This window comes from Paenibacillus puerhi, assembly GCF_009846885.1.
Lineage (GTDB): Bacteria > Bacillota > Bacilli > Paenibacillales > NBRC-103111 > Paenibacillus_G > Paenibacillus_G puerhi.
On record NZ_WUWM01000015.1, the window covers coordinates 115,344 to 161,823 of the forward strand.

Annotated in this window: 35 protein-coding genes and 1 rRNA gene (1 of these 36 running past the window's edge); 23 read left to right on the forward strand and 13 right to left on the reverse strand. The window is 56.0% G+C overall.

Annotation, left to right across the window (positions count from 1 at the left end):
• Window positions 1-1,281, reverse strand: the 5' portion of a protein-coding gene (locus GSF01_RS15260) for a VanW family protein (protein WP_159885464.1). Its footprint begins 201 nt before the window's first position; only the first 1,281 of its 1,482 coding nucleotides appear in the window; its start codon is at window positions 1,279-1,281; its stop codon lies off the left edge, out of view.
• 327 nt (window positions 1,282-1,608) lie between these two features.
• Here GSF01_RS15260 and ftsE point away from each other — a divergent pair, with 327 nt between their 5' ends.
• The 5 genes from ftsE to GSF01_RS15285 all read left to right on the forward strand — a co-directional run bounded on the left by ftsE (window position 1,609) and on the right by GSF01_RS15285 (window position 7,550).
• Window positions 1,609-2,295, forward strand: a complete 687-nt coding sequence (gene ftsE, locus GSF01_RS15265) for a cell division ATP-binding protein FtsE (protein ID WP_159885466.1) — start codon at window positions 1,609-1,611, stop codon at window positions 2,293-2,295.
• Complete coding sequence (gene ftsX / locus GSF01_RS15270; RefSeq protein WP_159885468.1) at window positions 2,285-3,202, forward strand: permease-like cell division protein FtsX; 918 nt, start codon at window positions 2,285-2,287, stop codon at window positions 3,200-3,202. The genes ftsE and ftsX overlap by 11 nt, the downstream gene beginning before the upstream one ends.
• A gap of 51 nt (window positions 3,203-3,253) precedes the next feature.
• Window positions 3,254-4,474, forward strand: coding sequence for a murein hydrolase activator EnvC family protein (locus tag GSF01_RS15275; RefSeq protein WP_235941525.1), 1,221 nt, complete (start codon window positions 3,254-3,256; stop codon window positions 4,472-4,474).
• A 160-nt stretch (window positions 4,475-4,634) separates the two neighbouring features.
• A complete protein-coding gene (locus GSF01_RS15280) occupies window positions 4,635-6,086 on the forward strand; it encodes a S41 family peptidase (protein WP_159885472.1) in 1,452 nt (483 codons plus the stop codon).
• Between the two features lie 171 nt (window positions 6,087-6,257).
• Window positions 6,258-7,550 carry a PDZ domain-containing protein gene (locus tag GSF01_RS15285; RefSeq protein ID WP_159885474.1) on the forward strand — a complete coding sequence of 431 codons (1,293 nt, stop codon included), beginning with the start codon at window positions 6,258-6,260 and terminating at the stop codon, window positions 7,548-7,550.
• Window positions 7,551-7,745: 195 nt separating this feature from the next.
• Here the strand turns inward: GSF01_RS15285 and GSF01_RS15290 are convergent, their stop codons facing one another.
• Entirely contained in the window at window positions 7,746-8,498 is a 753-nt protein-coding gene (locus GSF01_RS15290; RefSeq protein WP_159885476.1) for a flagellar motor protein MotB, read from the reverse strand.
• Complete coding sequence (locus GSF01_RS15295) at window positions 8,482-9,276, reverse strand: flagellar motor protein (protein WP_159885478.1); 795 nt, start codon at window positions 9,274-9,276, stop codon at window positions 8,482-8,484. Before GSF01_RS15295 ends, GSF01_RS15290 begins: the two co-directional genes overlap by 17 nt.
• 236 nt (window positions 9,277-9,512) lie before the next feature.
• Here GSF01_RS15295 and uvrB point away from each other — a divergent pair, with 236 nt between their 5' ends.
• From uvrB to GSF01_RS15310, 3 genes are all read left to right on the forward strand, one after another.
• On the forward strand, window positions 9,513-11,510 hold the full coding sequence (gene uvrB / locus GSF01_RS15300; protein ID WP_159885480.1) for an excinuclease ABC subunit UvrB: 1,998 nt from the start codon (window positions 9,513-9,515) through the stop codon (window positions 11,508-11,510).
• A 22-nt stretch (window positions 11,511-11,532) separates the two neighbouring features.
• Window positions 11,533-14,415, forward strand: a complete 2,883-nt coding sequence (gene uvrA, locus GSF01_RS15305) for an excinuclease ABC subunit UvrA (protein ID WP_159885482.1) — start codon at window positions 11,533-11,535, stop codon at window positions 14,413-14,415.
• A 301-nt stretch (window positions 14,416-14,716) separates the two neighbouring features.
• Window positions 14,717-14,929, forward strand: a complete 213-nt coding sequence (locus GSF01_RS15310; RefSeq protein ID WP_159885484.1) for a hypothetical protein — start codon at window positions 14,717-14,719, stop codon at window positions 14,927-14,929.
• A 156-nt stretch (window positions 14,930-15,085) separates the two neighbouring features.
• Here the strand turns inward: GSF01_RS15310 and GSF01_RS15315 are convergent, their stop codons facing one another.
• Window positions 15,086-16,054 carry a sugar phosphate isomerase/epimerase family protein gene (locus GSF01_RS15315; RefSeq protein WP_159885486.1) on the reverse strand — a complete coding sequence of 323 codons (969 nt, stop codon included), beginning with the start codon at window positions 16,052-16,054 and terminating at the stop codon, window positions 15,086-15,088.
• A 404-nt stretch (window positions 16,055-16,458) separates the two neighbouring features.
• On the opposite strand from GSF01_RS15315, the gene GSF01_RS15320 reads away from it, so the two are divergent.
• Window positions 16,459-16,797, forward strand: coding sequence for a hypothetical protein (locus tag GSF01_RS15320; protein ID WP_201305403.1), 339 nt, complete (start codon window positions 16,459-16,461; stop codon window positions 16,795-16,797).
• Between the two features lie 127 nt (window positions 16,798-16,924).
• Here GSF01_RS15320 and GSF01_RS15325 read toward each other — a convergent pair whose 3' ends face one another.
• The 6 genes from GSF01_RS15325 to GSF01_RS15350 form a co-directional block, all read right to left on the reverse strand.
• A complete protein-coding gene (locus tag GSF01_RS15325) occupies window positions 16,925-18,079 on the reverse strand; it encodes an MBOAT family O-acyltransferase (protein ID WP_159885488.1) in 1,155 nt (384 codons plus the stop codon).
• 131 nt (window positions 18,080-18,210) lie between these two features.
• Window positions 18,211-19,137 (reverse strand): hypothetical protein, encoded by a 927-nt coding sequence (locus GSF01_RS15330; protein ID WP_328803685.1) that lies wholly within the window; start codon window positions 19,135-19,137, stop codon window positions 18,211-18,213.
• A 12-nt stretch (window positions 19,138-19,149) separates the two neighbouring features.
• Window positions 19,150-20,346 carry a class-II aminoacyl-tRNA synthetase family protein gene (locus GSF01_RS15335; protein WP_159885490.1) on the reverse strand — a complete coding sequence of 399 codons (1,197 nt, stop codon included), beginning with the start codon at window positions 20,344-20,346 and terminating at the stop codon, window positions 19,150-19,152.
• A gap of 6 nt (window positions 20,347-20,352) precedes the next feature.
• On the reverse strand, window positions 20,353-20,604 hold the full coding sequence (locus GSF01_RS15340) for an acyl carrier protein (protein ID WP_159885492.1): 252 nt from the start codon (window positions 20,602-20,604) through the stop codon (window positions 20,353-20,355).
• Between the two features lie 154 nt (window positions 20,605-20,758).
• Window positions 20,759-24,055 carry an FG-GAP repeat domain-containing protein gene (locus GSF01_RS15345; RefSeq protein ID WP_235941526.1) on the reverse strand — a complete coding sequence of 1,099 codons (3,297 nt, stop codon included), beginning with the start codon at window positions 24,053-24,055 and terminating at the stop codon, window positions 20,759-20,761.
• A gap of 110 nt (window positions 24,056-24,165) precedes the next feature.
• Window positions 24,166-25,683 (reverse strand): diguanylate cyclase domain-containing protein, encoded by a 1,518-nt coding sequence (locus GSF01_RS15350; RefSeq protein ID WP_159885496.1) that lies wholly within the window; start codon window positions 25,681-25,683, stop codon window positions 24,166-24,168.
• Window positions 25,684-25,922: 239 nt separating this feature from the next.
• On the opposite strand from GSF01_RS15350, the gene GSF01_RS15355 reads away from it, so the two are divergent.
• Window positions 25,923-28,439, forward strand: a complete 2,517-nt coding sequence (locus tag GSF01_RS15355; RefSeq protein ID WP_159885563.1) for a DUF3656 domain-containing U32 family peptidase — start codon at window positions 25,923-25,925, stop codon at window positions 28,437-28,439.
• Window positions 28,440-28,533: 94 nt separating this feature from the next.
• On the opposite strand, the gene GSF01_RS15360 is transcribed toward GSF01_RS15355, so the two are convergent.
• Window positions 28,534-29,592: a glycine-rich domain-containing protein gene (locus tag GSF01_RS15360; RefSeq protein ID WP_159885498.1), complete on the reverse strand. Its 1,059-nt coding sequence runs from the start codon at window positions 29,590-29,592 to the stop codon at window positions 28,534-28,536.
• A 273-nt stretch (window positions 29,593-29,865) separates the two neighbouring features.
• On the opposite strand from GSF01_RS15360, the gene GSF01_RS15365 reads away from it, so the two are divergent.
• The 8 genes from GSF01_RS15365 to GSF01_RS15400 all read left to right on the forward strand — a co-directional run bounded on the left by GSF01_RS15365 (window position 29,866) and on the right by GSF01_RS15400 (window position 38,476).
• Window positions 29,866-31,029 (forward strand): ABC transporter ATP-binding protein, encoded by a 1,164-nt coding sequence (locus GSF01_RS15365; RefSeq protein WP_159885500.1) that lies wholly within the window; start codon window positions 29,866-29,868, stop codon window positions 31,027-31,029.
• Complete coding sequence (locus GSF01_RS15370; protein ID WP_159885502.1) at window positions 31,022-31,735, forward strand: ABC transporter permease subunit; 714 nt, start codon at window positions 31,022-31,024, stop codon at window positions 31,733-31,735. Before GSF01_RS15365 ends, GSF01_RS15370 begins: the two co-directional genes overlap by 8 nt.
• A gap of 60 nt (window positions 31,736-31,795) precedes the next feature.
• On the forward strand, window positions 31,796-33,190 hold the full coding sequence (locus GSF01_RS15375; RefSeq protein ID WP_159885504.1) for a GldG family protein: 1,395 nt from the start codon (window positions 31,796-31,798) through the stop codon (window positions 33,188-33,190).
• On the forward strand, window positions 33,187-34,173 hold the full coding sequence (locus GSF01_RS15380) for a DUF4340 domain-containing protein (RefSeq protein WP_159885506.1): 987 nt from the start codon (window positions 33,187-33,189) through the stop codon (window positions 34,171-34,173). The genes GSF01_RS15375 and GSF01_RS15380 overlap by 4 nt, the downstream gene beginning before the upstream one ends.
• 401 nt (window positions 34,174-34,574) lie before the next feature.
• A complete protein-coding gene (locus tag GSF01_RS15385; protein WP_159885508.1) occupies window positions 34,575-36,164 on the forward strand; it encodes a methyl-accepting chemotaxis protein in 1,590 nt (529 codons plus the stop codon).
• A 189-nt stretch (window positions 36,165-36,353) separates the two neighbouring features.
• Window positions 36,354-37,136 carry a DeoR/GlpR family DNA-binding transcription regulator gene (locus GSF01_RS15390; RefSeq protein WP_159885510.1) on the forward strand — a complete coding sequence of 261 codons (783 nt, stop codon included), beginning with the start codon at window positions 36,354-36,356 and terminating at the stop codon, window positions 37,134-37,136.
• Window positions 37,137-37,371: 235 nt separating this feature from the next.
• Window positions 37,372-37,617: a hypothetical protein gene (locus GSF01_RS15395; protein ID WP_159885512.1), complete on the forward strand. Its 246-nt coding sequence runs from the start codon at window positions 37,372-37,374 to the stop codon at window positions 37,615-37,617.
• A gap of 25 nt (window positions 37,618-37,642) precedes the next feature.
• The gene (locus GSF01_RS15400; protein WP_159885514.1) at window positions 37,643-38,476 is read left to right on the forward strand and encodes a spore coat protein; all 834 of its coding nucleotides are present in this window, start codon (window positions 37,643-37,645) and stop codon (window positions 38,474-38,476) included.
• 136 nt (window positions 38,477-38,612) lie between these two features.
• Here GSF01_RS15400 and GSF01_RS15405 read toward each other — a convergent pair whose 3' ends face one another.
• Entirely contained in the window at window positions 38,613-38,804 is a 192-nt protein-coding gene (locus GSF01_RS15405) for a hypothetical protein (protein ID WP_159885516.1), read from the reverse strand.
• Window positions 38,791-39,813, reverse strand: a complete 1,023-nt coding sequence (locus GSF01_RS15410) for a TIR domain-containing protein (protein WP_235941527.1) — start codon at window positions 39,811-39,813, stop codon at window positions 38,791-38,793. The genes GSF01_RS15405 and GSF01_RS15410 overlap by 14 nt, the downstream gene beginning before the upstream one ends.
• A 171-nt stretch (window positions 39,814-39,984) precedes the next feature.
• Between GSF01_RS15410 and GSF01_RS15415 the strand changes: the two genes are divergently transcribed.
• From GSF01_RS15415 to GSF01_RS15435, 5 genes are all read left to right on the forward strand, one after another.
• Complete coding sequence (locus GSF01_RS15415; RefSeq protein ID WP_235941528.1) at window positions 39,985-40,584, forward strand: hypothetical protein; 600 nt, start codon at window positions 39,985-39,987, stop codon at window positions 40,582-40,584.
• 227 nt (window positions 40,585-40,811) lie between these two features.
• A complete protein-coding gene (gene pcrB / locus GSF01_RS15420; protein WP_201305408.1) occupies window positions 40,812-41,495 on the forward strand; it encodes a heptaprenylglyceryl phosphate synthase in 684 nt (227 codons plus the stop codon).
• Between the two features lie 16 nt (window positions 41,496-41,511).
• Window positions 41,512-43,845 carry a DNA helicase PcrA gene (pcrA, locus tag GSF01_RS15425; RefSeq protein ID WP_159885537.1) on the forward strand — a complete coding sequence of 778 codons (2,334 nt, stop codon included), beginning with the start codon at window positions 41,512-41,514 and terminating at the stop codon, window positions 43,843-43,845.
• A gap of 28 nt (window positions 43,846-43,873) precedes the next feature.
• Window positions 43,874-45,910, forward strand: coding sequence for an NAD-dependent DNA ligase LigA (ligA, locus tag GSF01_RS15430; RefSeq protein WP_235941529.1), 2,037 nt, complete (start codon window positions 43,874-43,876; stop codon window positions 45,908-45,910).
• Window positions 45,911-46,357: 447 nt separating this feature from the next.
• Window positions 46,358-46,480 (forward strand): 16S ribosomal RNA (locus tag GSF01_RS15435); the annotation flags it as partial.

The window sequence follows — 46,480 nt, forward strand, 5'->3', positions numbered from 1 at the left end:
GTACCCCGGCTTTCCCGGTGTGATCGGTACCTGTTTGCCGCGCGGCAGAGTCGGATTGTGCACGAATTTGGTCGGAGGCTCCAGCTTCTCGATCGTCCGGGATTCGACAGCATAACTGATGTCTGCCGGCGTTTGGCCGAACAGCTTGACCGTTAGCCCCTTGCGGTCAGCTTGCGTACGGATCAGCACGTAATGAGGCGTGTTGTTGCGGAACTTGAAGTTAATATGGCCTGTGGCAAAGGTAGCGTCCTGCCCGAGCGGAATGTAGCTCACAGGGAGCGAATGATTGCGCCGCTCCACGATCTCAAGGCCAGCGTGCAGCACCGCCATGTACAGCGTGGAGGAAACCTGGCAGATGCCGCCCCCGATGCCGGGCACAAGCTTGCCGTTCATGATGACGGGCGCCTCCTTATAGCCGAAGGCTTCCTCCGTCTGCTTAATAAAGGGGGCGTAATCGAACACGGCGCCGGGTGCCAGCAGCGTATCCTGGAGAGACGCAGCCGTGGATTGCACGTTATGCAAGCGGCCCTCGGCGCTTCCTGGTCCTCCATCCGGAGACGGAGGGTAGGCGGTGGTGAAATGTCCGATGCTGCGAACAATTCCCTGCGCCCGCAGCATCTCGACGGTAATGGCAGGATTCCACACGCGCAGCGGCACGCTAAGCTCGGGCACATCTGTGGGAGATTGCTCCCATGAGGGCAGTGAGGCGGCGAGCCTTTCCGCGAACATCCGCTCATCGGGCTGAACGGTCGATTTCTCAGGCAGGTAATCTACCGTATCATTCGGACGAATCACCCGTACCGCGTCTTTCGGTTTTATCTGATATAGGCGGGGGTAGACCTGCCGCAAAGCGGCCAGCAGTTTGTCTGTATTAACCGAAGGGGAAACGGTCCAGGCTTGGCCCCGCATCGCCCACCGGGCCTTCGCGCGCTGAAGAACGGAGCCTTGCCGCAGGGGCCAGGTTTTTTCGATCAGGCTTTGAGCGTCCAATTCGACACCGAGCTCCGCGAGCGTACGTTCCGCCTTGCTCCCGGCTGCGGCAGAGGGATGATTCTCCAGGCTAAGCGTAGCCTTCAGCCCCAGAAAGCTTGCCTGCTTCTCGGCCAATTGAAGCTCGAATTCCTGAAAGGTAAGCCCGCCGACTACCCAATCCCCTACATGAAGCCGATGAGGCAGCCGCTGGGAGGAGCCGTATAGGGCAGCCGTTCCGCACGCGATCACGGTAACCGACAGAATCGCAATCAGCAGCGGTCCGATAAGCTTGGTTACTGGCGGCATCATCAGTCGGGTCTCCTTTGCTACGGAAGCTCGTACCTCGGCTTGCTATCCCCACTATATGCCCCGTCCCCTTGAAACTTGCCATCCGCTTTAGCATAATCGCCCGGGCGGGAGACAACTTGTTCCAGTCACGGGCAGGAATTGCGAAAAGGTGTAGAAATTCACATGGCAATAAAGGAATTTGGGTTTTTATGTCGAACTTATATAGGCTAATGCTGGAATTCTAACCGACAAGATCGGCTAATGGGTTGGGATAAGCACGGCTCTTTCGCTTAGAGAAGGGTCATGCCCGACTATCAGCTTTCGCTAATAAATTCAGGATGTGATACCGTGATCGAAATGCACGACGTTTGGAAAACGTATCCTGACGGTAATCATGCGCTCAAAGGCATCAGCGTCAAGGTGGACCAAAGTGAATTCGTCTATGTCGTCGGCCCGTCAGGAGCGGGTAAATCGACTTTTATGAAAATGATCTATAGAGAGGAACGTCCGACCAAGGGGACGATCTTCGTCAACGGCTTCAATCTTGAGAAGTTGAAGCAGCGTAAAATTCCATATGTGCGCCGCAATATCGGCGTTATTTTTCAAGACTTCCGGTTGCTCCCGAAGCTGACGGTTTACGAGAACGTAGCTTTTGCGATGGAGGTCATCGAAGCTCCCAAGAAGGTCATCCGAAAGCGGACGCTAGAGGTGCTTGAGCTGGTGAGGCTGAAGGATAAAGTCGGCTCGCTGCCTACCCAGTTATCCGGAGGCGAGCAGCAGCGCGTGGCAATTGCCCGGGCAATAGTCAACAATCCGTCCGTTATTATCGCGGATGAGCCGACAGGCAATCTGGACCCTGACACGTCGTGGGGGATCATGAAGCTGATGGAGGAAATCAACTTTCGAGGTACGACAATCGTGATGGCTACGCACAACAAAGAGATCGTGAACACGATGCGCAAACGAGTCATCGCCATCGAGGCAGGCAAAATCGCCCGTGACGAAGCAAGGGGTGAGTACGGCTATGAAGATTAGCACAGCCGGGCGGCATCTCCGTGAAGGAACGAAGAGCGTGCTTCGCAACGGCTGGATGTCCTTTGCTTCGATCAGCTCGATTGCCATATCGTTGTTCATTCTTGGCGTTTTTCTGCTGCTGACGCTTAATGTGAATTTTCTTTCGAAGCAGATCGAGCAGCAGGTGGAGATACGGGTCTATCTGGAGGTGAACACGCCACAGGAGGAGATTGCCCTGCTGCAGAACGAGATTGCTTCTATCTCGCAGGTCAGCAAGATCACCTTTATATCCAAGGAGGAGGGCCTCGTCTTCCTGCGCGAGAAATTAGGGGAAAGCGGAAGGGAGCTTCTCGAAGGCTTCGATGGGGAAAACAATCCGCTGAATGATTCGTTTACTGTGGAGGTTTCCCAGCCGCGCGAGGTCGCGGTTGTAGCCGAGCAGATCGGCAAGCTCAATAATGACAAGACGGTCAAGCCGATCTATCGCGTTAGCTACGGGCAAGGCACGGTCGAGACGATGTTCAAAATTACCGCGATTGTGCGAAATGTCGGCTTGGTGCTGGTAGCGGCACTGGCTTTGACGGCGATGTTCCTCATCTCGAATACGATAAAAATTACGATCGTGGCCAGAAGACGGGAAATCTCGATTATGAAGCTGGTCGGTGCGACCAATTCGTTTATTCGCTGGCCGTTCTTCATTGAGGGTGCGCTGCTAGGCATCATCGGCTCGGCGATCCCGGTCGGCGTTCTGTTATACGGGTATCAGCAGTTGATGCTTTCGATACAAGTGGATTTGAATCTGCTGCTTATCAAGCTTCTGCCTTTCCAGGAAGTCGCTATGCAGACGGCGGGATTGCTGCTCGGCATAGGTATTATAATCGGGATCTGGGGAAGCGTGTTGTCGGTGCGTAAATTTTTGCGCGTATAGCGCCCTGAGAGTTCTAGGTCGAACGAACACATGTTCAAGGAGGAACGGGTATTGAAAAAGTCTTTTCTGCCGCTTGTCTTGTCCGTAGGTCTCGTAGGTACGTTGATGGTGCCGCAGTCCGGGTTTGCTTTAACCGCATCCCAGCGCATCGAGCAGGAGCTAAAGCAACTGAAGCAGACGAAAGCCGCCGTAGAACAGAAGGTAAACGACACCGAGAAACAGCTGAATCAGGTAACGAGGGAAAAGCAGCAGACGGAAAAAGATATTGAGGCGCTGCTCGCCCAAATCGATAAAACCAATCAAAGCCTGAATGTGTTAAACGATAAGGTGGAGGAAGTCTCGTCCTCCCTGCAAACCAATGCCGTTCAGCTCGAAGAGGCCGAAGGCCGGGTCGAATCCCGCGATCATATGCTGCGGTCCCGCGTCCGGCTGATGTATATGAACGGCATCGTTTCCTATGCGGACGTGCTGCTTAGCTCGACCAGCTTCAGCGATTTCCTGGACCGTCTGGAGGCGCTGCGCTCGATCGTCAGTCAGGATAAAGAAATCCTGGAGGCCAACAAACGGGATCGCGACATGATTACCATCAAGCGGGTGGAGATTGAACAGCAGCTGACGGAGGTTAAGAATCTGTATGTGCAGACCCAGGCGATCAAGGCGGATCTGGTCGTGAAAGAGAAGGAGAAGGAAGTGCGGATCGCGAGCCTCTCCGATAAGGAAAAGGATCTGCACGAAATCAACGAGGAAGCAGAGAAGCAGCTGATGAAGATGGCAAGCCAGGAGGCAGCCAAGCAAAAGGCGCTTAAGGATGCGAAGGCAGCGGAAACGGCTAAGAAAACCGGCAAAGCGGCGGCTTCCGCCTACACGTACAAAGGCGGGCAATTCGGGTATCCGCTGCCGAACGTCGTCAATATATCCTCGGACTTCGGGACGCGGAAGGATCCGTTCACAGGCCGGTCCGCTACGCATAACGGCATTGATTTCCCTTCTCCGGCAGGGACAAGCATTCTCGCGGCAGAGGATGGAGTCGTTATTCTGGCGTCCTGGTGGAGCGGATACGGCAACACGGTCATCATCGACCACGGCAAGGATATCTGGACGCTCTACGGACACATTCGCAATGACGGCATCGTCGTTAAGAAGGGCGATACGGTCAAGCGCGGGCAAAAGATTGCGGAGGTCGGCTCCACAGGGCGTTCCACAGGCAATCACTTGCATTTCGAGGTGCGTCGCAACGAATCGCCGATTGACCCGAAACCTTTTTTGAGATAAGGCGATAAGATCGACAACATAGGCTGTTCATAAATCCAGGGAGCTTGTCATAAACTAGAAAATCGAGTTCGTGACATGGATAGGAACCATCGGCTTTGGACTTCGATGTCCCTTGGAGCCGGTTGCTACCGGGAACAGCAAAGGCGGTGTGGAGAGACGTATGAGATTTAAAGGGCGTACGGTAGTGGCATTTATTCTGTTATCGATGTTCGCCAGCAGTATTATGACGCTGACGATCGTGCATCCGTCCATTTTCGCGGCAGTGAAGAACGAAGGCGGTGCAGCGGCTGCCGAAGGCAAAGGCCTCACCAGCAAGGATTTGAGTAAAATCGCGACGACTTATCAGCTGATCGAGAATAAGTTTCTCAGTCAGGTAGACCATGACAAGATCGTGAATGGGGCAATCAACGGGATGCTGGCAACGCTGGAAGATCCGTTCACGGTCTATATGGATCAGACGGAGGCCAAGCAGTTCGACGAGAATATTACGTCTTCGTTCCAGGGCATCGGCGCGGAAGTCACGTCTGAGGACGGCAAGGTCCTGATCGTGGCCCCGATCAAAGGGTCGCCCGCGGAGAAGGCGGGTTTGCATGCCAACGATGTGATCGTCTCTGTGAATGGAGACAAGCTGGAGGGGCTTACGCTCAATCAGGCGATTATGAAAATCCGCGGTCCCAAAGGTACGCAGGCGAAGCTTGAGGTCGCACGTCCGGGGGTTACCGATGTGATTCAGCTGATCGTGGTTCGCGATGACATCGATGTTGAAACAGTTTACGGCGAGATGCTCCAGGGGAATATCGGCAAGATCGAGATCCGCCAATTCTCCAGCAACACGGCTGCTCGCTTCAAGGAAGAGCTTGCTTCGCTTGAGGCCAAGGGAATGAAGGGACTGATCATCGACGTGCGCAACGACCCGGGCGGTCTGCTGCAGTCCGTGGTTCAGATCGTCGAGCCTTTCGTGCCTAAGGGCAAAGCGATCCTGCAGATCGAAAACCGGAATGGAACGAAGGAAGAAACGAAATCCGAGAACGGAACCGGCAAGCCTTATCCGGTCAACGTTCTGATTAATAAAGGAAGCGCCAGCGCTTCCGAAATATTGGCCGGCGCCCTGCATGACTCGGTCGGAAGCGAATTGATCGGAGAAACGACCTTCGGCAAGGGAACCGTACAGGTGACGTTCCAGGATGAAATGGGAGACGGCAGCAACATCAAGATGACGGTGTACAAGTGGCTGACTCCAAATGGAACGTGGATTCACAAGAAGGGTATCGCGCCTACCGTGCCGGTCGAGCAGCCGGCCTACTTCAAAGTTGCGCCGCTCACCAAGAAGGAGACCCTGAAGCTGGACGCCAACAACGAGGATGTCAAAAATCTGCAAGTGATGCTGCAGGGTCTTGGACTGAACCCGGAGCGGACGGACGGTTACTTCAGCGAAAAAACTGCTCAAGCCGTAAAGGCGTTCCAGCGGGCGAATGGGCTGCCGACGAACGGCGAAGTGGATGTCGAGACAGCTAACAAGCTGGAGCGGGCGATACTGGCGGCAATCCGCGATCCTAAAAATGACCTGCAGCTCAAGACAGCTATCGAAACGATACAGAAATCGATCAAGTAGGCCCAGGCTGCCAATTTCAGGACGCTTGCAGGAAATGAACGGCCTTGCGTCGAACTTAAGTAAGAAGGCGATTCCCTTGTAATGCGGGGAACCGACCTTCTTTTTTCTTCGAATTCTTCATGCTGCCTGGACGAAGGCAAACGATATAGGAACAAGACAAAGGAGCGGGCTATGGACTGGATTCAAGCTTTCGGATGGCAATGGCTTCATGCATTGATTCAGCTGTTCCTGCAGCCCTTTTATTACGTGGGCCTACTTTTTATCGTACTCCAGTACCGCAGGCAGATCGCCCTGGAGCGAAGGTTGTTCTCGACGAAGCTGCACGGGCTGTTGTCGGAGACGTGGCGGACGCTCTTATGGGGTTGGGCTGGAGGACTAGGAGCATCAGTCCTGATGGCGGGAATAGGCGCGTCGATCAGCCCGGATGCGGTGGTGCTGCTGTGGCTGCTATCCTTGCTGCTCATGCTTGTGCGTGTCCGGTTTTTATGCTGGGCCTATGCCGTGGGGGCTATCGGCGTGCTGCAAGCTGTAGCTGGCGTGATCCCCGGACTCCGCACAGCTCCGGAATGGGCTTGGCTAAGCAAGCCGCTGTTCGCGCTTGATGTTTCGGCCATGCTGGCCCTTGTGGCCGTCCTGCATCTGGCCGAGGCCGTTTTCGTCAGACTGCAGGGCACGCGATTCGGGATGCCTATGTTTGTCGAGACGAAACGAGGCAAAATTGTAGGGGGCTACCGGCTGCAAGGCTTCTGGCCGATGGCGCTGTTCCTGCTCGTCCCGCTGCAGCAGGCCGGGGCAGGACCGGCCTTGCCCTGGACGCCGCTGCTGGGCGGCGAGGCCTGGCTGAACGGCTGGACGATCATCGGCTTCCCGGTCATGATCGGATTCAGCGAGATGACCATCTCCCGTCTTCCCCAGACGAAGGCCAGAGCTAGCTCGGGGCTGCTGTTTATCTACGCTGCCGCCGTGCTTGCCGCGGCTGCGCTCAGCGCATGGCTGCCTGTCTTCACAATCCCGGCATGCTTGCTTGCTATCGCGCTTCATGAGGGCATGGTATGGTACAGCAGATGGGATGAGTCCAAGCGTACCCCGTTGTTCGTTCAGGATGAGAGAGGGCTGAAAATTTTGGCCGTCCTTCCGGGAAGCCCGGCGGAAGAGCTCGGTTTGCAAGCAGGGGAGATTGTCAGCAGGGTAAACGGCTCGCCTGTCCGCAATAAACAGGAGCTGCATCAGGCCTTTCAACTGAATCCAGCCTTCTGCAGGCTGGAGATTCTCGATCACAACCTGGAGAAGCGGCTGTTGAAGCGGGGGATTTTCGCAGGGGAGCACCATCAGCTGGGGATCGTGCTGGTGCCGGATCACGAAGCGATGTATTACCTGGAGGAGAAGCAGGATTCGATCTGGGCATATGTGAGCGGCAGGCTGGTAGGGCTGCTTCGCAATGAGAAGCGGCCGAAGAGTATGTAGGACGGCTGCTCGGCAGGAAGTGAAATGGTGTCCCGGGAGCTGCGTTACCGGTGCGCCACGAAGCGTTAGGGAAGCAAGAAGGCAGGCAGCAAGGGGGACTAGATATTCTCGTCCGCATCTTGCTGCCTGCCTTTATTGGGTTGACGTGTCCATGCTCCAGATTCTGCTGCGGGCTGAAGCCAATGTTCAGATGGCTTAACGAAGAACGACAATTTCCACGCGGCGATTTTTGGCGCGATTTTCCTCGCTCGTGTTATCGGCAACCGGCCGCGTATCCGCATAGGAGGTCGATACGAATTTCTTGGCGTCCATCTGGGCGTCATAGATGAAGTAACGCAGCACGGACAAGGAACGGGCTTGGGATAATCCCCAGTTGTCCTTATACACTGATCCGGTGGACAAGGGCAGGTCATCCGTATGCCCTTCGATGCTGACGGTGGAATTGAGCTTCTGGAACAGAGCCGCGAGCTGCGTCAGGATCGGGACGGCATCCTGCTTAAGCTCCGCCTTCCCCAGATCGAACAGGAACAGGTCATTCAACGTAACCGCGACGCCGCGCCGGGTATCGGCGGCTGACACCTGAGCCTGAAGATTATTTTCTTCAATATAGGCCTGTACCTTCTCCAGCAGATCTTCGAGCTGCTTCTCTTTCTCGAGCTGTTGCGCTGTTTGCCCTTTATCCTGGCCCGCGGTGGATGTGTCTGGTTGGCCGGGCGGATGCAAGGACCCTGTGATGCCCTGGCCCTGAGGTACGATGGAGTCGGATTTGGTAAATTCGAATTTGAGCGATTGCGCCAGAACCTCGTACTTCTGAGCGTCGATCTGGCTCATGGCATACATGATGATAAAAAAAATAAGCAGCAGGGTGATGAGGTCGGAATAGGTGATCAGCCAGCGTTCGTGATTCTCGGGAGCCTGTCCCCGCTTCCTCTTAGTCCTCCTCGCCACGTGCCTCACCTGCGCTCTCGGCTGTAGTTTTATGCGGTGCATGGATGAACGAGTAAAGCTTTTTCTTGATCAGCTGAGGATTCTCTCCGGCTTGAAGCGCCAGAATCCCTTCGAGCATGAGCTCCATCTCGGTGATCTGAAGCTGACTGCGGATTTTAATCTTGCTGGCAATGGGTAAGTAGATTACATTGGCAGAAGCGACCCCATATAAAGTAGCGGCAAATGCGACGGCAATGGCAGGACCCAAGCTCCCCGGATCGGACAAGTTGCCGAGTACATGGATCAAGCCCATGACGGTGCCGATGATCCCCATCGTCGGAGCATAGCCCCCGGCTGCTTCGAATATCTTCGCCCAGCCCTCGTGCTGATGCTCGACCGCGTCGATCTCCAGCTCCAGAATTTGCCGGGTCAGCTCGGGATCGGTGCCGTCGACGACCATCATCAGCGCGTCCTTCAGGAAAGGGTCCTCATGCTCCTGCGCACGGTTCTCCAGGGCCAGTACGCCTTCCCGGCGGGCAATCGCAGCCATGTCTACAAGCTCCTCGATGGATTCGCGCGGGTCGCGGCGATGCTCCTTGAATGCCATAGAGAGAGCCTTGCCGAACTGACTGAGCTGCGATCTTGGAAAGCTGACAATAACGGCTCCGATCGTCCCTCCGAACACGATCAGCATGGCGCTGGGGACGATCAGGGCGTCCAGATGCCCGCCGTCCCATAAATAACCGCCCGCAAGCGCGGCCAGACCGATGAGCAGGCCAATCAAAGTCGTAATATCCACTTCATTCCACCTCGGGATTCATCAGAAATTAGGAGTGATCCGGCCGAGAACAGGTAGAGGATACCCGATTGCATCGCGAACGGAAAACAGGTATAATGGACGGGAACAAATATTCCTATATTGACCAAAAAGACGAACAAGCATGAAGCTACTTGCATAGATGTATACTTTTTTATCGGATATTGGAAGGGTAAAGTTTAGAGAACGACCACTCTTTTTCATGAACGGGTGATGAGATGAATGAAGTTATCGTAAGCGATAAGAAGTTTCAATTGGTGTCCGAATTTACTCCGCAAGGAGACCAGCCGGCTGCGATAGAGCAGCTCCTGAGCAGCATCCGCTCGGGGCAGAGGCATCAGACTTTGCTGGGGGCGACGGGTACGGGGAAGACGTTCACGGCCGCACAGGTCATCGCCCAGCTGAATCGGCCGACCCTGCTTATCGCGCATAACAAAACCTTGGCCGCGCAGCTTTGCAGCGAGCTGAAGGAGTTTTTTCCGCATAACGCGGTGGAATATTTCGTCAGCTATTACGACTACTACCAGCCGGAAGCCTATATCCCGTCTTCGGATACGTTCATCGAGAAGGATTCGAGCATTAACGATGAGATCGATAAGCTGCGCCACTCCGCGACAAGCTCTTTGTTCGAGCGTCGCGACGTCATCATCGTGGCCAGCGTATCGTGTATCTACGGTCTCGGTTCTCCGATGGAATACCGGAGTCTGGTGATGTCGCTTCGCGTGGGCATGGAGCGTTCGCGCAACGACATTTTGCACCGGTTGATCGATATCCAGTATCAACGGAACGATATGAACTTCATCCGCGGCACGTTCCGCGTACGCGGGGATGTCGTCGAGATTTTCCCGGCCTCGCATTCGGAGCATGCGGTCCGCGTCGAGCTGTTCGGCGACGAGATCGAGCGTATTACCGAGATTAACGTACTGACCGGAGAGATTATCGCCGAACGCGACCATATCGCCATATTCCCGGCTTCTCACTTTGTAACCCAAGAGGAGACGATGAAGGTAGCGCTTGTCAATATCGAGCGCGAGCTGGAGGAAAGACTTGCCGTGCTTCGCGAGCAGGGCAAGCTGCTGGAGGCGCAGCGGCTGGAGCAGCGCACGCGCTACGATATCGAGATGATGCAGGAGATGGGCTTCTGCTCCGGCATCGAGAACTATTCGGGGCCGCTCACGTTCCGGGAGCGAGGGGCGACGCCTTATACGTTGTTCGACTATTTCCCTGACGATATGCTGGTTGTCATCGATGAATCGCACGTGACGCTGCCGCAGATTCGGGCGATGTATAACGGCGACCGGGCACGGAAGGAAGTGCTGGTCGATCACGGCTTCCGTCTGCCGTCGGCGATGGATAACCGGCCTCTTCGGTTCGAGGAGTTCGAATCGAAGGTCAATCAGCTTGTGTATATTTCCGCGACGCCGGGGCCATACGAGCTGGAGCATTGTCCGGTGATGGTCCAGCAGATCATCCGGCCTACTGGTTTGGTGGACCCGATCATCGAGGTACGCCCGACCAAGGGGCAGATTGACGATCTTCTCGGCGAGATTCATGAGCGGATCAAGAAGGATGAGCGGGTGCTGGTCACCACGCTGACGAAGAAGATGGCCGAGGACCTGACTGATTATTTCAAGGAAATCGGCATTAAGGTGCGCTATCTCCACTCGGAGATCAAGACGCTGGAGAGGATGCAGATTTTGCGCGATCTCCGGCTCGGCGTGTTCCATGTGCTCGTAGGCATCAACCTGCTGAGAGAAGGTCTTGATCTTCCCGAGGTATCGCTTGTGGCGATCCTGGATGCGGATAAGGAAGGCTTCTTGCGGGCGGAGCGCTCCTTGATCCAGACGATCGGACGTGCCGCGCGTAATGCCAACGGACGTGTGATCATGTACGGCGACAAAATCACCGATTCCATGGATAAAGCGATTTCCGAGACGGCGCGCCGGCGCGCCATACAGACTGCTTACAATGAACAACACGGCATTACGCCGCAGACTATACAGAAGAAAGTACGCGATGTGATCGAAGCGACCAAGGTTGCCGAGCAGAAGGCTGACTATTTGACCGACGTCAAGCAGGCTAAGATGTCCAAGAAGGATCGGCTGGCGCTGATCGAGCGCTTGGAGCAAGAAATGAAGGAAGCAGCCAAAAATCTGCAGTTCGAACGCGCAGCCGAGCTTCGCGATGCCGTTCTGGAGATGAAGGCCGAGCTGTAGAGAGAAAGGTAGGAACCCGCGCGTGGCTAGAGACAATATTATTATTAAGGGCGCCAGAGCCCACAATCTCAAGAACATTGACGTTACGATTCCCCGCGATAAGTTTGTCGTATTGACGGGACTCAGCGGCTCAGGCAAGTCATCCCTGGCGTTTGACACCATCTACGCCGAGGGGCAGCGCCGCTACGTCGAATCCTTGTCCGCCTACGCCAGACAGTTCCTTGGCCAGATGGACAAACCGGATGTGGATTCGATAGAAGGCTTGTCCCCCGCCATCTCGATCGATCAGAAGACAACAAGCCGTAACCCGCGCTCGACGGTGGGTACGGTTACGGAAATTTATGACTACTTGCGTCTGCTGTTTGCTCGGATTGGCCGGCCGCATTGCCCGACACACGGCATCGAGATTACCTCTCAAACCGTCGAGCAGATGGTGGACCGAATAATGGAGTACCCGGAGCGGACGAAGCTGCAGATACTGGCTCCGCTCGTCTCCGGGCGCAAGGGCGAGCATACCAAGCTGTTCACGGATATTCAGAAGCAGGGCTTCGTGCGCGTGCGTGTGAACGGCGAGATTCGCGATCTGTCGGAGACGATCGAGCTGGAGAAAAACAAGAAGCATTCGATTGAAGTTGTCGTTGACCGGATTGTTGTCAAAGATGACGTTCAGTCAAGGCTGGCCGATTCGCTGGAGACGGCATTGAAGCTGGCTGACGGGCGGGTTATCGTCGATGTCATGGAGCAGGAAGAGCTGTTGTTCAGTCAAAACCTCGCTTGTCCGGAGTGCGGATTCAGCATCGAGGAGCTTGCGCCAAGGATGTTTTCCTTCAACAGCCCGTTCGGTGCATGCCCGGAATGCGACGGTCTGGGCCAGAGGATGATTGTAGACGCCGACCTGCTTGTGCCTAACCCCAAGCTTGCAATCGAGAACGGCGCCTTCGAGGCATGGGCGGGCAGCACCTCCAACTATTACCCGCAATTCCTGGCGGCGGTATGCGCCCATTATGGCATTCCGCGTGACGTTCCGGTCGAGGAGCTTACCAAAGAGCAGATGAGCAAGCTGTTGAACGGAACCGGTGGCGAGAAGGTCCGTTTCAAATACGAGAACGACTTCGGCCATAAGAAGGAAGCAATGGTCGCCTTCGAAGGGATCGTTCACAATCTGGAACGCCGTTACCGGGATACCTTCTCCGAGGGTATCCGCGAGCATATCGAGCAGTATATGAGCGCCAAGCCGTGTTCCAAGTGCAAAGGGCACCGTTTGAAGCCCGAAACGCTTGCCGTGACCATCAATAAACGCAATATTGCTCATGTTACCTCCCTGTCGATCGGCGAGGCCCAGCAATGGTTCGATTCACTGGAGCTGTCGGAACGCGAGCTTCAGATCGCACATCTGATTATGAAAGAGATCAAGGCGAGACTCGGATTTCTGGTGAACGTTGGTCTCGATTACTTGACTATGCACCGTGCTGCGGGGACATTGTCCGGAGGGGAGGCCCAGCGGATTCGCCTTGCGACGCAGATCGGTTCGAGTCTGATGGGCGTGTTGTACATTCTCGACGAGCCGAGCATCGGGCTTCATCAGCGAGACAACGACAGGCTCATCCAGACGCTTGTGCATATGCGCGATCTTGGCAATACGCTGATCGTGGTCGAGCACGACGAAGATACGATGATGGCGGCCGATTATATCATCGATATTGGTCCTGGGGCCGGCATCCATGGCGGTCAGATTGTCGCACAAGGAACGCCGCAGGAAATTATGGAGGATACGGGCTCTCTGACGGGGCAATACCTGAGCGGGCTGAAGTTCATCCCTGTACCGGCGGAGCGGCGTAAACCGAACGGCAAGTGGCTGGAGATTCGTGGAGCCAAGGAGAACAACCTGCGCGGCGTGAACGTGAAGATTCCGCTCGGCGTATTTGCCTGCGTAACGGGTGTGTCGGGTTCTGGTAAAAGTACGCTCATCAACGAAATTTTGTACAAGACCCTTGCGAAAGAGCTGAACGGAGCAAAGGTGAAGCCGGGCGAATATAAGGAAATCAAGGGACTGGAGCACATCGACAAGGTCATTGATATCGATCAGTCCCCGATCGGACGGACGCCACGCTCCAATCCGGCTACTTATACCGGCGTATTTGATGACATTCGCGATCTGTACGCGACAACCAATGAAGCCAAGGTTCGCGGATACAAGAAGGGGCGCTTTAGCTTCAACGTCAAGGGCGGACGTTGCGAGGCATGCCGCGGCGACGGGATTATCAAGATCGAGATGCACTTCTTGCCTGACGTCTACGTGCCGTGTGAGATTTGCAAGGGCAAGCGGTATAACCGCGAGACGCTTGAGATCAAGTACAAGGGTCAAAGTATTGCGGACCTCTTGGAGATGACCATTGAAGATGCTTGCGAGTTTTTCAAGAACGTGCCGCGTATTCACCGCAAGCTGCAGACGATCCTCGACGTCGGGCTTGGCTACATGAAGCTGGGGCATCCGGCTACTACGCTGTCCGGAGGAGAGGCCCAGAGGGTGAAGCTGGCGGCTGAGCTGTATCGCCGCAGCACGGGCAAAACCGTTTATATTCTGGACGAGCCTACGACCGGTCTGCATATCGACGATATCGACCGATTGCTGAAGGTGCTTCATCGGTTGGTAGAGAACGGGGAATCGGTACTCGTTATCGAGCATAACCTCGATGTGATTAAGACGGCCGATTACCTCATCGACCTCGGTCCCGAAGGCGGTACGCGAGGGGGCACGATCGTGGCTTCGGGCACACCGGAAGAAGTGATTAAGGTCGAGGGATCCTATACGGGCAAGTATCTAAAGCCTGTTCTGGAGCGGGATCGGGAACGCTCGGAGGATTATTACAAGAGATTGAAGGAACTTGCGGATACGACAGCATAAGGAAACCGGAACAGGAAGCCCCTCATTTGCCATCGAAGCCCGCGGGGCCTTCTAGGCGAAGAGGGGCTTTTATTTCTCCTGATCGAATGGAATAGTAGCTTGAAGGCAATATGGGTACCATAAAGTGAAAGCAGAGAAGTCGGTAGCGAGAAAGGGTACCGGAATAAAAAGTTGACAATCTTGTTACACTTTAAAAGAATGCTCCGTTTGCAAATCCGGACCCGGACAAATGACTTGCACTTCGAAGCCAGTCAGGCTAAGATTAGGATAAGAATTTCTGTATATAGAAGGAGGTCCCTCCATGTTTTTGGCTGAAGAGGCAGCAGCAACTGCCAGTGTGTTTAATGGATTTGATATTTTTGTAGTCCTGTTTACTATTGTCATTGCGATCGGTGTTGTACGTCAAATCCTCGCTCCGAAGAAAAATCCGCTTGCCATTGGCTTCGGAATCGTAGCTCTGGCTGTTTTCGCGACCATGGACGTAATCATGATTCAGGGATGGATGGGCGGCTAGTCCACATCTCTATTCAAATAAGCGCGAAATCAATAAGGGTGTCTCCCCGTCGGAGACACCCTTATTTTTGCGCTATAGGGAGAGATTATAAACCGTTCAATGCCCAAGATGAACTGACCGGCGCAGGGAAGCTGAGCAGCCCTTTAAGCGTCGTCGTTACACCCACCACATTTGGCCAAGAGGCTGTTTAATCAGCACCTGCTGAAGGTTTTGAACAGCCTTCGCGAAGCCTTCCTCGATCGACATCAATCCATCCTCATGCTCGATGCTGACAACATAGTCGTAGCCTACGAGACGAAGCGCGCTGATGATATCAGCCCAGGTTTTAAGATCATGTCCGAAGCCTACCGTGCGGAACTGCCAAGCGCGGTCAAGCATATTGGCATACGATTGCATATCCGTCAGCCCGTAGCGATGTACGTTGACCGGATCGATCGTCGTATCCTTAGCATGGAAGTGATGGATAGCCCCGGCACGACCGAGAATTTGGATAGCTTGTACCGGATCGATACCCTGCCACCACATATGGCTTGGATCCAGGTTGGCACCGATGGCGTCACCAGCAGCTTCACGAAGACGCAGCAGGGTGGCGGGGGTGTGAACGGAGAAGCCGCCATGCAGCTCGAGTCCGAACTTGATGCCGCGATCAGATGCATATTTACCTGTTTCCGTCCAGTAAGGGATCACCTTGTTAGCCCACTGCCAGTCGAGAATTTCCTGAAAATCGTTGGGCCATGGAGCAACCGGCCAGTTCGGATATTTGGCATCCTCGGAGTCTCCCGGGCAGCCGGAGAACGTATTGACGACAGGCACTTCCAGACGCTGAGCGAGATCTACTGTCTTGATAATCGCATCATGGAACTCCTTGGCGACGGCCTTCTGGGGATGCAGGGGGTTGCCATGGACGCTGAGCGCGCTGATGGTGAGGCCGCGGGATTCAATTGCATTCTTGAACGCCTTCAGCTTGCCTTCATCGGCGAGCAGCTGATCCGGATCGCAATGCGAATTACCCGGATATCCGCCGGTGCCGATCTCTACAGCATCCAATCCGTGCGCTGCGATAATATCGAGCGCTTCCTCCAATGGCTTTTGTTGGAACAAAACTGCGAAAACTCCTAACTTCATAACAGACACCTCCGGTAAGTTCATAAAATGTACGCGTGTTCAATTTGCTGCCTAACCCAAATTATAACACCAGAACGAGCGGTTCTCAAAGTGTGTATTTGCGACATGTCAAAAACGGCGGGAAAGCGATGGTCGCGGGATGAATAACAGGTCTTCGGGCAATCCTATTATTTGACGGATTACGCGGACGATACATTTTTTTTGGACAGCCGCGGATTGCCGTAGCCCTTAATCCATGCCATAAAAGTAAGGCGTTCCTGAAAGCGATGGTGACTATGCTACGATGCCTCTATTCGACAAAAACGCTCGACACTGTTCCCGTTTCTTTGTAGCGAACTTCACTTATAATGGGAGGTACCTTCCGAGGAAGCAGTCAACAACTTTTTAAAGAGAGGGCGGATCGTATGGTGAGAATTAAAGATACTCAACTGGTAGAAACGGTTACAGGTACCTGGCTACGCTTCCCAAACAGCTTTAAAAAGTTCAATTGTCTGGTCGAGTTGCCCGGGCACCTCACGATGAATATCAATTCGAAGTCGGGCAGCATTCACATCCATAAGAAGGACAGCAACAACGTGTATCAACCGCTGGGTGAGCTGACGCTGGGCAACGCCGGGAATCAGCTCCAATCTGTGGTGCACGGAGTTCAGGCTGGACCTATGCAGCATGGGGGAGTCCCTATAGGGACCTTGGGGACCTACGAGAATGGCGAGAAGCCGGTAAGGCAATCCGACGCGAGCTAAGAACAAGCTGGCTTCGAACGAAGGACAAGAAAGCGAATAAACAAACAAGCAGCGCCTCGGGGTTAGATCGCTAAACTCCCGATGGCGCTGCTTTTCCATTCATCGATTAGGGGGGCCAGGATCACAATCACCAGGACCAGTTCGCCAGACCGCTGTAGATTTTGTATACGGCTTCGCTATTGCCACTGTAGACGATAACGGCGGCGGTTACGAACAACTGCGAAAGAGCACAGCGAGCATAGAAATAACGTCTGGAAACCTTCCTTTTATTCACCGTCGTGTAGCCCAGTATATTTTCCAGCCCAAGCAGCAGGCCGTGGTAAACGCCCCATAGGACATAGAGCCAACTGAAGCCATGCCATAGACCGATGAGGACCATGACGAGCATCGACAGGCCCGCGGCCGTCCACTTGGTCGGTGTTTTCCTTGAAACGAACATAAAGATGTGATCGCGGAACCAGTCGCCGAGCGTCGCGTGCCAGTTGCGCCAATATTGAGTGAGCGTCGGAGACTGGAACGGCTTCTTGAAGTTCTCCGGCACATTGTAGCCCATCAGACGGCCGAAGCCGACGGCGATATCGGAATACCCGGAGAAATCGAAGAAAATAAGCGCATAGAACCAAATCATCAGAAAAATCGATTCGGTTGCATGCAGCTGCTGGGCGCCGGATACGTTGTTGAATACGTCGGTCATCCAGGTGACCAGCACGATCTTTTTAAACATACCGAGGATGATCCGCTTCACATACTGCTCGGTTTGGGCGGCGTCTACTTGATAGGGCTGCTTCGTATCCGCAATAAAGTCACGGAACTTCAGGATAGGACCTGAAGTGAACGTAGGGATGAACAAAATATAGTTGAAATAGTCCAAAGCGCTTGTCCGGGAATCTCGCCCGATAAAATAGGCGAAATAAAGCGCGTCGATCACCTTGAGCACGTTGTAAATCAGACCTAGCGCCATGACCACGTCAAACAATGGATGAGTAAACAGCTCCATCCCGAGCAGACGCAGTATACAAACCGCAGCTACGTTGGCAGCGATCAGCAAGATAAACGCCGTCTTGCGCAAGCGAGAGAGGCGGCCGAGGATGATGAAGGCCACATAGTTAAGCGCCGTATAGGCCAAATAAAAGACAAACAGCTTCTGGCTGAATACGGCAAGAAAGCTGAGATTGAACGCCAGCAGCAAATACCGCTTATTGCCGGGCCAGCGACGGGTGAGCGCCAGCACAAGCACCATGCCGGCAATGGCCAGGACGGCGTTCATGTTCAAATAAAACATAATTGATTTTCCTCCAAGCGCGTAGGCATCCTCGCCGAGCAGCCTCTACGAGGCCTAGAATCCTTCGTAAATAAACAGCCCTTGGCCCGTAAAATAAACGAGAACCAGAATCAGCATGACTAAGTAGATAATCACTTCGACGATACGGCGAGCGACGCGAGCCATGCATCCACCTCCTTCGTAAACACCGGAGCGCCATCCTGTCGGTTCAGATGGACGAGATCATGAAAGTAGGCCGGGTCATAAGAGTCGAGCAGATCGAGCGTAGGCACGCCGGCTGCCTTCAGACGGGAATCAACGGTCTGCTTCAGCTCCGGCATATAGCGCGGCAGCTCATAGCCGGGGTTCCAAGGCATCCAGACGACGCGCAATGGGAGATTCTGCGACTGGCAGTAGCGAATAATCCAGTCCAGCGCCTTCAGGTTCTCTTCATACTCGGGAAGCTTGGCCCAGCCGTATTTCCGGTCGTAATCAAGCTCCTTCTCTTTCATCTTCTCCTGCTCCATGTGACCGAAATACAGCATTTTATCGATCCATCGCGGCTCGTAGCGCTTCAGTTCGGCCGCATCAAGCTGGACGATTCCCTTATAAAGCTGCTTGACCGCCTCCGTACCCGAATCCCGGAAATAATCCCTATACTTGTAGATATAAGGCTCGTACCACGATCTGAACCAGGGATAAGTCGGGTCGGTCTCCATGATGTCCAGCATCGTATGTACGTCGATGCCGATCACCAGCTGTTGTTCCACATGGAAGCGGCCCTGCTCCAAAATAGCCTTCAGATCCGTAAGCTTGCCATAGGACAGTCCCATCTCGGTCAGCCTGACCGAGGATTCTTCCTCGATATAAGCGCCCGTGACAGCCGAATTTCCGTAGAATACAGGTCCTTGGGTCAGGCCGTTGTGGTGGTAGATGGTCTTGGTGAAGTCATTCTTATAAAAACGCCGCGACGTAACCATCGGGTCCTGATACGCGATCAGGACATCCGACAGCACGAAAGCGGCGAGCAGCAGCAGCACGAAGCTGTTCTTGTGAAAAAAAGCGATCATAGTAGCCATCACGCCGCCGTTCTAGACTGATAGCTGCTGCCAAGCCGCGTACTGCTCGCGGAAGGCGGCCGGCCAGCTTGATTCATCCAGTCCGTATTGGGCAAGGAAGGCGAACGTCCAGCGCTCGATGCCGAAGCCGACACAGCCGGTAACGGCGGGACGCTTGCCCATCGAGATTTGGAAGGCCGTTCCGAACGTATTGCTGTGGAAGTTGACCGAGCTGCAGGCGATCGACTTCTTGATATGCGGGATCGTCAGACGCAGCTCATATTTCATTTCCTGATTGCGCTGGAAGGAGGCTTTAACCTGGAAATCATTGGTGAAGAACGGGTCGTTCGCGATCTCAAGCATGCTGTCGACGTTCCATTCCACGGCTAGCTCCTTCAGATACTCGATAGCGCGAAGGCGATTTTCCTTGACGAAATCCGGCTTGCCGACGAAGATGATCTCGCGCATGCTGAAGTCGAGCAGACGCCCGAAGTCCGTATGGTTGCGGGACTCGAAGCGATGGCATTTGGAGATGGCCGTCACGACGCGGCCCTCCCCTTCCAGCGTCTCATTCTGTAAGCCTTCGTAGCAGTGGTAGCAGGTCGAAGGGTTCATCGTAAACTTCGGCTTCGGCATATTAGCGTTCAGATCAAGCGGCGCATCCTGCTTCCAGCCTCCCGTATCGCGGATGGATTGGGAGAAAGCCTCGATGATATCGAGATCCTCGCGCAGATGCGTCAGGAAGTGAATATGCTCGGGAAACGAGGTAAAGTGATTCGTTTTGTTCAGCGTATCGGCATGGATGACGGCCGGATATTCCTCTGTGGTCAGCCCTTCAAAGCGGGAAGCAATCTTCGTCACGAAGCTGTAGTCGAAGAAGCGCATCAGGCTGGAGAACGGCTCGCGGAAGATGAACAGCCCTGGCTCCAGAATCTTGATGATTTTCTTAGCAGCCAGCTCAGCGATGATGTCGCCTTCATAGGGCGTGTCCACCCGATGCTCGAACAGGATGTTTTCCTTGAAGCCAAAGTCCCCTTGCGAGAAGCGGGCGATAAGCTTGCGGACGCGCTCCTCGATCGCGGCGCCGCCCTTGGGCGAGTTATGCGTAATCCGGATCGAATCCGCGTCGAGCTGAATGTCGCTGATCGTCTCGTCGATGAACGAGGCAGCGTATTTCAATTGTCCATGTTGGCTGGCGGCCAGCCCTTCCAGGGATACGATGCATTCCACCTTTTGTTACCTCGCCTTCTTAGAGTGAATGAATGCTGCGATTTCCCGAACGGTGTTCATCGGATGCAGCATCAGATCCTGCGGCGTCACCTGGATGCCGTACGTGTTCTCAATATGTGCGATCAGCGCGGTCGCCCCCATCGAATCGATGAAGCCGTAGTCGAACAAATGGACGTCAACGGTAAAATCATCATCGTCCGCGTCGATGTCGTAACGGCTGCGGATATGCGTTTCCAGCTCGTCGAGCAATTGCTGCATAAATAAAGCCTCCTTGGTAGGTGAATATGCGTAAGCATGGAACATGCTGAAATGGTAGGCATGGGGATGCCCTGTGCATGATCCGGCACCCCGCTGTCAAGTCTCAGGGTCAGGGCCGGATCGCCCAGCTCGGCCGGTTGGGGCCGGCTGGCAGTTAAGGCTGATCCCAGGTAATGGTCAACACGACCGGATCTCCGAAGTGCGTCACCGTATAGCTGCCGCCGGCCTCGCCACGGTCAACCGTCAGATCCGGGCCCTCAACGCGTAGCGGACGGGCGCTCTGCAGCATCACCTGCTGCATCCCCGCAGCGTCCAGACTCAAACGCCAGCCGCCCTCCGACTTCTGCAGCGTGTAGGGAACATTGACCCGCAGCATGTGCGGTTCCCCGTCGGCAGAAGTCATTCCGTTGGTCGCGGCCTCTGCTCCTGCCGCTGTCCGGGCAGAACCGTCCAGCGGCTTCGCGAAGCGTACTTCTTCCGGCTGAGCCGCCCCGAAGTAAAGCTTGCCTCCACGCAGATCCCGGACAGCGGACTCCGTCACGGGCTGGCGCCCGGTATAGGCGCTGCCGGGCTCTACGACCAGCCCGAGCGTACCGCGGTATTCCGCCGCCTGCTCGGGCACGCCCGACACCTCCGGTACCGCCGTGAAGCGCGGGTCCGCTTCCAGGCCGACCAGACGCTTCAGCCGGAGCGTCAGCGCATCGGTCCAGGGGCGACTCAGCTTGACCTCCGTCGTCATAGCGTTCAGGAAGGAGCGGGCCATCTGCGTCTCCGTCATGAAGTTATAGCTGTGCGTGTCACGCAGCTCGTCGAGGTAGGTGACAAATGTCAGCAGCACCTGCTCGTGCAGCGGGAAGCGATATTCGATATGTTCAAAATAATCGATGGGCAGATCATTCGCCGTATAAGCCTCGAATATATCCTTGGTCGAATACTGTTCCTCGGTACGAAGCACCGGAGCCGGAGTATACAGCATCATCGGCTGACGGAGATCGGGCTCGCCCTGGGCATCCGTCATCAAGAAGGGAAGGCCCCAGTTGTATTCGACGCCCATCCGCGGGTCGGCCTTGATAAACGACGGCTTGAAGCCGAAGTTAAACCAGATGTCCGCGTCCCGTTCATTGCCGAGCGTCTGCTGCCGGTCCGGATTGTTGATCCGCCATGTATGCTGGTTCGTGCCGGTATGCTTCCAGGGAATGCCCAGTTTGTCGAACGCTTGCCGATGCAGGGCGATTTCCTGCTTCTCTTGGGCGTCGCTTGTATATTGATGAAAGAACAGATGCGGGTAAAGCTCCAGCCCGCGATCTGCGGTATATCGGATAAACTCCGCAAGCTGCTCGGCGTATGGGAACTTAGGATCATCGATCGGCCACGGAGCGCTGAATTCCAGCTGTCCGACGACCAGGTCGTCCCGTCCGTCGCCGTTCAGATCCGCCCACAGCGGGACGGCGTTATGGCCGCCCACGAGGGCCGGGGTGCCGAGCTGGTTCAGTCCGGCGCCCTCGATGACGCCCGCGTCCTGCCAGGTGACGCGGCCCGAGCTGTCTGCCTGCTGCAGATAGATGCGCAGGTCGCCCTCCAGGCCGCCGACGACGAGGTCGGCGCGCCCATCCCCGTCCATGTCGCGGACGGACGGGGCGGCAAAGGCTGCCGGCAGCTGCACAAGCAGCTCGCCGCGCCCGAACGCGAGCGCCCCTCCGGGGCCGCGCTCGCCGGCATGCAGCGTCACCGCTCCGCCGGCACCCCCGACCACGAGGTCGGGGATGCCGTCTCCGGTGACGTCAGCGACTGCCGCCGCCACCGGCGCGGCGGCGCGGATCGGCTGCCCGCCGCCGAGCAGCGGCACGGGCGCGGTAAACACGCCGCCAGCCTCGCCGTAGGCGGCGGCCAGCGTGCCGTCCGACCGGCCGATGATCAGATCCGGCCGCCCGTCGGCGTTCAGGTCGTACGCAGCGACGCTAGCGTACGACGAGCCTGCGGTCAGCGGCGCGCCCCCGGCGGTGCGCAGGACCGTCCGCTTCCCGAAGGCGAGCGGCGCCTTCAGCCCCGGAGGGAGCTGCTGGGCCGCATAAGCCTCATCCCCGGCCTCAAGGCCGGGATACAGGTACAGCGCGCCGTCGCTGGAGCCGACGACGAGATCAGGGCGGCCGTCGCCGTTCACATCGGCGAGCGCCGGCACCGCCCGCACCGGCTCCGTGATCGCGTCGCCGAGCGAGCGATACTCCGGATAGGCGGCCAGCCGTACCGGCTGGCCGTCCGCCAGTAATCGGGTGCCGCTGGAGTAGAACGAATTCGGCGTTTCGCCGGCGAAGGTAGGCTTCTCATTCGTCCCCGTATTCAAGTGAACGACCACCGACTCCTGCCAGCGTCCCCAGGTGAAGGCGGATCGCACGAGAGAGAACGACGGCACCTGCTGGTAGCGGCGGAGCAGCTCCGCCCACTGGATGCCTTCCCCGTCGCGGATCGCTTCCATCGCTTCGAAGTGATTCTGATGGGCCATCGCCGGGCGGCCGTAGGGTCCCAGCACCTTCTTGACGCTGAAGCCGAGCTTGAGCCGGGAGACGTACGCCGCATACTCGGTGCGCAGAAGCGCATTGCCGGAGGCGAACGTAAAGTGGAAGTAAGGCTCAGTCTTCAGTTGTCTGCGGTCAAAATAAAGCGCGCCGACACTCGGCTTCAGCGCCGCGTTTTCCTCGGCGGCCAGCCTCTCGAAGCCGAGCGCGGGGTCCATGCCGCTCTCCAGGTCGTAACCGGTCAGGTAGTAGCGGTTCGGCAGCAGCGTACCGTTCAGGAAGACCGTACCGGCTCCGACACGGTTCACGCTGTACAGCGTGAGGCCGTTCATCGTCACGAGCGGCTGGGCCGTCGAAGGCCGTATGCCCTTGCCCCAGGAGAACCGGCTCAGGCTGCCCTGGGTATCATGGCGGAAGAAGGTGTCGGCGAAGGTCCTCAATACCTGCTGAACGCCCAGCACGTCGGCATCGACTCCGGGATAAGACCACAGCGTGGCCCCGGGAGGCGTAGGCAACTGGTCGCGCGCCGGGGCAGGCACGTCCACCACCTCGGCTGCACCCAGAAAACCCGGATCGAAGTCGGTGGCGAATGCATTTTCAAGGAACAGATGCCCGCCCCCCCGAACGTAGGCTTCCAGCCTCTCGCGCTGGTTGTCGGTCATCGTCCCGTGGAGAGAAGGGTCCAAATAAATCGTGTCATAGTGACTCAGCTTGCGGGTGGTGAGAGCGCCAAGCTCGTGCTTGTCCAGCTTAAGCCCGGCAAGCAGCGACTGTCTGAGCTGGCCGTAGGCCGCCTGATCGAACGCTTCCCCTTGCGTCGCGTAGAGCATGCGGACGTCCAGCTGCTTCTGGAAGGGGAACAGAACAAACAGAAGAACCGCAAGCGGCAGCAGCCCGAGCGCGGTCACAACCACCTTGCGGAAAGGAGTACGTATCAAAGCAAATCCCTCATTAGGCAGCATGCAACGTCAGCTGCGGCTCGAATACCGTAGAACGTTGTCAATAAATTGGTAGTCCTTCGTCATTATAGCACGTATACAGGTCTTTGTTAACTTGAGCCTGCTGATTCGGGCGTGTAGACGACCACGCGATTGCGTCCTTCCTCCTTGGCGCGGTACAGAGCTTTATCGGCACACGATAAGAGCTCGTCGGCGAGTCCGTCAGGATCGGGGATGACCGAAGCGACTCCGATGCTGACTGTGATATGATCCGCGATTTTGGATCGCTCATGAGCCAGGGCGAGCCGCTCGATCCGGGCGCGGAATTGCTCGGCAGCCTGATGCGCTTCATCCGGAGAGACATCCTTCAGGATGGCGGCAAACTCTTCCCCGCCGTAGCGCGCGACGAAGTGTCCGTGGTCCAGGATCAGCTCGTGCGCCGACGAGGCTATCGCCCGCAGCACCTCGTCGCCCTTCAAATGACCGTAGCGGTCATTGTACCGCTTGAAATAGTCGACGTCGAAAAGGAACAAGGTCAGTCGCGACCCCTTCGCAGCCGCTTCCCCCCAGGCGAGGGATAAATACTCGTTCAGCCTTCGGCGGTTCGGAATACCGGTCAGGCCGTCGAGGTCCGACAGCTTCTGCAGCTTATCGAGCGCTTCCTGCAGCTTTTTCTCCGTCCGCTTCCGTTCGGTCACATCGCGGACGTTGATGAGGATGGCCTGCTCGTCTTTATAGAAGGTTGGCGAGCTAGACAGCTCCGTATCGACCTCGGTCCCGTCCAAACAGACGAAGATCGGCTCGATCAGCTCGGGCTTCAGCTTATGGCTCAGCAGGGCGTCCCAGTGGGTGCGCAGCTTCTCCAAGCAGGAGGGATGAATAAAGTCGGTATACGGTCGGTTGACAATATCTTTGGGGGATATCGCATGCAGCAGCCGTACCCCCTTATCGTTCACGAACGAGACCGTACCGTCTCCCATAATGACGAAGGTCGCATCCGGCGAAGAGGCGATCAACCGGCGGTACCTTTCCTCGCTTTCCTTCAGCTTCCCGATCGACGCATGCGAGCGGACGATATAAAGGAAGACATAGACCGACAGTGCGCCGATGAAGCTTGAGAACAGCCAGTGATTCACCAGCACGGAGGCGAGCTTGTCGTCGCTCCCGGCTTTATGCAGATTCAGGGCGATCACGATGGATACGAACAACAGACCGAGGACATTCAAGGAAAGAAAACGAAGCATCGTCAAGCCTCGGCGGGCAGGAAGGGCTCCGAAAAGGATGGAGATGACTAGGATCATAACCGATGAAGAGACCGAGGCGTAAGTGATGCCGAAGAGGCTGATGCGACCGGCAACGATCAATAGACCCGTGATGAGCGATGTAACCGGCCCGCCCTGCACAGCGGCGATGACCAGCGGAATATGGCGGAGATCGACAATGACGCCCGCTTCCAGGCGCAGGCTGAACGTCATGAGGAGAACGCCAAGCAAGCCGAAGCAAAGGCCGGCGAACGCCTTCCATTTCATGGGGGATTGCCGGGTCAGCGGGTGACCCTTAAAAATTTGTCCGATCAGAAAGAAGGAAGCGACCAGTATCGAGGCATTGATGATGAAGTCTTTGAACATGACAGGCGGGTCACCACCATCTGATGAAATAATTTTAGGTAAGCGAACATGGATAACTATTCGTCATGATTTGACAATTTTCCTTGTTAATTAACGATTTTTGATGTAAATTTGATTCTTTTGTCCCAAATGGGAAAAGGAGGGGCGATGGTTTGAAGACCCGCTTTCTGTTACACTAGGAAAGAGGCGGGTAGATCCGCCCTTACTTAAGGTTTCAAGCTTGGAGGAACGAGAAGATGATGCGTACTATTCGCAAATCAGATATAGAGCTGCTGGCGCCTGCGGGCGACTGGGATTGCTTGAGAGCGGCCGTCGCGAACGGGGCGGACGCCGTGTTTTTTGGCGTGGAGAAGTTCAATGCGCGGGCGCGGGCCCATAATTTCCATACGGACGAGCTTCCGGATATTATGTCCTTCCTGCACCGCTATGGGGTCAAGGGCTATTTGACCTTCAATATCCTCGTGTTCGAGGAGGAACTGGAAGGGGCTCGGGAGCTGATCGAGTCCTGTATCGATGCGGGCGTCGATGCCGTGATTGTGCAGGATCTGGGGCTGGTCCGTCTCATTCGCGAAATCTCGCCGGACTTCCCGATTCATGGCTCGACGCAGATGACGATCACCTCGCCGGAGGCTGTGGAATTTACGAAGCCGTTCGATCTGGAGATTGTCGTGCTCGGGCGCGAGAACAACCTGAAGCAGATTAAGCAGATCGGCGATCAGGCCAAGCTGCCGATGGAGGTATTCGTCCATGGCGCGCTCTGCGTATCGTATTCCGGACAATGCCTCACCTCGGAGATGTGGGGCGGCCGCTCGGCCAACCGCGGGGAATGCGCCCAGGCCTGTCGGCTGCCTTACGATCTGATCGTGGATGGGGAGCAGAAGCCGATGGGGGATGTCGCTTATCTGTTGTCTCCGAAGGATCTGGCCGCTATCGAGCTGATCCCTGAGCTGATCGAGGCGGGAGTGAAGTCCTTCAAGATCGAGGGACGGTTGAAAAGCCCCGAGTATGTGGCGAATGTAGTCGGGAAGTATCGCCGGGCGATCGACCGTTACTTCGACGGGGAGAACCCGATGCCGACGAAGGAAGAGCTTCGCGAGCTGGAGCAAAGCTTCTCCCGCGGATTTACGCATGGCTTCCTCAAAGGCACGAACAATAAGCAGCTCGTGGAAGGCACGTACCCGAAAAGCCGCGGCGTCTATCTGGGCCGGGTGAAGCAGCTGCTGCGGGACGGCGTGGCCTGCGAGCTGGAAGCTCCGCTCAAGCGCGGGGACGGGATTGTGTTCGATGCCGGGGACCCGACGAAGAAGGAAGAGGGAGGCCGGGTCTACGATCTGCGCCGCCATGGCGTGAAGTTCGAAGGGGAAGCGCCGGGCGGACTGATCGAGATTATCCCGGGCCGGAGCGATGTCGATCTGAAGCGGGTGCGCGTGGGCGACCGGATCTGGAAAACCAATGACCCGCATCTGGACAAACGGCTTCGTCAGACCTACGAAACGGATAAGCCTTATCGTACGTTTCCTGTGCGGGTGAAGGTGACGGGGGCTGCCGGACAGCCGCTGCGCAGCCTATGGACGGATCTCGGGAACGGATGCTCCGTTACCGTCGATTCGGAGCTGCCTTTGGTGCCGGCCGAGAAACGCCCGATGGATGCGGCTCTGTTCGAAGAGCAGTTCGGACGGCTCGGCGGTACGGTATTCGAGCTGGAGTCCGTCGAGGTACAGCTGAACGGCGAGCTGATCGTGCCGATGCGCGAGCTGAATCAGATGCGTCGCCAGGCGGCTGAGCTGCTGCTGGCCGAGCGTGAACGTCCGCGCGCTTATGTGAAGCATAGCGTGGATGCTTACGGAGACGCGCCGCTAGCTGCGGTATCCGCGGCTCCGCAAGGAGGCAAGGCCCGTTCGGAGCTAACTGTGCTTTGCCGCAGCCTGCCGCAGGTGGAGGCGGCACTCGCCACGGATGTGGAGCTGATTTACGCGGACTTCGAGTTTATCAAACAGTTCCCAGCGGCAGTCGAGGCGTGCCGCCGTGCGGGTAAACGAATCGCGCTGGCGACGCCGCGCATCCATATGCCAGGCGAAACGGGTTACTTCGCCAATATCTTGAAGCTTCGGCCCGATGCTGTGCTTGTCCGCAATACAGGCGCCGTTTATTGGTTTATGCGTTACCTTGCCGAGCACCCGGACGAGCCGCAGCCGGAACTGATCGGGGACTTTTCCTTGAACGTAGCGAATCACAAGGCCGTTGCTTTATTCACGGATGCCGGCTTGTCCCGGGTTACGCCGTCGTACGATCTGAACATCCAGCAGATGGTCGACCTGCTTCGCCGTTCGGATACGAGCCGCCTGGAGGTTGTGATCCATCAGCACATGCCGATGTTCCACACGGAGCATTGTGTCTACTGCACATTTATGAGTCCGGGTACGGACTACACGAACTGCGGGCGTCCTTGCGAGGAGCAGCGGGCTTCGCTACGCGACCGCGTCGGCTTCTCTCATCCGGTTCGAGTAGATGAAGGCTGCCGCAACACGGTATACAATGCGATCGACCAGTCGGGTGCGGAATACTTGGCCAACTTTATGGAGCTTGGCGTGAACCGGTACCGTATCGAATTTCTGGAAGAGACGCCGGAAAAGGTGCAGGAGGTCATTGAGCTCTACAGCCGGGCGCTGCGAGGTGAAGTGAGCGGCACCCATGTATGGAAGACGCTCAAGTCTACGAATCAGCTTGGCGTTACGCGCGGGCAATTGGTGAAATAATAGAGCAAGCTAAACAGGTTGATGAATGGCGAAGGCCGCTCGTCAACCTGTTTTTTTGGTTTTGGGCTGTTTCGGACATGGCCCGAAGAAACGATCAATCCCCGCCGCCACCGCAGCTGCTGCAGGATGAGCCGGAAGAGCAGCTCGACGAGGAACCGCCGTTGTCGCTTCCGCCGCCGCTATCGCCATGTCCCCCGTGGTCGGACCGATCATCGTTCCAGTAGGACGACCCGCAAGCGCTGCTGCATGACGAAGAGCCGGATGCCGAAGCAGCGCGCTGCCGGGCCTCCTCCTCCACGAAATGCTGTTCCATCAGCCCTTCGAAGTCCGAGAACTCAGCGACGGAATACATCATGAGCGCGCCGGCCAGATAAGGCATGTACTCCGGAGAGCCCGCAGCGGGCTTGGGAGCGGTATAAGAGGCTCCGGGCTTGGCCGCGGCGGCCTGCTCCATGGCACGCTGGGCCAGAAGGCTGGCCGTTTCCCGAATATCGGTATAACGCTCGATCGCAGACCCGTTAAATCGGCTTGCGATCACCCCAGACGTTGACGCGGTTTGCAGCTCTTCGATGAGCTCACGGCTCAGGGGATAGCGGAAAAAGGGACCCCAGATGAGATTGGAATAAGGAGTAGGCACGAAGAGCTGGGCATATACCCAGTCAAACCAGGCTCTGCCGCCAGGATCAGGCTCGACGTCCTCGCCGCTATGCGGTGCATGATGGATAGTCGATCCGACGAAGTTTTCTCCGAACCGGGTATACTCCCGGGTAAACATCAGCATCTCATGCCAGATGTCATCGACCTCTTCGCTGAACATCGGCACCTCGCGGAGAACGGCGGTCATCAGAAGATACCGTTTAAGCTCCAAAAATTTCCAGTGGAATTCGGCATTGCCCATCGAAGGATGCGCGGTCTTCACGCGGTCTTTGATCTTGGCTGCGTAGGACTCTCCGAGCGCGCGTTCCAGCCGGAGTACAGCGGGCTGCAAGGGGACTAGCTTCTGCAGGCCCAGCGTCTTGGGCAGCGGAGTATTCTTGTAAAGTGGAGGGGAGGGGCGTCTGCGCCTCGATCCGGCGGCGGAGAATCTCTTGATGATTAAAAGCACCATAGCACCCACAAACAGGATAAAAAGGCTGTTGAAAAATCCGGACATGCACATCCTCCTTCAAAATCAATAAGTATATAATTCGTTATAAGCACAGGCACTAGCTTTATCTTACCACAGGTAGAAATAGAGAAGCCTCCTACTTTAGGGATAATCACCCGCCTTATTCGTTCACATTTTGGACACAATTTTTTAAGCATTTTTTCAGCTTCGGTTAAGCTGGGATTATTGTTTGCTCGCTATATTGGGTTTGGCGATTAAAGGGACTGTAAGTTGGAAATGGATGTAGCAAGGATATATGGGACGATAGGGGGTTTTGGCGTGCTTGAGGTCAAACAGGTAAGCAAGCTCTATGAGAACCAACGGGGCGTTCACAGCATTGATTTTGCGATGACGCGCGGGGAAATAGTCGGGTTTCTCGGTCCAAACGGCGCGGGCAAGACGACGACGATGCGGATGATCACCGGCTATCTGAATCCGACTCGCGGATCGATTGCGATCGATGGTCTCCCGATGGCGGAGCATCCGAAGAAGGCGCGGCAGAAGATCGGTTACTTGCCGGAGACGCCGCCGTTGTACCCGGAGATGTCGATCATGTCTTACTTGAAATTTATAGCCGATCTGCGGGATATTCCGGTACGCGAGCAGAAGACGCGAATAGGAGAGGTTATCGAGCGGTTGGGACTTCAGGGGAGAGAGCGGCAAATTATCCGCAGTCTGTCCAAAGGGTATAAGCAGCGGATTGGCCTGGCGCAGGCGATCCTGCATGGCCCCGATCTGCTTGTGCTGGATGAGCCCACCTCGGGGCTCGACCCCAAGCAGATTATCGAAATCCGCCAGCTGATCCGCGAGCTTGGCGAGAATCATACTGTGCTGCTCAGCACGCATATTTTGCCTGAAATCAATGCGCTTTGCAACCGGGTGCTGATTATCCACCAGGGCCGGATCGTGCTGGACGGACAGCCGGAGCGGCTGGCCAGCTCATTGAATGATACCTTCGAAGTATCGCTTGAAGTAAAAGGAGCCCGTGAGACGGTGCTTGCCGAGCTGCGCGGAACGCCGGGCGTAACGGCTGTCCGTGAGCTGGCTGGCGGGCAGGAGGCATTATGGGCGGCTGAGGCCGGGCCGGGAGCTGCTGCGGTTGAGGCGGAGGGAGAGTCTGCGGTCGATCCGGTGACGGCGGAGGACAACGTCAGCTTTGCGGCAGGAGAGGAAGCGGAAGCCGGGGATACGGTGAAGGTCGTAGTCGAATCAGCCGACCGGCAGGATATCCGGGAAGCTTTGTTCTACCGGCTTGCCGAGAAGCGGCTGCCGATCCTGTCTATGAAGAAGGAAAGTCTAAGCCTGGAGGATATTTTCCTGAAGCTGACTACCGACGAGCGGCTGGACGACAGCGCCGGAGCGGCGGGAGACGGTCAGGATGGAGGGGACGGCCCGGCTGCGGCGGGCGCACCGGCAAATCAGGGAGGTGAAACGGATGCGTAGAACGATGGCGATGACGCGCAAGGAGCTTCAGATGTACTTCTACTCCCCGATCGCGTATGCGGCTTTTGCCTTTTTTTTCGTGATCGCGGGCTATTTTTTCAGCGCCAATTTTTTGTATCCCCCTTATGTGGTGGACGTGCGGCCTGTTTTCGGTAATATTACGTTTGTTTTTCTGTTCATCGTTCCACTGCTGACGATGCGGCTGGTCTCCGATGAGCTGAGGCAGGGAACCGATGAGCTGCTGCTCACCTCTCCGATCAGCATCACGGAGATCGTGGTGGGCAAGTATGCCTCCACCTTGGCCGTGCTCGTGCTGCTCGTGGTCGGCAGCCTGCTCTACCCGCTCATTCTGAGCGCCTACGGACCGCTTGATCAGCCGGTGCTCTGGTTGTCTTTTCTAGCTATGTTTCTGGTCGGGGCAGCGATGATGTCCGTCGGTCTGTTCGCCTCCTCCTTGTCCTCCCATCAGATGGTATCGGGCATCGCCTCCTTCGCCATTCTGCTCGTCTTCTGGACGATCGAGTGGCTGGGCGATACGGTAGGCGGCAAGGTGAAGGAGTTTCTGGGCCTCTTCTCGATCGTCGGCAGGGCGGGAGATTTGCAGAAGGGCGTGCTCGATTTTGCCGACGTGTTGTTTTACGTGACATTCGTGCTCGTGTTCCTGCTTCTGAGTATACAGGTGCTGGAGCGCAAGCGCTGGAGATAACAGGCGGGGGGCCGGCTGATAGGGATCGCCGGCGCCGCCCGAGAAGGGGGAGGGGACAAGGTGAACAAGTGGATCCGCGGAACGAATGCGACTGTGCTGTCGCTTGCGGTAATCGGCATTTTTATCGTGCTGACGATCTTTTTGAATTCGGCTAAAAACCTGCAAGTGGATCTAACCGAGAATCGTAAATTTACATTGTCTGATCAAACGAAGCAAACGCTCGATGGGCTCGACAAGGACATCAAGATCATCTCGCTGACGACGACGGATACGAATCCCTACATGAAGCGCGAGGTCGTGGAGCTTGTACAGGAGTACAAGAAGCGCTCCGGTAAAATCATCTTTGAGGAATACGATGCCGTTCAGAACCCGGCAGTGGCCAGGCAGTATGACATAAGCCCGGCGGGAACGCTGGTCGTGGAGGCCGGCGCGCAGAAGAAGACGATGGACTTCTACGACATGTTTTTGCCGAGCCAGGCGAATCCGAACGGATACAGCTTCGCCGGCGAAGAGAAGCTGACGCAGGCGCTGGTCAATCTTGATGTGAAGGAGAAGCGGAAGCTTTACTTTCTGACCGGCCACAACGAGATTCCGCTGGCGGAGATGTCGCTGTGGCGCTCGGGGCTGGAAGAAGCCAATTATGAGGTGCAGGAGCTCAACCTGCTGCGCGAGGGGAAAATACCCGAGGATGCCGAGATGCTGGCCGTGATCGGCCCGGAGAGCGATCTGAGCGACCAAGAGGCGGAGCTGGTCAAAGCATTCCTGTCCGGTAAGGGCAAGCTGTACTTGGCGCTCGGCTTTAATCCCGACATGGCGACCGCCTGGAAAAATATTGACGCCCTCATGTCGGCTTACGGGATCAAGGATCAGCATGCAGTGGCTATCGAGCCGAAGCAGAGCGCTTTGAATAGTCCGCTGAGCATCGTGCCGGAATATAGCGGGCATGAAATCACCCGCAAGCTGCAGGAATACAACCTGCTGACTGTGATGACGCTGGCCGTTACGCTGAATACGGATCAGGCCAATGCCGACTATCCGGCTACGCCGATACTGAGGACGACCGAGGCGGCTTACGGCGAGACCGATCTGAAAACCCTCTCCGCCCAAGGGGCGTCCAAGAAGGATGCTGCGGACGTGGCTGGCCCTCTGAATCTTGGCTATGTCGTCGAGGATAAGGAGAGCAAGCCGAAGGCCGTCGTGCTGGGCGGGTCGACCTTCCTGGTCGACCAGTTCATCCAGATGCAGGGCAATCGCGACTTCGCGCTGAACAGCATCGGCTGGCTGCAGGAACAGGCCGATCAGGTCACGATCCGGCCGCGCGAGGGAGATAACTTGTCTACGGCGATGGTTACCAATGAACAAGCGAACTGGATATTCCTTGGCACCGTTATTTTCTTCCCGCTGTTGTTTCTGCTTACCGGCGGAGCGATCTGGTGGAGGAGGAGAAAAGGATGAAGCGGCTGATCCCGACTATCGTGCTGGTCGTTCTCTGCATCGGCGGCTTCTGGTACGCCTCCAGCCGTGACTTCTTCCGGGAGAAGCCGCCTGAGACGCCGGGACTGGTGACGGTGAAAAAAGACGAGGTGACGGGCTTCACGATCCGCAGCGGTGCATCCGAGATCGTCATGGAGCGCAAGGATGGCGGCTGGACAATGATCCAGCCCTCGCCTCTGCCTCTGACGGCTTACGATGCGGATGCCTGGGTCGATAAATTCGCCTCGCTGAAGAAGGATAAGCTCGTAACGGAGAACGCTGCCGATCTGGGACAGTTCGGCCTGGCCGAGCCGGGGCAGCGTTATACGGTGAAGCTTGCGGGAGGGACCGAGCAGACGCTTGAGGTTGGCGATGCTACGCCAGTAAGCGGATACTCCTATGCGAAGGTCAGCGGCTCGCCCCAAGTGTTCCAGCTGGCGGATGCGACCCTGCAGCAGCTTGCGAAGCAGCCGATCGACTTTATGGAGAAGACGGCGGTTAAGGTGGAGTATGAGAAGGTGCGCTCGCTATCTGTCGATTGGAAGGGTACATCGTGGACACTGACCAAGACGGAGCCTGACAAGTCTTCGTTCGAGGCCAAGTGGAAGCTGGGTGAGCGCGAGCTGCCCGGTGTCGACGCGACCGGTTACATGGACCGTGCGGCTTCACTGATTACGGAGCAGCTCGTGAAGCCGACCGCCGATGTGGAAGGGCTGAATACGCCTGAGCTGCGTTTGTCGCTGAAGCATGCGGGCGATGATGGTAAGGAGACGGATACGGACTACGTGGGCAGAGCCGACGGTGAGCTGGTCTGGATCGCCCGTCAAGGCGGAGAGTGGGCTTACGCCGTACCGGTCGGAGCGGTACAGGAGTTGGCTGACAAAGGCACGGAGCAGCCTGAGTCTGAGGCGTCTCCGCAGGAGGAGGCAGCGCTACAGGACGGAGCGGGGGCGACAACGCCCTAACCTTTTTCTCTATAAAAGGAGTTTGTTTTTAGGAAACGTATAAGCCTTTGGCGCTTGTACGTTTCTTTTTTTTGCCTGTTACGGATTACTAGGGAGAAAGTCCTGGTGGCGGCTGCGGGAGATGTTCGGGTGCTGGAAGGAGGCGAGGGGGAAGCAGCGATTGCCCTCCTGATCGGACTGGGAGAGATAAGGAATGCTAAAGGAAAAATATAAATTGCAATACTGATTCATAAGAACTATAATTTTCCTCGGATTCACGAAAATAAAGTAGGATAATGTCGAAAATGTGGCGGGAAACGGGGGTTCCAAGTTATAAGAGAGAGGTTTTGGCGAAAGTCGTCGGATTTCATAATGTAAAGGGTCACAGCCAGCTAATCCAATTGAATAGGCGAGGTGCAGGAATGAAGTGGTTTGTAAATTTGAAAACAGCCGTAAAGCTTATCTTGGCTTTCGTGAGCGTTGCTCTGATCTTGGCTGCCGTTGGAATCTATGCCTTATTGAACTTGAATGCGATGAAGGATAATCTGGACGAGCTATATACCAATAATCTGATATCGGTACGGGAGATGTCCGCCACCCAGATCGCTTATCAGAATTTGAGGGTGACCGTCCGCGATGCCAGTCTGGCCGGCACGACGTCAGACAGGGAGAAGCTGCTGCTGACGATTCCTGATTTGAAGCAGGACGTTAAAAAACGTATAGACGCCTATCGTTCGACGATCCTGACCCCTCCCGAGCTCGCTGAATTGAGTGTATTCGATGCCGAATGGACCAGTTACGTAAGGGTCTACGACCAAGCTGTTGACCTCCTGCGTGAAGAAGACCAAGCTGATTTTCTGCTATTCCTTAATAAAGATCTCGCTGCCCAAGGAGAGAAGGTCAGAGGCAGCTTGAATCGGTTGATCGATCTGAATGTGAAGCTGGCTGAACAGAAGAACGAAGAGAGCATCGAAGCCTACATAAGCGCCCGTAATATTTTAATTACCGTTATTATCGTATCCTTTATCTTCAGCATCAGCATCGGATATGCGATCGCACAGACTATTGCCCGGCCCCTGGGTCAAATGGTCGCACTGATCAGTCAAATAGCGGAAGGCGATCTTCGCCATAAGATGGAGCGTGATACGAAGGATGAGGTCGGCCAGCTATCCGCTTCGGTCAATCGGATGATCGACAGCCTGAGAGGCTTGATCGGCGGTATTTCCGCCTCTTCTCAGAGTCTGGCGGCAGCGGCCCAGCAAATATCTGCGACATCGGAAGAAGTGGCCGTCGGCAGCTCTACGCAGGCGCAATCCGCACAATCGATCGCAGAGCTGTTCACGGAGCTTTCCACGGCCATCGGCTTTGTCGCCCGAAGCGCCGAGCAGGCGGCTGAGCTGACGGGCCAGACGGTTCAAACGGCGGGCGAAGGCAGTAAGATCGTGGAGGCTTCCATCCAGGGAATGGATAGCGTGAACCGGTCGATTTCCCAGTTGGAGCAGGACTCCTTGAAAATAGGCGAGATCATCGAAGTCATCGATGATATCTCGGATCAGACCAATCTCCTTGCACTCAATGCGGCTATTGAGGCAGCCAGGGCGGGCGATCATGGCCGGGGCTTCGCCGTAGTGGCCGATGAGGTGCGCAAGCTGGCCGAGCGAAGCGTGTCCGCTACCAAGGAAATCTCCGGCATCATCAAGATTATGCAGCAGAACACGAAGCAGAGCGTCTCGGCCGTAGCCGACAGCGTCGCTCAATCCAGGCAGACCGGCGAGGCCTTTGGCCGGATCGCTGCGATGGTGAATGCTTCCTCCGGCAAGGTGAATGAAATTGCCGCCGCTTGCGAAGAGGAGTCTGCTCAAGCCTCCGAGGTTATGCATGCCGTCGATCAAGTTGCGTCATCCAGCCAACAGTCGGCGGCTGCTTCCGAAGAAGCGGCTGCGACCTGCCAGACGCTAGCCAGTCTGGCCGAGGAGCTGAATACGGCCGTTCGTTTGTTCAAGATTGCTTAGCCGGATAGGCGCTGGCGATGGCGGGCAGATGGCTCGCCGGGTCGGTGCCGGCGGGTTCTGAGCTGCAAACGATAGGTTTGGGAGTGGCCCTAACGAGATGTGTTGGGGCTTTGTTGCATGTAAACTTGAGATGAAATAAGATTAACTAGTATCAAAGCCTACTAAGAATTCAATGCCGAGGAGACCTGTATGACAGGAGCTTATTTCATAGACGAACGACGTCAACGTATAGTGGAGCTGCTGCAAGCCCAGGAACGAGTGACCGTGAAGCAGCTCTCGGCTTTGTTCACCGTAACGGAGGATGCGATCCGCAAGGATCTGAGGTATCTGGAAAGCTTGAAGCAGCTGAAGCGAACCTATGGCGGAGCCGTACTTCCTTCCGCCCTTTCTGCGGCTGGCCCCTGTGCGGGTCAGGAGGATTCGGAGCGCAGGCAATCGATCGCCCGGCTTGCCGCCCGATTGATCGAGCCGGGCGATACGATCTTCGCCGAGTCATCCGGCTACACGACGATGCTGCTGCAGGAGATGCCCTCGTTGCCGAACGTTACGGTCGTGACGAACGGCATTCATGGGCTGGCTGAGCTGTCCCGCAAGGCGAAGGTGATTCATATCGGCGGAACAGTGCTTGAGAGGGATGAAGCCTGCTACGGGTTTCATGCTTTGGCAGCCTTGCAGCATTACCATTTCGATAAATGCTTTATGCGGACCTCCGGGGTTGGGACGGATGGGATGGTTACGACATCCCTGCCGGAGACGCAGGAGCTGAAGAGGGCGCTGCTGCCGCTTGCCAAGCATTCGATTCTGTTGGTTGCCGGGGAGCAGTGGGATCGCCAGGACCGCTATCCTGTCGGACATCTGGAGGAATGGAGTACCGTGGTGACGGATTCCCGGGACCCGCACGTTCTTGGCAGGCTGCAGCAGTATGAGGTTCAAGTAATGGCGCCTGAACCCGCAGCCGATTCGGCCAGCTAGAAGGCTATGCGGAAATAGCCGACCTGCGCGGAGAGGGAAGACGCCGCTTGCCTCACACCTCTCGGATCCAGGTATTGGATGACTTGGCGGCAAATCTCGATTCTCTATACCCCTGCCTCTTGAAGAACCGGACGGTTTTTCAAGGGACAGGGGATTTTTTTGTCCATACGCTACATAAATTCCCAATCGCTGGACATCCTACAATTGTCATTAGAGGAAAGGAGGAAATTCCCCCATGTTCAATCAACAACAAGCCGGGGCATCCCAGCAATCCGTCAACTTGGTCAGCTCCAAGGAACTGGCGTATATCTCCGACTGCCTGAAAAACGAAGAGCTGCTGGCCAAGATTGCCGTTCAAGGCGTCGCGGAAAGCCAGAACCAGCAGTTGAAGCAGAAGCTTGCACAGCTGTCTCAGGATCGTTTGCAGAATACGGAGCTTTTGGTCAGAACCCTGCAGCAGCAAACGCAAGTGTCTCATTAAGCTTTCATAGGAGGTGCGCGAGCGCATGTATCAGCCCAATATGGTCCAATCCCACTTTCACTTGAACGAGAAGGACGTCGCCAATCTTGTGCTGTCTGAGTTGAAGCGAGCTGCCCGCGAATATACGACAGCAGCGCTTGAGTCCGAGCATCCGGCGATCCGCCAGATGTTCGTCAACCTTACGCATAGAACGCTGCAGGATCAAGCGGAGCTCTTCGAGGTGCTTACGCAAATCAATGGGTACGGCTCGATCAAGCCGGCCTCCCAGCAGGAGGTTCAACAAGAGCTGCAGCAGCAATACCAAAAGGCCGAGCAGCTTCATATGCTGGTTCAGCAAGCGGTACAAGGGGCTTATTCCACCGGCGGCACGACCCAACAGTCTTCCTACGGGCAACAGCCCGCTTATATGCAGCAGCAAATCTATACCCAGCAGCAAGGTTACGCGCCTGGTCAACAAGCCGGCTATGGGGGCTTCGGCGGGTCGATATCTTCATCGGCGGTGTCAAGCCCGTCCTCAGGAGCGGCATATGCTCTTCCAGGCTACAGCTCCTACAGCAGCCAGAGTCAAGGCTCCGGCATAGGGGGCGGCTCCATGCAGCCTATGTACGGATACAGCTCTTCGGCAACGGGGAGCTCGCTCTCCAGCACCCATAGCTCCGAAGCGCTGGCCTCTAAGAACCAGCAGGAGACGGGGTATAGCTCCTCGTATGGAGCCGGCAGCTCCCGTGCGGGTTCCGGTTCATCGGCCTATTCGGCCGGGAATACGTCGGGATCGTCGGAGTCGCTGGAGGCGAGTGCAACCGGCGGGACGAGCGCCAGCCAAGGCTCAAGCCACAAGTCGTATACGATAACCGACTAAGCGCAGAGGCCCTAGGCGGAGGGGTGGAAAAAGCGATTCCATGCCAACTGTCTGCGTCGTTACACAAACAAAGAAGCCCCCGGCTATTCGGGGGCTTCTTGGACGCTTCCGGCTCGCCTGGAAGGCGGCCGTTTTCTTATACGAACGAGGGTTTGTTATATGTGGCCGTGCTCTCATAGATTAGCGTGTATTCCTTGTCGCCGCCGTCCGGAAAAGGTGCGAGGCCGACTACCGGCTTCTTGTCCTTCGCCGCGGATCGCGGCAGGGAGGCGCGACGAACGGAAGACTTCTCTCCAGGCTTTACGGTTCTGGCTTTAGGCTTGCTCATCGGTATCCCCTCCAAACAGGTAATGTATCGTATCCATCAATTCCTGGTTGTCCTCTTGCAGCCGGATCAAATCATCTTGAGCAATGGTGCGCGTCCCGGATAAATGGACCGTCACAACCAACTCTCTACCTATAGGATAGCATAGCAAATATACCTTGACAACATGCTGCCCGTACAGGCAAAACTGGGTTTTACCGCTGATGTAGGCGTTTACGACGAAGATGCGGGAGGCTCCATCACTGCGCGGCTCCTCATCGAACGCATAGTAGCGTCCCCGTCCGACATTGCCCGCTACCTGCCGAATGCCGGCCGAGCCTTCGGCCTTCCAGACCGCTGCTCCGGTTACCTTATACCCGGTGAGCGCAGCGGGATTATAGGCATTCCGTAGCGCCTCATATAGTCCGTTATAAGGGACTTCCCCCTCGACCCTGCCTTTCTTGTGAAGCTCGATGAAAAAATGGAGCAGCGATTGCTTCCGGTCCAGTTCAGCCCTAGCTCTCTCCAGTTCCAGGGCCGGATCGGCGAAAGCGCCCAGCTTCTCTATCCGCCCGACAATTTCGTCGCAGGCGACATTGACGGCTGCCGTATAATTGCCGTCCGTACGGATTTCGTAGGTTAGCACCGTAAGTCCCTGCAGATCCGAAGGGATATGGAACTGATCGATTTCTATATTATGTCTATGCGAAGGAACACGCTCCGGAACCAGATAAAATACCCGATCCCGCCGTAATTTCCCCCAAAACAACCCCATTTCGAAAAGCGTATTGTCCCGCGGGGACAAGTACACTTTATCTCTCATATGAACGACATCGTCGGGGGAAAAGACGAAGACCGCAAAATCCGTTGCATGCAGACGCCGCTCCAGGCTCTCCATGGTGGAATGATTCGCTTCAAAGGTGCCGGCATGCCAAGGCGTGACCTCGGCATGGTAGCCGAGCAGGCGGTGGAGCGCATTTACATATTTGATCGTTTCGCGTGCCGATCCGATAAACAGTTTAGATTTTTCCATAGCCGCTTCCATTCCCCTTTTTTAGCTCGATTTCCACTCTCTTCCTAGTAGTATAGCAAACGTTCCAGGCTGCCGCCATGGACTGAATATGATAGCTTGAAGTCGTGAAGCGTATACTTTTTCGGATTTGACCCATAATACGAAAAAAACGCCAACGGAGGTCTTTCGCAGATGAGAATAAAAACCATACTGGCCTTAGCGCTGGCGGCCTCCCTGTTTGCTGCGGCCGGCTGCCAATCGCGCCAGTCGGATGACGCCGCAGACAGGGTCAAAATGCAGCGGACGGTTGGTCGCGAACGGCTGCTCCAGACGATGGACCAGATCTCAGCGCCATCGATGGCCCCTAGCATCATGGAGCAATCGGACGAACAGATCGTCACCTGGGTCAAGCAGATCGACGACTGGACGCATCAAGTGCTCTCCTCCCCGGTGACGGGCGAGATCGATCGTTATGCGATGGAAGAGATGCGCAAGCGTCTGAGCCAGCTGTATACCCGCGACATGGCCGACCGCCAGATCGCTTATTTTTATCGCCACAATGGACAGCTTGGCACGTATCAGGCCTACAGCACCAAGGCTATGCTCGGCTTGCGGAGCGAGTGGGGACAATATGAACTGAAAAAAAGCCGGGGCGAGAACGGCACGTACCATCTTAATCTGAAAGGAACGAATGTGCAGCAGGGCACGGCCAGATCCGCCATGCAGCATGAATCGGCTTACCGTCTTGAGAGAGATCGGCTCATCATTACGGAATTTAAAACCTCTTCCTGATGAAATATAGCTTATCCAAGCAGAACGAGCGTCCTCATGAGCCGTTCTGCTTTCTTTTTCCCGGAAAATTTGATAAAATTCGAACATATATTCCCGTCGATAGGGGCGAGAATGCCGAGGACCGAAAGGGTGTTATATCCAATCCCCCTTTCATTGACAGGCCTTCTGCCTGTAGCATAGACTACTTGTAGAAGGAAGGACAGGGGGCTTTTTTTGTGCATGTGCGAATGGAGCAGTGGAGGCATGTTTTTAAACTGGACCCCGACCGTGAGCTTGCGGACGAGGCGCTTGAGCGTGTCTGTTTGTCGGGCACGGATGCGATTATGGTCGGAGGCTCATCCGGCGTGACGTTCGACAATACAGTGGATCTGCTTGCGCGTATCCGGCGTTATGAGGTGCCATGCGTGCTGGAAGTATCCGAGCAGGAGGCTATCGTGCCGGGCTTTGATCTATTTTTAATCCCTGTCGTGCTGAATGCGAAGGATCCCGATTGGATCGTCGGCCGTCAGCATCAAGCGCTGAAGGAGTACGGGGCTTTGATGGACTGGCAGCAGGTCGTTACGGAAGGCTACATTATATTGAATGGCGACTCGACGGCGGCCAGAGTGACGAAGGCCGATGCCCGGCTGGATGCGAAGGACGTGGAGGCGTATGCCCGCCTGGCGGACAAGCTGTTCCGTTGTCCGATCGTTTATATGGAATATAGCGGTACTTACGGCGATATGGAGCTGGTGAGGCGAGTCCGAAGCATCGTCGGCCAGTCCAGGCTGTTCTATGGGGGCGGCGTGGACGGTCCGCAGAAAGCAAGAGAAGCCGCTGCATGCGCGCATACCGTTGTGGTCGGCAACGCTGTTTACCGCGACCTGGAACGGGCGCTGGCTACGGTCCAGGCCGTTAAGGAAACCGTGTAGAAAAGGAAGTGCTACGATGAACCAACCTGTTGATATACACCAAGCGATATTGAAGCTCAATCCCCCTCAGCGGCGCGCCGTGGAGACGGTAGACGGCCCGCTGCTGATCATGGCGGGAGCGGGGAGCGGCAAGACCCGCGTTCTGACGCATCGGATCGCCTATCTGATCGGTACGCGCCGTGCCGCGCCGTGGAGTATTCTGGCGATTACGTTTACGAATAAGGCGGCGCGCGAGATGCAGGAGCGCGTAAGCGCTCTGGTCGGCCCGCAGGGCCAGGACATTTGGGTGTCCACCTTTCACTCCATGTGCGTGCGTATTTTAAGAAAGGATATCGCTCGGATCGGCTTTACCTCGAACTTTACCATCCTCGATTCCGGAGACCAGCTATCCGTCATCAAGAACTGTATGAAGGAGCTTAATATCGATACCAAGAAGTTCGAGCCGAAGGCTGTTCAGGCGGCGATGGGCAATGCCAAGAATGAGCTGCTTACGCCGGAGAAGTTCGAGCAGAAGATCGGTGATTATTTTGACGGCATTGTCGCCAAGGTGTACACGCTCTATCAGAAGAAGCTCAGAGCCAACAATTCGCTCGACTTCGACGATCTGATCATGACCACGATCGATTTGTTCCAGCGCGAGCCCCAGGTGCTGGAGTTTTATCAGAACAAATTCCAATATATCCACGTGGACGAGTACCAGGATACGAACCGGGCGCAGTATATGATTTGCCGGATGCTGGCGGATAAGCATAAGCGTATTTGCGTCGTAGGCGACAGCGATCAGTCTATCTACCGCTGGCGCGGGGCGGATATAAGCAATATTCTCGATTTTGAGAAGGATTATCCCCATGCGACGACGATTCTGCTGGAGCAGAACTACCGCTCCACCTCCAATATTTTGAACGCTGCCAACAAGGTGATCGCCAACAACGGGGGGCGCAAAGCCAAAAATCTGTGGACCGACAAAGGGGAAGGCCAGAAGATCAGACTGTATCAGGCCGACTCGGAGCATGAGGAAGGGTACTATATTACCGGGCAGATCCGTAAAAATGTGGACCAGGGCGGACGGCGCTTTAAGGACCATGCCATTCTGTACCGTACGAACGCCCAGTCGCGGGTCGTGGAGGAAATTCTGATCAAGTCGGATATCCCCTATCAGATCGTCGGCGGCGTGAAGTTCTATGATCGCAAAGAGATCAAGGATATTTTGGCCTATCTGCGGCTTGTCTCCAATCCGGATGACGATGTCAGCTTCCGCCGGATCGTCAATGTTCCCAAGCGGGGGATCGGCGATACGACGATCGATAAGCTCGCCGCTTCCGCTGCGCAGTTCGGCGTTTCATTATTTGCTATGCTCGAAAACGTCGACAGCCTGGAGCTGGGAGCGAAGGCGCGGAATGCGCTGAACGAGTTCCGGGAGATGATCGAGAACCTGTACCGGATGGTCGATTATTTATCGGTGACCGAATTAACGGAGAAAATGCTTGAACTGTCCGCATATCGGGAAGAACTGAAGAGAGAGAACTCGATCGAATCCCAGGCGCGTCTGGAGAATATCGATGAGTTTCTGTCCGTTACGCAGGAGTTTGAGAAACGCAACGAGGATAAAACGCTGGTTTCCTTCCTCACGGATCTGGCGCTGATCGCCGATATCGACTCGATGAATGATGATCCGGAGGCGGGGAAGCATGGCGTCGTGCTGATGACGATGCACAGCGCCAAGGGCTTGGAGTTCCCTGTGGTGTTTATCGTGGGTCTGGAAGAAGGGGTATTCCCTCATTCCCGTGCTCTGATGGACAATGAGGAGCTGGAAGAAGAGCGCCGGCTCGCCTATGTCGGCATCACCCGTGCCGAGCAGGAGCTTTATCTGACGTGCGCCCGGATGCGCACGCTCTTCGGCCGGACGGCAGCGAATGCGCCGTCCCGGTTCCTGCACGAGCTGCCGCCGGAGCTCGTGGAGAATGCCCGCAGCGCAAGCGCGGGCGGATTAGCGCCGCGCTGCGGCAATGGCGGCGGTGCCGCGTGGGATCGCGGCGAGCGCCGCTTCGGCAGCGCCGGAGGGTTCAAGGGCGGCGCGGCAGCAGCGCCAAGCGCCGCCAGACCTGGCGCGGCGAGCGGCGTGACCTTCCGCACCGGCAGCGGGACGGGCGGCGTCTCAGCTGGAGCTGCTGCCGCGGCGAAGGGGCTCGACTTTGGCATGGGCGATAAAGTCAAGCACGGCAAGTGGGGAACAGGCACCATTGTGGCCGTGAAGGGGTCGGGTGACGATACGGAGCTGCAGATCGCCTTCCCGGCGCCGGTCGGAGTCAAGCGGCTGCTTGCCAAATTCGCCCCGATCGAGAAGGTATAACTATCTCATTACGAGAGGACGAATGAGTATGCCGACGAAGCCGGATCCTATGGAAACGATGCAGGCTCTGATTGAAGAGATCAATAAGCATAATTATCAATATTACACGCTCGATGAGCCAACCATCAGCGATGCCGAGTGGGATGCGTTGTATGCCAAGCTGATCCAGTTGGAGGAAGAAACGGGTACGGTTCTGCCCCACTCGCCTACCGGGCGCGTAGGCTTTCAGCTGCTCAAGGGGTTTGAGCCGCACCGCCATCTGGCACGTCTGTGGAGTTTGGACAAGGCACAGAATCATGAGGATTTGCTGACCTGGCACAACCGGGCCCAGAAGCTGGTTAACGAGTACAATGCACAAAACCCGGAACAGCCGCTCCCTCCGTTGTCCTTCGTCATCGAGCTGAAATTCGACGGGCTGACGCTGAATCTGACCTATGACAAGGGCGAGCTTGTTCAGGCCGCTACGCGAGGCAGCGGAGTGGTTGGCGAAGGAATTTTGGCCCAGGTGAAGACGATCAAGTCCGTCCCCTTGCGCATTCCATATACGGAGGGCATTCTTGAGGTCCAGGGCGAAGGGCTTATGAATCTATCCGTTCTGGAGAAATACAACGAAACGGCCGCCGAACCGCTCAAGAACGCGCGCAACGCTGCCGCCGGAGCGCTTCGCAACCTGAACCCTAGGGTAACCTCGGAACGGCGCTTGAACGCTTATTTCTACAATATCGGGTATGCCGATAACCTCCGTTTTCAAGATCATCGGGAGATGGTCGAGTTTCTGCGGGACAATCAATTCAAGGTCAGTCCCTACGTTAAATTCGTAGAAACGATAGACGAGGTTGAGGAAGAGCTGCAAAACCTTGTTTCTATGCGCAATACATTGGATTTCCTGATCGACGGTATGGTGGTCAAAATCAGCGATATGCGTACGCGCGACGTGCTGGGGTATACGGATAAGTTTCCACGCTGGGCTGTTGCATATAAGTTCGAAGCGGAAGAAGCGGTCACGACGCTACTTGAGGTGGGCTGGAATGTTGGCCGGACCGGCAAAGTGACTCCGACTGCACGCGTGGAGGCGGTAGACATCGCGGGCGTTACCGTCCAGAACTGTACGCTGAATAATATGGATGATATTGTCCGGAAAAATCTGACGCATGCGCTGGGCAGCCTGATTTACATCCGCCGCTCTAACGACGTGATCCCGGAGATTCTCGGCAAGGTGACGGAAGAGGCTGACGGGGAGGAGATAACCGCTCCTACCGAGTGCCCGTCCTGCGGCCATACTTTAGAGTTCCGCGGCGTTCATTTGTTCTGCCCGAACCGGCTGGACTGTCGTCCGCAGCTCGTAGCGCGTCTGGTCCACTTTGCCTCCCGCGATGCTATGGACATCGAAACGTTCAGTGAGAAGACAGCGGAGCAGCTATACGGAGAGCTGGACGTCCGCGATCCGTCCGATCTCTACTATCTGGTGTTCGATGACTTGGTGAAGCTTGACCGTTTCGGCAAGAAGAAGGCAGAAAATCTGCTCGCCGCGCTCGAGAAAAGCAAGACGCCCGATCTTGCGTCCTTCTTGTTTGCCCTTGGCATCCCGAACACAGGCAAGACGACGACCAAGGAGCTTGCAGACCATTACAGGTCGCTTGACCGATTGAAAGAGGCAACGGCCGAGGAACTGGTTACGATACCGGATATAGGGGGTATCGTGGCTGACAGCATCGTCCGTTTCTTTCAGGACGAAGCGATGCAGCGTATGATCGAGCGGCTGCTCGCCGCAGGCGTAACGCCCGTAAGTGAGGAAGCGACTGCCGCCGTCGTCGATGAAAGCAATCCGTTCTATAGGAAAACCGTGGTTTTGACCGGCACGCTTCAATCCATGGGACGGGATGAGTGCGCCAAAAGGCTGGAGCAGCTGGGAGCCAAAGTGACCGGCAGTGTGTCGAAGAAAACGGATATCGTGATCGCCGGGGAAAGCGCCGGCAGCAAGCTGACCAAAGCTCAGGAGCTGGGCATCCGCGTCATTGACGATGAACAGGAGCTGCTGCAGCTGCTTGGCATGGATAAGCTGTAGCGGTGGTGCCAGCCCAAAAGAGACCTTGCCGCTGACGGGAAAAGACTGTCGGCGGCGCGTCTCCTTTTTTATTGGAACGGAAGGCCGATGGAGTCGGTATTCACTATCCTGAAGCTCTAAGAATTGCTTTAAAATAGCAGTTGCAATTTACCCCCGATCTGTGATAAATTATTGCTTGTCGCCGCAAAATGGGCAGATTCGGAATTGAGTAAGTCCGAGCGGTCACAAAGTAAAGTTATGCTTGCAATGTCCGTCAATAAATGATAAGATACGATCTTGTCACGGCAAAACATTGTCGTTATTGATAAGCTTGCAGACGTGACGAAAGCTCTTTGAAAACTGAACAAAATGAGACGAAATGCTAAGCGTTATACAAGTATTGAGCTTAATCGATCTTTTCGATAAACTAGCGCTTCGGTCGGCTTAGGCTGACGGGAGATGCGAACCTTAATGGAGAGTTTGATCCTGGCTCAGGACGAACGCTGGCGGCGTGCCTAATACATGCAAGTCGAGCGGACTTATTCCTTCGGGGATGGGTTAGCGGCGGACGGGTGAGTAACACGTAGGCAA

Bases quoted from the DNA above. Each gene is read 5' to 3' on its own strand.
- ftsX (WP_159885468.1), top strand. From the start codon at position 2,285: ATGAAGATTAGCACAGCCGGGCGGCATCTCCGTGAAGGAACGAAGAGC.
- GSF01_RS15280 (WP_159885472.1), top strand. From the start codon at position 4,635: ATGAGATTTAAAGGGCGTACGGTAGTGGCATTTATTCTGTTATCGATG.
- GSF01_RS15285 (WP_159885474.1), top strand. From the start codon at position 6,258: ATGGACTGGATTCAAGCTTTCGGATGGCAATGGCTTCATGCATTGATT.
- uvrB (WP_159885480.1), top strand. From the start codon at position 9,513: ATGAATGAAGTTATCGTAAGCGATAAGAAGTTTCAATTGGTGTCCGAA.
- GSF01_RS15310 (WP_159885484.1), top strand. From the start codon at position 14,717: ATGTTTTTGGCTGAAGAGGCAGCAGCAACTGCCAGTGTGTTTAATGGA.
- GSF01_RS15315 (WP_159885486.1), bottom strand. From the start codon at position 16,054: ATGAAGTTAGGAGTTTTCGCAGTTTTGTTCCAACAAAAGCCATTGGAG.
- GSF01_RS15320 (WP_201305403.1), top strand. From the start codon at position 16,459: ATGGTGAGAATTAAAGATACTCAACTGGTAGAAACGGTTACAGGTACC.
- GSF01_RS15325 (WP_159885488.1), bottom strand. From the start codon at position 18,079: ATGTTTTATTTGAACATGAACGCCGTCCTGGCCATTGCCGGCATGGTG.
- GSF01_RS15330 (WP_328803685.1), bottom strand. From the start codon at position 19,137: ATGGCTACTATGATCGCTTTTTTTCACAAGAACAGCTTCGTGCTGCTG.
- GSF01_RS15340 (WP_159885492.1), bottom strand. From the start codon at position 20,604: ATGCAGCAATTGCTCGACGAGCTGGAAACGCATATCCGCAGCCGTTAC.
- GSF01_RS15350 (WP_159885496.1), bottom strand. From the start codon at position 25,683: ATGTTCAAAGACTTCATCATCAATGCCTCGATACTGGTCGCTTCCTTC.
- GSF01_RS15355 (WP_159885563.1), top strand. From the start codon at position 25,923: ATGCGTACTATTCGCAAATCAGATATAGAGCTGCTGGCGCCTGCGGGC.
- GSF01_RS15360 (WP_159885498.1), bottom strand. From the start codon at position 29,592: ATGTCCGGATTTTTCAACAGCCTTTTTATCCTGTTTGTGGGTGCTATG.
- GSF01_RS15370 (WP_159885502.1), top strand. From the start codon at position 31,022: ATGCGTAGAACGATGGCGATGACGCGCAAGGAGCTTCAGATGTACTTC.
- GSF01_RS15380 (WP_159885506.1), top strand. From the start codon at position 33,187: ATGAAGCGGCTGATCCCGACTATCGTGCTGGTCGTTCTCTGCATCGGC.
- GSF01_RS15385 (WP_159885508.1), top strand. From the start codon at position 34,575: ATGAAGTGGTTTGTAAATTTGAAAACAGCCGTAAAGCTTATCTTGGCT.
- GSF01_RS15390 (WP_159885510.1), top strand. From the start codon at position 36,354: ATGACAGGAGCTTATTTCATAGACGAACGACGTCAACGTATAGTGGAG.
- GSF01_RS15395 (WP_159885512.1), top strand. From the start codon at position 37,372: ATGTTCAATCAACAACAAGCCGGGGCATCCCAGCAATCCGTCAACTTG.
- GSF01_RS15400 (WP_159885514.1), top strand. From the start codon at position 37,643: ATGTATCAGCCCAATATGGTCCAATCCCACTTTCACTTGAACGAGAAG.
- GSF01_RS15405 (WP_159885516.1), bottom strand. From the start codon at position 38,804: ATGAGCAAGCCTAAAGCCAGAACCGTAAAGCCTGGAGAGAAGTCTTCC.
- GSF01_RS15410 (WP_235941527.1), bottom strand. From the start codon at position 39,813: ATGGAAAAATCTAAACTGTTTATCGGATCGGCACGCGAAACGATCAAA.
- GSF01_RS15415 (WP_235941528.1), top strand. From the start codon at position 39,985: ATGAGAATAAAAACCATACTGGCCTTAGCGCTGGCGGCCTCCCTGTTT.
- pcrB (WP_201305408.1), top strand. From the start codon at position 40,812: ATGGAGCAGTGGAGGCATGTTTTTAAACTGGACCCCGACCGTGAGCTT.
- pcrA (WP_159885537.1), top strand. From the start codon at position 41,512: ATGAACCAACCTGTTGATATACACCAAGCGATATTGAAGCTCAATCCC.
- ligA (WP_235941529.1), top strand. From the start codon at position 43,874: ATGCCGACGAAGCCGGATCCTATGGAAACGATGCAGGCTCTGATTGAA.